General features: G+C 41.4%; 49 protein-coding genes and 1 tRNA gene (1 of these 50 running past the window's edge). 24 read left to right on the top strand and 26 right to left on the bottom strand.

Translation table 11 applies throughout. From position 1 onward, the window contains the following. The 7 genes from VB775_RS00250 to VB775_RS00220 all read left to right on the top strand — a co-directional run. Nucleotides 1-449, top strand: partial view of an Eco57I restriction-modification methylase domain-containing protein gene (locus VB775_RS00250; protein WP_281007530.1) — the final stretch only. It extends 2,857 nt beyond the left edge of the window; the window shows 449 of its 3,306 coding nt (coding positions 2,858-3,306); its start codon lies beyond the left edge, outside the window; its stop codon occupies nucleotides 447-449. Nucleotides 450-511: 62 nt separating this feature from the next. After that, nucleotides 512-784, top strand: coding sequence for a hypothetical protein (locus tag VB775_RS00245; protein WP_281007531.1), 273 nt, complete (start codon nucleotides 512-514; stop codon nucleotides 782-784). Beyond that, nucleotides 781-1,191, top strand: a complete 411-nt coding sequence (locus VB775_RS00240; protein WP_281007532.1) for a type II toxin-antitoxin system VapC family toxin — start codon at nucleotides 781-783, stop codon at nucleotides 1,189-1,191. Before VB775_RS00245 ends, VB775_RS00240 begins: the two co-directional genes overlap by 4 nt. A 168-nt stretch (nucleotides 1,192-1,359) precedes the next feature. Next, the gene (locus VB775_RS00235) at nucleotides 1,360-1,626 is read left to right on the top strand and encodes a hypothetical protein (RefSeq protein WP_281007533.1); all 267 of its coding nucleotides are present in this window, start codon (nucleotides 1,360-1,362) and stop codon (nucleotides 1,624-1,626) included. Further along, the gene (locus tag VB775_RS00230; RefSeq protein ID WP_281007534.1) at nucleotides 1,623-2,012 is read left to right on the top strand and encodes a type II toxin-antitoxin system VapC family toxin; all 390 of its coding nucleotides are present in this window, start codon (nucleotides 1,623-1,625) and stop codon (nucleotides 2,010-2,012) included. Before VB775_RS00235 ends, VB775_RS00230 begins: the two co-directional genes overlap by 4 nt. A 143-nt stretch (nucleotides 2,013-2,155) precedes the next feature. Beyond that, nucleotides 2,156-3,253, top strand: a complete 1,098-nt coding sequence (locus VB775_RS00225) for a WD40 repeat domain-containing protein (RefSeq protein ID WP_281007535.1) — start codon at nucleotides 2,156-2,158, stop codon at nucleotides 3,251-3,253. Nucleotides 3,254-3,402: 149 nt separating this feature from the next. Next, nucleotides 3,403-3,489 (top strand) — tRNA-Ser (locus tag VB775_RS00220). Between the two features lie 235 nt (nucleotides 3,490-3,724). On the opposite strand, the gene VB775_RS00215 is transcribed toward VB775_RS00220, so the two are convergent. The 5 genes from VB775_RS00215 to VB775_RS00195 form a co-directional block, all read right to left on the bottom strand. Further along, the gene (locus VB775_RS00215) at nucleotides 3,725-6,256 is read right to left on the bottom strand and encodes a response regulator (protein ID WP_281007536.1); all 2,532 of its coding nucleotides are present in this window, start codon (nucleotides 6,254-6,256) and stop codon (nucleotides 3,725-3,727) included. A gap of 99 nt (nucleotides 6,257-6,355) precedes the next feature. Continuing rightward, entirely contained in the window at nucleotides 6,356-6,913 is a 558-nt protein-coding gene (locus tag VB775_RS00210; protein ID WP_281007537.1) for a Rab family GTPase, read from the bottom strand. Then, entirely contained in the window at nucleotides 6,914-9,754 is a 2,841-nt protein-coding gene (locus VB775_RS00205) for an OmpA family protein (protein WP_281007538.1), read from the bottom strand. A gap of 176 nt (nucleotides 9,755-9,930) precedes the next feature. Next, on the bottom strand, nucleotides 9,931-10,614 hold the full coding sequence (locus tag VB775_RS00200; RefSeq protein WP_281007539.1) for a hypothetical protein: 684 nt from the start codon (nucleotides 10,612-10,614) through the stop codon (nucleotides 9,931-9,933). Between the two features lie 130 nt (nucleotides 10,615-10,744). After that, complete coding sequence (locus VB775_RS00195; RefSeq protein WP_281007540.1) at nucleotides 10,745-11,035, bottom strand: hypothetical protein; 291 nt, start codon at nucleotides 11,033-11,035, stop codon at nucleotides 10,745-10,747. An 18-nt stretch (nucleotides 11,036-11,053) separates the two neighbouring features. Here VB775_RS00195 and VB775_RS00190 point away from each other — a divergent pair, with 18 nt between their 5' ends. Continuing rightward, nucleotides 11,054-12,745: an ABC1 kinase family protein gene (locus VB775_RS00190; protein ID WP_281007541.1), complete on the top strand. Its 1,692-nt coding sequence runs from the start codon at nucleotides 11,054-11,056 to the stop codon at nucleotides 12,743-12,745. A gap of 81 nt (nucleotides 12,746-12,826) precedes the next feature. Here the strand turns inward: VB775_RS00190 and VB775_RS00185 are convergent, their stop codons facing one another. Beyond that, nucleotides 12,827-12,991: a hypothetical protein gene (locus VB775_RS00185; RefSeq protein WP_281007542.1), complete on the bottom strand. Its 165-nt coding sequence runs from the start codon at nucleotides 12,989-12,991 to the stop codon at nucleotides 12,827-12,829. Nucleotides 12,992-13,075: 84 nt separating this feature from the next. On the opposite strand from VB775_RS00185, the gene VB775_RS00180 reads away from it, so the two are divergent. The 3 genes from VB775_RS00180 to VB775_RS00170 all read left to right on the top strand — a co-directional run bounded on the left by VB775_RS00180 (nucleotide 13,076) and on the right by VB775_RS00170 (nucleotide 14,799). Continuing rightward, nucleotides 13,076-13,312, top strand: a complete 237-nt coding sequence (locus VB775_RS00180; protein ID WP_281007543.1) for a type II toxin-antitoxin system Phd/YefM family antitoxin — start codon at nucleotides 13,076-13,078, stop codon at nucleotides 13,310-13,312. A 14-nt stretch (nucleotides 13,313-13,326) separates the two neighbouring features. Then, nucleotides 13,327-13,668: a type II toxin-antitoxin system YoeB family toxin gene (locus VB775_RS00175; RefSeq protein WP_281007544.1), complete on the top strand. Its 342-nt coding sequence runs from the start codon at nucleotides 13,327-13,329 to the stop codon at nucleotides 13,666-13,668. Between the two features lie 147 nt (nucleotides 13,669-13,815). Further along, nucleotides 13,816-14,799 (top strand): Rpn family recombination-promoting nuclease/putative transposase, encoded by a 984-nt coding sequence (locus tag VB775_RS00170; RefSeq protein WP_281007545.1) that lies wholly within the window; start codon nucleotides 13,816-13,818, stop codon nucleotides 14,797-14,799. Between the two features lie 119 nt (nucleotides 14,800-14,918). Here VB775_RS00170 and VB775_RS00165 read toward each other — a convergent pair whose 3' ends face one another. Next, nucleotides 14,919-15,557 (bottom strand): DUF7003 family protein, encoded by a 639-nt coding sequence (locus VB775_RS00165; protein WP_281007546.1) that lies wholly within the window; start codon nucleotides 15,555-15,557, stop codon nucleotides 14,919-14,921. Nucleotides 15,558-15,562: 5 nt separating this feature from the next. Next, nucleotides 15,563-16,678: a phosphotransferase enzyme family protein gene (locus VB775_RS00160; protein WP_281007547.1), complete on the bottom strand. Its 1,116-nt coding sequence runs from the start codon at nucleotides 16,676-16,678 to the stop codon at nucleotides 15,563-15,565. 182 nt (nucleotides 16,679-16,860) lie between these two features. Between VB775_RS00160 and VB775_RS00155 the strand changes: the two genes are divergently transcribed. Continuing rightward, nucleotides 16,861-18,618 (top strand): SulP family inorganic anion transporter, encoded by a 1,758-nt coding sequence (locus tag VB775_RS00155; RefSeq protein ID WP_281007548.1) that lies wholly within the window; start codon nucleotides 16,861-16,863, stop codon nucleotides 18,616-18,618. Nucleotides 18,619-18,654: 36 nt separating this feature from the next. On the opposite strand, the gene VB775_RS00150 is transcribed toward VB775_RS00155, so the two are convergent. The 3 genes from VB775_RS00150 to VB775_RS00140 all read right to left on the bottom strand — a co-directional run bounded on the left by VB775_RS00150 (nucleotide 18,655) and on the right by VB775_RS00140 (nucleotide 20,781). Continuing rightward, entirely contained in the window at nucleotides 18,655-18,861 is a 207-nt protein-coding gene (locus tag VB775_RS00150; protein WP_281007549.1) for a hypothetical protein, read from the bottom strand. Between the two features lie 273 nt (nucleotides 18,862-19,134). Continuing rightward, nucleotides 19,135-19,932, bottom strand: coding sequence for a hypothetical protein (locus VB775_RS00145; protein WP_281007550.1), 798 nt, complete (start codon nucleotides 19,930-19,932; stop codon nucleotides 19,135-19,137). A 189-nt stretch (nucleotides 19,933-20,121) separates the two neighbouring features. Further along, on the bottom strand, nucleotides 20,122-20,781 hold the full coding sequence (locus VB775_RS00140) for a HEAT repeat domain-containing protein (protein ID WP_281007551.1): 660 nt from the start codon (nucleotides 20,779-20,781) through the stop codon (nucleotides 20,122-20,124). Nucleotides 20,782-20,842: 61 nt separating this feature from the next. On the opposite strand from VB775_RS00140, the gene VB775_RS00135 reads away from it, so the two are divergent. Continuing rightward, nucleotides 20,843-21,424, top strand: coding sequence for a phycobilisome protein (locus tag VB775_RS00135; RefSeq protein WP_281007552.1), 582 nt, complete (start codon nucleotides 20,843-20,845; stop codon nucleotides 21,422-21,424). 29 nt (nucleotides 21,425-21,453) lie between these two features. Here VB775_RS00135 and VB775_RS00130 read toward each other — a convergent pair whose 3' ends face one another. Continuing rightward, nucleotides 21,454-22,185 (bottom strand): phycocyanobilin:ferredoxin oxidoreductase, encoded by a 732-nt coding sequence (locus VB775_RS00130; protein ID WP_281007553.1) that lies wholly within the window; start codon nucleotides 22,183-22,185, stop codon nucleotides 21,454-21,456. A gap of 152 nt (nucleotides 22,186-22,337) precedes the next feature. On the opposite strand from VB775_RS00130, the gene VB775_RS00125 reads away from it, so the two are divergent. From VB775_RS00125 to VB775_RS00095, 7 genes are all read left to right on the top strand, one after another. Next, complete coding sequence (locus VB775_RS00125; protein ID WP_281007554.1) at nucleotides 22,338-22,532, top strand: hypothetical protein; 195 nt, start codon at nucleotides 22,338-22,340, stop codon at nucleotides 22,530-22,532. A gap of 89 nt (nucleotides 22,533-22,621) precedes the next feature. Beyond that, nucleotides 22,622-23,629 (top strand): ABC transporter ATP-binding protein, encoded by a 1,008-nt coding sequence (locus VB775_RS00120; protein ID WP_281007555.1) that lies wholly within the window; start codon nucleotides 22,622-22,624, stop codon nucleotides 23,627-23,629. A 367-nt stretch (nucleotides 23,630-23,996) separates the two neighbouring features. Then, entirely contained in the window at nucleotides 23,997-25,613 is a 1,617-nt protein-coding gene (locus tag VB775_RS00115; RefSeq protein WP_281007556.1) for a mechanosensitive ion channel, read from the top strand. 713 nt (nucleotides 25,614-26,326) lie between these two features. After that, complete coding sequence (locus VB775_RS00110) at nucleotides 26,327-26,788, top strand: phycocyanin (RefSeq protein WP_323216602.1); 462 nt, start codon at nucleotides 26,327-26,329, stop codon at nucleotides 26,786-26,788. Between the two features lie 312 nt (nucleotides 26,789-27,100). Then, nucleotides 27,101-27,856: a phycobilisome rod-core linker polypeptide gene (locus VB775_RS00105; protein WP_281007558.1), complete on the top strand. Its 756-nt coding sequence runs from the start codon at nucleotides 27,101-27,103 to the stop codon at nucleotides 27,854-27,856. Between the two features lie 413 nt (nucleotides 27,857-28,269). Next, nucleotides 28,270-31,077: a preprotein translocase subunit SecA gene (secA, locus tag VB775_RS00100; RefSeq protein ID WP_281007559.1), complete on the top strand. Its 2,808-nt coding sequence runs from the start codon at nucleotides 28,270-28,272 to the stop codon at nucleotides 31,075-31,077. Nucleotides 31,078-31,575: 498 nt separating this feature from the next. Further along, nucleotides 31,576-34,080: a VIT domain-containing protein gene (locus tag VB775_RS00095; protein WP_281007560.1), complete on the top strand. Its 2,505-nt coding sequence runs from the start codon at nucleotides 31,576-31,578 to the stop codon at nucleotides 34,078-34,080. Nucleotides 34,081-34,596: 516 nt separating this feature from the next. Here VB775_RS00095 and VB775_RS00090 read toward each other — a convergent pair. The 7 genes from VB775_RS00090 to VB775_RS00060 form a co-directional block, all read right to left on the bottom strand. Further along, nucleotides 34,597-35,757 carry a DNA cytosine methyltransferase gene (locus VB775_RS00090; RefSeq protein ID WP_281007561.1) on the bottom strand — a complete coding sequence of 387 codons (1,161 nt, stop codon included), beginning with the start codon at nucleotides 35,755-35,757 and terminating at the stop codon, nucleotides 34,597-34,599. Beyond that, nucleotides 35,741-36,385 (bottom strand): Eco29kI family restriction endonuclease, encoded by a 645-nt coding sequence (locus VB775_RS00085; protein ID WP_281007562.1) that lies wholly within the window; start codon nucleotides 36,383-36,385, stop codon nucleotides 35,741-35,743. The genes VB775_RS00090 and VB775_RS00085 overlap by 17 nt, the downstream gene beginning before the upstream one ends. Nucleotides 36,386-36,503: 118 nt before the next feature. Further along, nucleotides 36,504-37,625 carry a phosphate ABC transporter substrate-binding protein PstS gene (gene pstS, locus VB775_RS00080; protein WP_281007563.1) on the bottom strand — a complete coding sequence of 374 codons (1,122 nt, stop codon included), beginning with the start codon at nucleotides 37,623-37,625 and terminating at the stop codon, nucleotides 36,504-36,506. 140 nt (nucleotides 37,626-37,765) lie between these two features. Continuing rightward, nucleotides 37,766-39,922, bottom strand: coding sequence for a phosphate ABC transporter permease PstA (gene pstA, locus VB775_RS00075; RefSeq protein ID WP_281007564.1), 2,157 nt, complete (start codon nucleotides 39,920-39,922; stop codon nucleotides 37,766-37,768). Next, on the bottom strand, nucleotides 39,915-41,153 hold the full coding sequence (locus VB775_RS00070) for a metallophosphoesterase family protein (protein ID WP_281007565.1): 1,239 nt from the start codon (nucleotides 41,151-41,153) through the stop codon (nucleotides 39,915-39,917). The genes pstA and VB775_RS00070 overlap by 8 nt, the downstream gene beginning before the upstream one ends. 463 nt (nucleotides 41,154-41,616) lie before the next feature. Beyond that, the gene (locus VB775_RS00065; protein WP_281007566.1) at nucleotides 41,617-43,080 is read right to left on the bottom strand and encodes a sugar transferase; all 1,464 of its coding nucleotides are present in this window, start codon (nucleotides 43,078-43,080) and stop codon (nucleotides 41,617-41,619) included. A 263-nt stretch (nucleotides 43,081-43,343) separates the two neighbouring features. Beyond that, entirely contained in the window at nucleotides 43,344-44,120 is a 777-nt protein-coding gene (locus tag VB775_RS00060) for a WecB/TagA/CpsF family glycosyltransferase (protein WP_281007567.1), read from the bottom strand. 89 nt (nucleotides 44,121-44,209) lie between these two features. Between VB775_RS00060 and VB775_RS00055 the strand changes: the two genes are divergently transcribed. Both VB775_RS00055 and VB775_RS00050 read left to right on the top strand, forming a co-directional pair. Beyond that, nucleotides 44,210-44,632 (top strand): hypothetical protein, encoded by a 423-nt coding sequence (locus VB775_RS00055; protein WP_190575989.1) that lies wholly within the window; start codon nucleotides 44,210-44,212, stop codon nucleotides 44,630-44,632. A 246-nt stretch (nucleotides 44,633-44,878) separates the two neighbouring features. Then, nucleotides 44,879-45,091, top strand: a complete 213-nt coding sequence (locus tag VB775_RS00050) for a hypothetical protein (RefSeq protein WP_094535383.1) — start codon at nucleotides 44,879-44,881, stop codon at nucleotides 45,089-45,091. A 769-nt stretch (nucleotides 45,092-45,860) separates the two neighbouring features. On the opposite strand, the gene VB775_RS00045 is transcribed toward VB775_RS00050, so the two are convergent. Beyond that, a complete protein-coding gene (locus VB775_RS00045) occupies nucleotides 45,861-46,169 on the bottom strand; it encodes a DUF3155 domain-containing protein (protein WP_040689531.1) in 309 nt (102 codons plus the stop codon). Between the two features lie 180 nt (nucleotides 46,170-46,349). After that, nucleotides 46,350-46,802 (bottom strand): transcriptional regulator NrdR, encoded by a 453-nt coding sequence (gene nrdR / locus VB775_RS00040; protein WP_281007568.1) that lies wholly within the window; start codon nucleotides 46,800-46,802, stop codon nucleotides 46,350-46,352. A gap of 579 nt (nucleotides 46,803-47,381) precedes the next feature. Between nrdR and lipA the strand changes: the two genes are divergently transcribed. Continuing rightward, nucleotides 47,382-48,254, top strand: a complete 873-nt coding sequence (lipA, locus tag VB775_RS00035; protein WP_281007569.1) for a lipoyl synthase — start codon at nucleotides 47,382-47,384, stop codon at nucleotides 48,252-48,254. A gap of 103 nt (nucleotides 48,255-48,357) precedes the next feature. Here the strand turns inward: lipA and VB775_RS00030 are convergent, their stop codons facing one another. Beyond that, nucleotides 48,358-51,411: a response regulator gene (locus VB775_RS00030; RefSeq protein ID WP_281007570.1), complete on the bottom strand. Its 3,054-nt coding sequence runs from the start codon at nucleotides 51,409-51,411 to the stop codon at nucleotides 48,358-48,360. A 156-nt stretch (nucleotides 51,412-51,567) separates the two neighbouring features. Further along, complete coding sequence (locus VB775_RS00025; protein WP_281007571.1) at nucleotides 51,568-52,572, bottom strand: ABC transporter substrate-binding protein; 1,005 nt, start codon at nucleotides 52,570-52,572, stop codon at nucleotides 51,568-51,570. 751 nt (nucleotides 52,573-53,323) lie between these two features. Between VB775_RS00025 and VB775_RS00020 the strand changes: the two genes are divergently transcribed. Further along, nucleotides 53,324-53,497 (top strand): hypothetical protein, encoded by a 174-nt coding sequence (locus VB775_RS00020; protein WP_281007572.1) that lies wholly within the window; start codon nucleotides 53,324-53,326, stop codon nucleotides 53,495-53,497. A gap of 448 nt (nucleotides 53,498-53,945) precedes the next feature. Here the strand turns inward: VB775_RS00020 and VB775_RS00015 are convergent, their stop codons facing one another. The 3 genes from VB775_RS00015 to VB775_RS00005 all read right to left on the bottom strand — a co-directional run. Then, nucleotides 53,946-54,719, bottom strand: coding sequence for a hypothetical protein (locus tag VB775_RS00015; RefSeq protein WP_281007573.1), 774 nt, complete (start codon nucleotides 54,717-54,719; stop codon nucleotides 53,946-53,948). Nucleotides 54,720-55,013: 294 nt separating this feature from the next. Beyond that, the gene (locus tag VB775_RS00010) at nucleotides 55,014-56,747 is read right to left on the bottom strand and encodes a DUF4157 domain-containing protein (protein ID WP_281007574.1); all 1,734 of its coding nucleotides are present in this window, start codon (nucleotides 56,745-56,747) and stop codon (nucleotides 55,014-55,016) included. A 283-nt stretch (nucleotides 56,748-57,030) separates the two neighbouring features. After that, nucleotides 57,031-57,671, bottom strand: a 641-nt coding sequence (locus VB775_RS00005) for a response regulator (RefSeq protein ID WP_323216601.1), incomplete at its 5' end; no start/stop codon positions are given.

Below are 57,671 nucleotides of genomic sequence, written 5' to 3'. Positions count from 1 at the left end.
TAGTATATAGACAAACTTCAAATAAAATTATTGCGGCTCTCGATACAAGCAAATATTTATGTGATAAAACTGTACATATTATTGTTCCACGTCAAAATCAACCATATAGTTTAATCCTAGTGTTAGCTTTGATTAATTCTAATTTATTTGATTATTTTTATAAATTTATCTCTCAAGAAACAGACGGAAGAGCTTTTGCCCAAGTTAAAGCTACTTATATAAAAAAGCTTCCACTTCCAAATATTGATAGATTAAAAGGGACATCCATATATAAAGTTGCTAATGAAGTTGTAACTCTAAAATCCGAAGGTAAAGACACCACTGCATTAGAACAACAAATCGACAACCTCGTTTACAAACTTTACGAACTCACCTATCAAGAAGTAAAAGCGAGCGATCCAGAATTTGAACTAACAGAACAAGAATACACAGAAATTAAAATGGAGTAAAGCCTGTAATACAAATAAAATTAAAAGTTCCATAAACAATAAAGATAATAGGAGTAAATACCATGTCAGACAAAGAACAACTAATCCATGAACTCGATCAAGCGCCCGACTTTCTAGTGCGCGAAGTCTTGAACTTCTTTTTATTCATCAAAACTCGAACCAATGAAAACTACAAACAAGAATCTATCCACAAGACCAAAGAATCTAATATTCCAGATTTTTTGAGCTTTATTGATCAAGTCAATTCTGAGATCCCAACAGAAACAAATATTCCTAAAGACCTTGCCAAAAATTTAGATCATTATCTATACGGCACACCCAAAGAACAAGCATGAAAAAAGTATTTGCAGATACAGGCTATTGGATTGCCCTACTCAACCCCGACGATGACCTACATCAAAAAGCCCGACAAATATCAGTTACCTTAATCTCAACCCCCATAGTTACCAGTGAAATGGTATTTACTGAACTTCTCAACGCCTTCTCTGGCAAAGGTAAATCCTATCGACAAAAAGCCGTTAGATTTATCAAACACGCCTTTACAAATCCTGAAATCGAAGTGGTTTTGCAGACTGACGCACTATTTCAAAATGCTCTTGAGCTATACGATCAACGTCCCGATCAAGCTTGGAGTCATACAGATTGCACATCATTTCAAATCATGCAGCAACAAAATATATTAGAAGCGATCGCCTATGATAAACATTTTGAACAAGCAGGATTTATAGCCTTGCTGAGATAAATCGAAGAAGTTTACCTATGCTGATACGAGTGAATTAGAAAAGGCGATCGACAACCTCGTTTACAAACTTTACAAACTCACCTATCAAGAAGTAAAAGCGATCGATCCAGAATTTACACTAACAGAACAAGAATACACAGTAATTAAAACAGAATAGGAGGTAAAAAAATGACACTCGCCGAACTACTACCCGCCGCCCGAAAACTCACTGTAACAGAAAAAGTTAAACTAATTCGGATTCTTGCAGAAGACCTAGATACACTTGAAGACATCCAGCCATCAGAAACCTTAAAAGATCAAAACTTATCCAAAGCAGTTACAACAAAGAGTAAAAAACAACGCCCATTTGGTTTATGCGCTGGAGAATTTGTAGTTCCCGAAGACTTCGATGCACCATTGCCAGAAGAAATTTTGCAAGCCTTTGAAGGAAAATGAAAATTTTGTTAGACACACATATTTTCTTATGGTTTATCAGTCGTGATCAACGACTAACGATAGATATGCAAGAAATCATTCAAGACCTAGACAACGAAATTTATTTAAGCGTTGTTTCGACTTGGGAAGCCATTGTTAAATATCAGTTAGGTAAACTACTATTGCCAGAATCTCCTGAAATATACTTCCCTAAACACTGCGATCGCCATCAAATTCTTAATCTCGATCTTGATCAAGCCAGTGTAACTCAACTAGCTAAGCTCCCATCTTTACATCGAGATCCCTTTGACAGAATGCTTATTTGTCAAGCCATACAAAATGACATGGCGATCGCCACAGTAGACGAAGCAATTAGAGCTTACCCAGTCAATTTACTTAAACTGTGACAAACTGCTAAAAAAGGCGATCGCCATGCTGATACGAGCGAATTAGAAAAGGCGATTAATAATTTAGTTTACAAACTCTATATAATTCACCCATTTAGCTTCACGGAAGCTGAATATAAAGCGATAAAAGTAAAATAATCACTATGCCCAAGCCGAAGACTACTCTGATCCTTAACCCCAAACCCCAATCGCAAATTACGCTCAGTGAATATATCACCGAGATCGCATGGTCACCCAATAGTAAATACCTCGCCGCCGCCACCGCCGCAGGAGAGCTAGCTCTATTCGATGAAGCAAAGGCGGGTAATGATCTCCAGCAAAAACTGATTGAATTACAAGCACCAACAGAAATTTCGGTAGATTGTCTGGGATTCTCGGCAGATGGGCAATGGCTAGCATCGGGGGGACAGGATGGTAAGGTGCGCGTATGGAAGTTAGATGGGGAGAAACCTGCGATCGCCGCAACCCTCGATCTTGGCAAAACATGGATCGAGCATCTAGTTTGGCATCCCACACGCGCTGAATTTGCGTTTAGCTTCGGCAAATATGTGCAAATCTGGAGCGCGGAAACTTTAGATATTGTAACGACTTTGCATTTTGAGCAGTCAACGGTTTTGGCGATCGCTTGGCATCCAAACGGCGAATATCTTACAGTTGGCGGTGATGGAGGGATTAGAGTTTGGTCTGCTAAGGATTGGTATGAAGATCCAATTCCATTTGAAATGCCTACTGCTACATCTAAATTGGCTTGGGATCGCATTGGAGAATATCTAGTCGCCAGTACTCTCGACAACTTAGTAGTGGTGATGCAATGGCTCGGAACTGATTTTGATGCTTCACCTTGGCGGATGCAGGGCTTTCCTGGAAAGATCCGCTCCTTTGATTGGTCTGCGAGCAAAACTTCGCCGTTATTGTCTTCCTCTAGTGGCTCGGATGTGGTCGTATGGGAAAAACACGCTGACCTGAATGTGGGTTGGGAAGGTGAAGTGATTAAAGGGCACAACAGCATTGTGGGTATTGTTGCTTTTAAGCCCAAATCAGCAATACTGGTTTCTGCCGATGAAAATGGCAGAATTGCTATTTGGAAAGATGCTAAGGATTGGGTGCAGGCTTTAGAAACGCCAATGGGTGAGATTACGGCTTTGCAATGGCAACCTCATGGCAAAAAGTTAGCCGCCGCCAATGCTGATGGAGAGCTAATGCTTTGGACTGAATCTTCACAGGGCAAAGGTTTTCGATAAGTAAAAGGCATCACTTAGTGATGCCTTTTACTGGGATTGGTTTTAAAAACGCAAAATGGCGTAGCCATTTTGTGTTTTGGTATAAAGCACACATACCGTGATATCATAACAATTGCTTTGCTTAGCCTAAGAACCTACATGACATATTTGGAGAGGTGGCAGAGTGGTTGAATGCGTCTGACTCGAAATCAGATTTAGGGTCACACCTAACGGGAGTTCGAATCTCCCCCTCTCCGTACCATAAAAATAACCTCAGTTCGGGTTAATTTCAAACTACTTCCTAAGATAGGATTCGCGCAGCGAACCCTATCTTAGAGCAAAAACAGTAAAAACCTCGCTTCGCGAGGCTTTTACTGTTTTTGCTCTTAAAATTTTGTAGCTTATCCCGAACTCACGTAAAAAATAATAAGGTAATAAGGAGAGATTGCTGCGTCGCAGCAATCTCTCCTTATTATTTTTTACAGCGCGTTGCTATATGATCCAACTCCGCAAATTCTCTTTAAGTTTTTGTTTGATAATCCAATCCTCAAGCGTCTCCTTAAGTTGTTGTCTACGGATTGGCTTACTAAGAAAATCATCCATTCCCATCGCTAAACAGCGATCGCGATCTTCTGTAAAGGCATTAGCAGTCATAGCAATGATCACGACATGTTTTGATGACCTTGTAGTAGATTCGAGTTGACGGATAACTTGAGTTGTAGCATATCCATCCAATAAAGGCATCTGACAATCCATCAAGATAATATCGTAATCTTTAGACTGCATTAACTCCAATACCTGTTCTCCATTCTCCGCTAAATCTGCTTGACATCCCAATTGGGATAAATACGTCATTGTCACTTTCTGATTGACAATATTATCTTCGGCTAATAGAATTTTCGATTTTCTTAACTCTTCTAACCCAATATTTGGCTTAGAGTTATCTCGAAGATGGTGAATAACTGCACTCGCAGCAGAATCATTAGGTAAAACTGGATGCTCAATACCCAGAGATAAATACAGGGATTTAAGTAGTCGCTGCGCCTTAAAAGGCTTCGTAACATACCCACAAAATCCTTGATGGATGATTGTTTCCGTTTCACCTTGTCTGTTGGCAGTCAGCATTGCCATAATCGGTAAATCGGCAAATCCTTCTTTCCCATGAATTAGCTGGACTAATTTAGAACCATTAAAACTAGTCAGTCCCCAATCTATAATGGCAACATCAACCTTGTGACTAGTATCGAGATATTTGAGTGCGTCAACAATATTAGATACCTCATAGACTTCTGCACCAAATTTAGCGAGTTCATAACCTATAGCATGGCGAGTATGTCGGTTTGCATCAACTACTAAAATACTCCGCTTACCTAAAGCATGAGCATTATCATCTAGAGGTGGGGGATTTGAAATGGGTTGGAGCGCGAAAGGAATCCTAAACCAAAAACAAGTCCCTTTGCCATTCTCGACGGGGCTAGATACACCGATCTCACCTTGCATTAGCTCCACCAACTGACGACAGATTGCTAGTCCTAGTCCAGTACCACCAAAACGGCGATTGGTAGAGGTGTCAACTTGGGAAAAAGGTTTAAATAGCTTATCTTGATTTTTGGAATCAATGCCAATACCCGTGTCAATGACTGAGAATCGCAAATAGACTGGAGATTGTGGCGAATCCTTATTTGTTAGAGGGTTGTCTTGCTCAAAATTGCGATCGCGTTCGACGCGCACAACAATCTCGCCCTCAGTCGTAAATTTAATTGCATTACCAATTAAATTCATCATAATTTGTCTAAATCTAACAGTATCTGCTATTAATAAATTTGGTAAGCCTTTATCAAAACAAGCATTAATTTCTAGTCCTTGATTATGGGCTTGTAATGCAAAAAGCTCCAAAATTTCTTCTATACACTTGTTCAAATCAAAGGGTAGATTCTCTAATTTTAATTGTCCTTCTTCTAATTTTGACAAATCTAAAATACGGTTAATTAAACTAAGCAATAAATTGCCGCTCAACCGAATATTTTCTACAAAATCCTGTTGACGATCATCTAGAGGTGTTGCAAGTAATAGCTCGGTCATTCCCAAAACCCCATTCATGGGAGTCCGAATTTCATGACTCATATTTGCTAAGAAAATGGTCTTAGCTTTTGCTGATTGCTCAGCAAATTGTCTCGCGGCTAATAGTTCTTGTTCTTTTCGCTTCAGTTCTGTAATATTACGACCAACATAGACAAAATTATGGCTAGATTCAACATTATACTCAAGTTGATGGTTTTGGATAGTTGAGCAAGAGAAAGATATCAAAATCTCCTCACTAGTTTTTGATAGACATAATATTTCGATATTTGTAAAATATCGATCGCTATCTAACAACTGTTCATTATTTAACTGGTTTTTTAGATAATTTTGATGAATCAAATCTAATTGATTAGGATTTTTAAATAATGAAGCGATCGACCCATTCACTAGTTCATCTTGAGAATAACCAAATAAGTTGATCGCCGCAGGGTTAATCGTCTTAATTTTGCCTTGATAATCAGTGACAATTAGAGAATCAGCCATCGCAGAAATAATTTTGTCAATATATTCCTTTGATTTTAATAAAGCATTAGCGAGTAAATCTGATTCATTAGCTCTTTGCATTAATGTCTGGGACATTATCATCACATCTGTGGCATCTTCAATGCAGATAATAATATTCTTATCTTCTTCTTCTAATTCATTTGTGCCAATAATATAGAAATTAAAATAGAGAGGTTCTTGAGGATTGAGTGAACGACACACTCCTTTAATTTCAAGACTAGTAAGTTGGTTGAGCCAAATATTATTAAAAGATTCTTCTAACCCAATTATTTCTGGAAATGCATTCCGAATATCTTTGTTTAGTAATGATTCGTAGGGATATTCAGAAAATCGTTCGGCTCCATAGGAAGTATCAGTAATCACAAACTGTCGATCAATCGTAATAAACGATCGCTCTGAAGCAGTGAGAAGTTTTTTTAGAAGTTTTGACTGTTTCATAGCAGTTAATGATTTGATCAATAAGAATGCTGAACGATTATTTATTGGAAATATTCTTACTTGTAGCCTTCTAATACTTTGATTGTAGTCGTAGGGCCTTTATTCTAGCATTAGCATCTGAAATGCTAATTTTTTGAATGTTTCATCAACGCCTTCACCAGTTTTAGCGGATGTAATATTTATGGATATATTTAGGTTCGCAAAGTCGGCAGGGATAGATTGCAGTAGTCTCTCCCTCTCATGACTTTCAATTAAATCAACTTTGTTCAAGGCGATGATTAAGTTGGATTGAGGATTAATGGATTGAAAAAGCTGTACATGATCTTTGAGATTTTGCATACTTGAGTTTCTGGTCACATCGCCAACGATGATTGCTCCCTTTGCGCCTTGTAAATAACTAGGCGCGATCGCCTTAAATCGAGTACTGCCTTCGATATCCCAAATAATTAACTGCAATTGTTTTAATTCTACTGAAGAATCATTAAAACTGGCTTCATTAATTGATACTAATTTTCGAGAGATTTTTACACCAACCGTTGACAAATATTTATCGCTAAATTGACGGTCAACAAATTGGCGAATTAGGCTAGTTTTACCAACACCAAAATCACCAATCAGACATATTTTTTGAGAAATTACTTTGGTAGAAGAATGCATTTACTTAGATATAGACATGGGCTTTAAAATTGGTTGAAATTCTACCCACCTTAACATTTGGTCAGAGGGGCGCTGAATAGATATATCGATTATCCCAGAAAGATGTAATCGTTTAGCATTTACACCTCTTTGCAATAGAGCATCACGAACTGATTGAGCGCGTTTCATTCCCAGTTGGTAGTTGATAGCAGGATCACCAATGTTATCATTCTTTACCAAAATCTTAATATTGTAATCTGGGTAAAGATCCAGAAAAGCTTGAATTTCTATTAGTTTCGCAGTGTCACTTGGTTCTAGGGTGGTCACCCACAGTGGAAAGTAAATACGTGTTGATAGTTTTGGGGTCAGAATCGTAGCTGCATTGCTAACAGTCGAAATTCCTGCGATTTTAGTGAATGCTTGGGTGATTTTAGGGAGCATTCTGGGTTGTTCAATCTGTCCTGTAATTGTTAATTGTCCATCTTTAAATTGGCTCTGAATATTTACGCCTTGGGTATAGTTGAGGGCTGTAGTAAGGCGTTGGACTTCGAGTGCCACAAGCTCAGGATCGGGCGGTATATTAGCTGTATAGATATTGTTGTTAATTTTGCTGTGGGCTATTTCTGATTTTGAGGTGGCGATCGCTACTTGCAGGGCGAGATCGCGCAAATGTTGATTTGGCAATTTGCCTGTTAATTTCAATCGATCACCATCGGCAATGATATTCAGTCGATAGACGGCTAGTTCGGGCGTACCAGCAAAGGCTTCTAAGACTTTGGCTTCAAGCTGGCGAGCGCGATTAGCATGATATTGAAAAATTCCTATCGGCACAAAAATCAGGGCAAGTACCGCTAAACCTATAAAAATCAGCGTTTTTGGTGATTGTTTAGAAGATTTAGGTTGTTCAACTTCTATTAATGTTTTGAGTTGAATTTCTACTTCCATTGGAATGATACTAGGATCGCCGTCAAATTCTTTAAAGCGATCGCCATAGACTTGCACGACTCGACCAAAAACATCGCGAATTTTGTTTACCAAAGCCGCGTCAGGCTCTCCTTGAATGATTACTGCAAGATAACAATATCCCGCCACTTCTAGCAAAATTTTAGAACCACTATAATTAATCGCATCAAGTTCCGTGGTACTTTCCGATCGCGATATACATTCATTGGCAAAGCTCCGAATTGCGGTCAGCATACCAGCTAACATATCTGAGTCAATTGGCTCGACTAAGGAATCAAGATCGCTTTTTTGGATATCAATTATTACTAGTCCAGAAAGGTTGTGAATCAAAAATATGGCTTGGATTTCAAAGGGAACTGATTCTTTAAGAATCAATTCGGCTTCAGATACACCTTTCATTCTGGCACGAAATTTACGCTGTAGCCCTTCTAGACTAAAAGTTTGCTCAACCTTTTCGTTAATAGAACGAATTGCTTCCGCAAAATATTTAGCGATCGTATTCCCAATTACAGGATAAAGGGCATCAACCATAGCATCACGTTCTAACACGATCTGTTGCTTAATTGCAGCTCCCATTTCTGGCGCAAGTGCATCAACGATTTCATCTCGATCAATCCGAATTTGCTCACGAATAGCCGCTCCAACTTCTGGTCCAAGGGCTTTTGCTATTTGCTCAGGGTTATTACGAATTTGCTCGCTTATTGCATTGGGAAGTAGATCGGCGATCGCATGACTCATGGATACGCGATCTAGTTGCGATCGCTCAAAGATCACCTCGGCGATAATTGGCGTAATCGCTTGACACATTTCTTCTCTAGCTTGATCGGCTTTGAGGCTGAGCAACTCAGCAATAATTGGCAGCAAAAGCTGGACTAATTCTGCGGGTTGATTAATTTGATTTTCTAACTGAGCAAGACGATCTCTAACCCCCTCAATCTCCATTGGAATATTGCTCTTTTCATCGTCCATCGCCGACAGTCTACGCGAAGCATTGTGTAGAAGACTTTCCAAACCCTCAATTTTATTCATTATTTCAGGATTATTAACCTGACTTTCAACAATTCCCAGCTTTTGCTCAACCGCAATTTTAAAGCTTCGTAAATCTTCTAACTCTGGCACAACCAGAATATCCTGTAAAAGATGTAAAGCCTCATCATCTGATGAGCTTTTTAAATAGGAGCTTTGTGACTGTGGTTGTACTTGAGGTCGAGAAGTAGGTACTGAGATGGATTGAGAGATTTGAGAAGAGTTTGTTTGAGAAATTTGAGGGATTTGTGGAGATTCTATTTGGACTTTATTACTACCTAAGAGAAGATCTTGAATTAGATTTACGGCTGCTATTTCTTCTTTTTTGGAAGAATCTATTGGTTCTAACTGAGCATATTTAGCATTGTCAGCAAGATCTATGTTTTCAGTGGTTTGTTCTGCTGTTTGCCGATCTTGAACAGCATGATCAAACCCATTCTTAGCAGGTGGAATATCTCTTAAAAAAGGTAGCTCATCGAGTAGGCTAGGGAAAGGATATACGGAAGGCGATCGCACTATATCTAAAAAATCTTCATCTGCATATTTTGGTCTGGGCTTAGCCACTGAGTTCTGTCCATTTGGCGATCTCGCTACATCTGAGAACTCATCACCTAGAGATTGGGGACTAGACTTAGCTGATAAATTCTGTTCAATATCAAACAAACTTGAGCGAGATTTAGTTTCCTTGTCTTGACTATCTTGATTGTCGATCTTTAAAAAGATTGAATCATTTATTCCTTGATGATTTTGTGGTTCTTTAGATTTTTCAGAGTCAATAATATTCAACTCAGAGAGCAAGAGTAAAAACTTCTCAACATCACTGAGTGCTTTATTTTGGAAGTTACCCTTCTGCTCTCCTTTTTGCTCTGACATACTACTTTTTCACAATGACAGTATTTTTGTACTATAGCAATGAAAGTTTTGCTTAGAACATAAAACCAAAATAAATGAAGGTGGCGCAAAGAGCCACCTTCATTTATTTTGGTTTGCGATGCAAAAAAAGGGGCTTCAGCCCCTTTTTTTGCATTTGCGTTTACTTTTTACGGAATTTATGGCTTGGCTTTAGAAGTGCGTGATGTAGTTCTAGTTGCAGGGCTAGTTGCCTCCGCACTAGTTGAGACTTTTGGCTCAGAATCGAGGATACTCACCCGTTCATACTTCTCTTCCACCTTTTCTTCAGCCGCCTCACGCAGTTCAGGTACAAACTCAGAACCCTTAAGTCGCATACCTAACTCGAATAGCAACTCCGCCATGTCATCTTTAGAAAGCTTATCTTCCCGCAGAATTGAGAAATGGCGGTCTAGCTCCTCGAAAACTAGCGATCGCAATTCACGAGTATCATTTTGTAAATTATCTCTAGTTTGGGCAATTTCTTCCCGCAGGGCTACTCGTTGCGCTTCAACGGTCTCATCAAGAGTCTCAATACTATTGGTAAACTTGCGATTAATGCGATCGAATTGTTGACGTAGGTCGGCGGCTTCCTCCTGAGTAGAGGTACTAATCGTTTTTAGTCGCTTATCAATAGATTCAACTGCCGCCCGTAACTCACTGGCTAACACTGATTTCAAGTCATTAAGGCGATCGCGCACATCTTGCTGAATCGCTGTTATATCCGACTCAGCCTTATCAAGCCGACTAGTGTATTCGCGCAAATGTGCGCCGAAAATGATATCGCGAATTTGATCGATATTGCCTAAGCGTTCGCGGATCTCATCTCTGGTGATTTCACCCATTAGGTTACCTCTAGGAATGATTTGAATAGATACGAAGTTTTTGGTCTCAAGGCTCTACATACTAAGGTTTGCAAGTTGCTATAGACAACTTACAAATCGTAAAACCCATACTAATTTTGGCTTGCAATTTTTACATTGTCCATGCCAATGTAAAAACTTTGATATGCATAATGTTTCTGGCGATCGCCACTAAACATAACCATAGCAAAGTCTTGCCATTTTTGCTGTCTTTTGGTAACAGTGCTTTGCCCTTCCCTCCATTTTTAGACGTAATCCCTAAACACAAAGCGACATAGCCATTTTGAGCGTTGAAAAAAACACCAGCCTGCGAAAGTTTCCTTGACTTTTTACGAAATATAGTGTCATTTCGTAGAATTGTTATTAATTTGGGTAATATAAACACAGCACTGCTAGTTGGCATTGTTATTACTGGCAAAATATGTCTGCGATCGCCCAATTACCATACAAAAAGCTACGCTGGCAAAGAAGCAAAAGTTCTTCACTAGCCCGTCAACGCGAAGTATTCTTAGCTGCGTTTACATTCCTGTTTTTTATATGGTGGGATAAATTTTGGCAAAACAATACATCACGCACGCGCAGCAAGAGAGCGGAATGGCTGGTTCGCAATATGCTCGAACTAGGGCCAACATTTATCAAAATCGGTCAATCCCTATCTACTCGCGTCGATCTGTTACCACCTGAATACATTAGTACTTTGGCGCAACTTCAGGACAAAGTGCCAGCCTTCAGCGCCAAAGAAGCCAGAGACATTATCGAACTCGAACTCGGAAAATCGCTTTATACAATCTATCGTGACTTTGATGAAATTCCTCTGGCTGCGGCTAGCCTCGGACAAGTACATCGCGCCACCCTCCACACTGGTGAAGAAGTTGTCGTCAAAGTCCAACGCCCAGGGTTAAAAAAACTATTCGATCTTGATTTACTTGCGGTTGGGAAACTTCTCAAAGTATTTCGCCGCTATTTTGCTTGGACACGCAAATACAATCTAGAAGGTATTTATCAAGAATTTTTCACTATTCTTTATCAAGAAATTGACTATGCGATCGAAGGAGGTAATGCCGATCGCTTTCGCAAAAATTTTGAAGGCTATCCGCGCATTGTTATCCCTAAAATTTATTGGGACTATTCCACCTCAGTGGTTTTGACCTTAGAGTATGTCCCTGGCATCAAAATAGATGATCGCCAAGCCTTAGAAGCCTGTGGATTAAATCCCAAAGAAATTAATCAATTAGGAATCTGTTGTTATCTCAAACAGCTTCTTCAAGATGGATTCTTTCATGCTGATCCCCACCCTGGGAACTTAGCTGTTAGTCCTAGTGGAAGTTTGATTTTCTATGACTACGGCATGATGGCGGAAGTCAAAACTATGGCAAAGGATCAAATGGTAAAGACTTTCTTTGCAGTGCTGCGTAAAGATACCAATGAAGTTGTTGACAGCTTATTGAGCATGGGCTTTATCGAACCGATCGCCGATATGAGTCCGATTAAACGCATGTTAAAATTTGTGTTAGATCGCTTCACGGAAAGACCTGTGAATATCTATGAGTTCGAGCAAATTAAAGGAGAAGTGGTAGCTATATTCGAGAAGCAACCTTTCCGTTTGCCTCCTCAAATGACCTATCTCCTCAAGTCCCTTACGACTCTTGACGGGATTGCTAGAATTCTCGATCCAGAATATAACTTTACCACCGCCGCCCAGCCCTTTGTGAAAAGCATTGTGCTTACTAAGGGTCGGGGCAATACGTTAGGAGCATTGGCTCAACAAGCAAAAGATTTTCTGGTTTATCAACTAAATAAGCCCAGTCGCATGGAAATTCTGTTAGAACGTTTGGAAGAGAGAATCGAGCGTGGCGAGTTGATGATTCAGGTCAAGTCTTCCGAAAGCGATCGCACTCTCAAAAGAATCAACATTGCTGTTAAAGCTTTAATCTATGCTTGTTTAACAGGCTTCTTGGCTTTAGTTGGAGCCGTACTATTAGTTGGTACTACTGCTTATTCTGGCTGGGCGATCGCTGCTTTTATAGGTGCTTTTTTCTGCGGATTTTCGCTCGTTCGCGCTCTCGTTCAGCTATCAATCCGTGAAAAAATTGATAATATTGCTGAACAATAAATTACCAATAAGGCGATCGCCTTTAGATTCTTGAGAATGCGATCACCATTTGTAGATTGAGAAATTTGAAATTTGTTAGAATCAATGAGTAGACACGCCCAGAAATATCATGTCTAAACCTCTATCAATTCGGCTCAGTCGCGATCGCTGTTTATGAAATGAGAGTGCGATCAATGATTGTTTTATTAAGAGGCGATCGCTTTTTGATGAGAGTGCGATCGCTTGTTGATTTGGGGTGCTGGTCAACCTTGTAAATCAACAAGCAAAAGAAAATACTATATAATCAACTTAATTAACCTTAATAAAACCCTTATGATTATGGAAACTATAATGATTAAACAAGCGCAGTTGGATCTCCCCAAACTGATTGCTGACATTAATCAAAAGCATCAACCAATTCTCATTAAAGAAACAACAGGTAATGCGGTTTTAATTTCTGAACAAGAATGGAACGAAATCCAAGAGACCCTCTATATTCAATCTATTTCTGGACTTGCCGAGTCAATTCTTCAAGCAGCAGCCACTCCTCTCGAAGACTGTATTAGTGTTGAGAATATTGAATGGTAATGTGGAAAGTAGTTTTGACAAAACAAGCCAATAAAGATGCTAAAAAATTAACTGCCGCAGGATTAAAATCCCAAACGGAAGCATTGCTGGCAATTTTAGCAGAAAATCCTTATCAACCACCTTCTGAGAAATTAAAGGGTGATTTATCTGGTTATTATTCACGAAGAATTACAGCAATTACCGATCAAACGAACCACAAAAAAAATTTGAAAGCGTTGCAAAGCAACGCTTTCAAATTTTTTCTTGGTTTGGGTTTGAGCGCAAAGCGCTGTAATATTCAGCATCGCTTAGTGTATCAAATTATGTCAGACGAAAAAGTTGTTAAAGTTTTACGGATGTGGAGTCATTATGAATAGTTTCTATTTAACTAACTCCAACTTTTAGGCGATCGCTGATTGCTTGATTGAGTGGTGATCGCTTTTTGATGAGAGTGCGATCGCCATTTGCAGAGCGAGAAATTAGAAACCTGTTAGAATCAATGAGTAGACACGCCCAGAAATATCATGTCTAAACCTCTATCAGTTCGGCTCAGTCGCGATCGCTACATCAACTTACTCACCGACTTTGGCTTCAAGCGCCTATTTGGAACTGAGCCAAACAAAAACCTACTAATCGACTTTCTTAACGTCATCTTACCCGCCCAGCATCACGTCAAAGATTTAACATATCGCAATACCGAAAACCTCGGCAATACCCCCATTGATCGTAAAGCAATATTCGATCTTTATTGCGAAAGTGAAACAGGAGAAAAATTTATTGTCGAAATGCAGAAAGCAAAACATAACTATTTTAAAGACCGCAGCATTTATTACTCCACCTTTCCCATTCAAGAACAAGCAGAAAAAGGAGATTGGAACTACAAGCTCACACCAGTCTACGCGATCGGTATTTTAGACTTTATTTTTGATGAAGATAAAAACGATGACACCTTAGTACATATTGTTGAATTAAAAGATCAAGATGGCAAAGTCTTTTATGAGAAACTAAAATTCATATATCTTGAACTACCAAAATTCAAAAAATCAATTGATCAACTAAACGACCATTTTGATAAATGGTTATTCTTGCTAAAACATCTACCCGAATTAGAAGAGCCACCTTTATCATTGCAAGAAAATGTATTCATGCAACTGTTTGAAGCATCCAAAATTGCTAGCTTTTCGCAAGAGGAAAGAGATGCATATGAAAACAGCTTAAAGTACTACCGAGACTTGAAAGGAGTCGTAGATACAGCCAGAGAAGAAGGTATACAAGAAGGCAAGATTCAAGGCATACAAGAAGGTAAGGCTCAGGGCATACAAGAAGGTAAACTATCACTGCTGCTCAAGCAACTAGCTAGAAAACTAGGAATCATCATCCCTGATGAGATTAAAGTTCAGTTATATCAGCTAGATCCTAATGTATTAGATACATTTAGTGAAGCGCTGTTTGATTTAGAAAATTTGGAAGATCTGCACAATTGGCTCAAGAGCATTAACAATCGGTAATCATTGGTTTTTACAATGCTTTGTGTTCAACCCCCAACAAAGAGAAAATCTTGAAGGTATAGCTAGGCAACGCTTTCAAGATTTTCCCTTGTATTCGTTTGATCGGCAATTGCTGTTTTTTACTTAGGGAACCAAAATCTCCAGTCAGTATTGGGCTTTGATGGTGGTTTGTACAAATCAGGATTACCAGTATAGAGAACTTCAGCAATGAGAGGAAAACTCTCAGTCTGACTCGGTGGACAATGCCAATCTGGATGATGCCACTCATCAAGGCGTAAGACCTCAGTCAATCCTTCAGGAATAAACACTCCATATTCTTCATGATTAGCCAGTAATTCTTCACGATAGTTTTCTAATAGCGCGATCGCAATATCAGGCTCATGCTCCGAAAACAGTTCTGGACGAAAAACGATATTTAATTCTGTTAAAGGAATAGATTTATCTCGCACAGTTACGAGATAGTCGTTGAGCAATTCATCGTATTTAATTTGACCTGTGATTACACTATCGAAATGGAAATCATGCTGAACATTACTTTTCTGTGAATTGCAGTTACCCACACATTCAATAATTGTAGTTAGCCCTTCACCAGCAGGACACCAAGTAATTGAGTTGAACATAATCACCCATTGATGCTCATTCCGAAATGCCAAAAGCCTTGACGAAAGATAGTCAACATTTAGATTGCCTAGGCAAGGTATTTTGATCTCATTAAAACTGCGATCGAGAAATTCTAAAATTTGTTGTGGTGATTCCATAGACTTTAACAGATGATTTTCTGAATGACCGATTTTTGAGCTTCAATACTCTCAACTAGACGAAACTGGACGAGCGATCGCCTCAGATTATGTTCAGGATATTTAACGTGAAAATAGATGTTGCCTGCTAAGTAATCGGTAAAAAAACGTAATCCTAACTCAAAGGAGATTACCCGAACCGCATCATAAATATATGCATAATCATACTCGGTGAGAAAAGATCGCGCAGTTGAAAAATATCCCTGCAAAATTCCTTGACAAAGATCCGTATCAAACTGAACATCTTGCCATTGTTCAGTCTCTTCACCCGCAGGATTACAACCCGATCTCAAACAATCTCCGATATCGTAATGCACTAAACCAGATTTCACCGTATCCAAATCGACTACACTCACCGCCTGTTGTGTCTGTCGATCAAACAAAATATTATTCACTTTCGGATCGCCATGCATCGTTCGTAATGGTAATTTCCCAGCCGCTTTTGCATCTTCTAAAATATGCGTTAAGCCCTTGCGATCGCCTACAAATTTCAAACAATAATCAACTTCAGGCGATCGCTGAAAATGCGCCTTTGCAAGAACTTCCTCATACTGGCGAAGATAGCGCGGCGTAATGTGAAAACCTTCCAAAGTATCTGCTAATCTCTCTGGCGCTATATCATTGGTCAAATGATGGAACGTTCCCAAAGCATAGCCAACTTCTCGCGCTTGTTCCATATTTTCCATGACATCAAAGGATTGAGAACCTGCGATAAAACTAAGCGATCGCCAAAATTCACCACTTTCAGTCTGCCAATAGTCTTGCCCTTGCTGCGTTGGTAATATTTTCGGGATATCCCATCGTCGCTCTAGTGGGTGATTTTGCAGGCGATCGCGTACATGATTCGTATAAACCCGCATATTCTGCATGACTAACTTTGGTTCATGAAATACTTTGGTATTGATACGTTGCAAGATAAAGGATTGATCTGCTGCTTCTTGCAAAGAGACTAAAAAAGTATCGTTAATATTGCCACTGCCAAAGGGTTGAATGTCAGTAATTTGTTTTTGAGGAGAGAACTGCTGGGCGATCGCCATAATTTGCGATCTAGCAAATTTATCAATTTGGATATTTTGAGCCATAAGTTTTAGGTAATATCAACAATTCTTTGGCTAAGCATAGTGTCATTTTTTGGGTAATCTGGAAAGTCTATCTAAAAACTTAGGGCTTCGCCGTAAAATAAAGAACCAGATTTTTGATGGCGCGGCGAAGACTCGCCATCAAAAATCTTAGAATTGCGAAATCTTTATATTGAGGTGACTTGTTGACAAAGCCCCCACCGATTATTCCATTTCCCCTTGCTGCACGCCCTCATGGGTTAGCACGATGGATACCAAGTATCGCCGTGTTAAGGAATTATCAACTCCCTTGGCTGATCCAAGATGTGGTGGCAGGAATGGTACTGACCGCTATCCTTATTCCCGCAGGCATGGGCTATGCCGAAGCCGCAGGCTTACCTGCGATCTATGGGCTATATGCCACGATTGTGCCACTAATTGCCTATGCCATGTTTGGCCCTAGTCGGATTTTGGTATTAGGTCCTGACTCCGCCCTAATTCCGCTTATTTCGGCGACAGTATTACCATTGTCCAATGGCGATCCTCTACAGGCGATCGCGATCGCAGGGGTGTTAGCAATTTTTTCGGGAGTCATCTGCATTATTGCAGGGCTAGCAAGATTTGGCTTCATTACCGAATTACTTTCTAAACCAATTCGCTATGGATATCTCAATGGAATTGCTATAACTGTTTTAATTGGACAATTACCGAAGATTTTTGGGTTTTCGGTAAAAGGTAATACGATTTGGGAAGACCTGATTGGATTTGGGCAAGGTGTTCAAGACGGTAAAACCAACACGACTGCACTAGCGATTGGATTATCTTGTTTGTTAGTAATTCTAGTTCTCAAACGAATAGCTCCTAAAATTTCGGGGGTCTTGGTAGCAGTAGTGGCGGCGACAATCATTAGTTCTCTATACAACCTTTCTGAGCGATCGGGCATATCTGTGGTCGGAGTCTTACCACAGGGTTTACCATCATTCCAAGTTCCCAACATTACACCGATCAATTTCAACACTTTGTTTTCTAGTGCTTTAGCGATCTCTTTGGTATCCTATGCCGATCTGAGCGTTTTATCACGAACCTTTGCTATACGCGGTGGTTATAAAGTTGAGCGCAATCAAGAATTAATTGCCTTGGGTATCGCCAATATTGCGGCGGGATTATTTCAGGGCTTTTCTGTGAGTAGTAGTGCTTCGCGTACACCTGTGGCTGAAGCAGCAGGCTCAAAAACGCAGATTACAGGAGTGGTGGGTGCAATTTGTCTTGCCCTACTTTTATGGTTTGCACCGATGTTATTGCAAGATCTGCCTCAAGCTGCTCTCAGCGCTGTGGTTATCTCGGCTGGGCTAGGCATTTTTGAAATTAAAGGAACTTTACGTCTATATCAGTTGCGAAGGTTTGAATTTTTTCTGTCAATTGTTTGTTTTTGCGGTGTTGCAGTACTAGGAGTAATTCAAGGCATTTTTAGTGCTGTCGTTTTGGCTTTGATGGCTTTTGTTTGGAGTGCATGGCGACCACATTATGCCGTACTGGGTCGGATTGATGGCATCAAAGGCTATCACGATGTTTCACGTCATCCAGAAGCTAGACAAATTCCGGGATTAGTGATCTTTCGTTGGGATGCACCGCTCTTTTTTGCCAATGCCGAAACCTTTTGTGAACGGGTGTTGCAAGCGGTGATAGCCGCACCCACGATGACTAAGTGGGTATTAGTAGCCGCAGAACCTGTCACTGATATCGATCTTACGGCTGCGGATGCGATCGCGGAACTTGATAAAACCCTATGCGAAGCACATATAGAATTATGTTTTGCAGAGATGAAAGGTCCTACCAAAGATCGCCTAAAGCGTTATGGACTCTTCACCAAAATTGGCAAAGATGACTTCTTTCCCACTATTGGACAGGCTGTGGACATGTATTTGGAAGTAAATAAAGTCGAATGGCATGATTGGGATGAATAAAAGAGAATGCGGTGCATTGCACCGCATTCTCTTTTATTAGGACTTAATAGCTACCCAATCTCTTTTTAGTAAGGTGACAAAAGTGGCGATACCTTTGGAAAATCCTACAGGGTCTTGCATCGCATATTCGGGGAAATCTTCGTAGTGTCGCCATTGCTCAGTGGCATTGTGGCGTAAATGTAAGACACGTTCACCATCTTCAAGCTTCCAGAGCATTTGACCGCCAGTTGGGATATTAGACATGGTTCTCCTCCTGTTATGTTAACCAGAACACTCAACATTGGTATGAGCTACCAGTTGTTATGGACAATTTTGGCGATCCCAATATTAAATTCTGTAAACATAGCTACTTTTAGTATAGCCATTATTGTCAGATTAGTGTACCAGCGAATGCTTCGAGCTTAGGTATGCCTAGGGAGATAAATACCTGTGTAAATATCGGCTTTGCAAAGTGAAATTTAAACAAGATAGCTTAACCGACCTCAGTTTTGGCTTTGGTACTATACCCTAGAGGGACTACCGTAAGGCATATGCAAGAACTGCCAAGGCTATCCATACAAACCAAGCACTAACGATACATGCAAGTGATGATTCCACAATAATTCGGCTAACTGATTTATCTGTCACGATGGCATCTTCAAGTTGCAATGCTTGATCGTGTATCCAACCCAAAGCCCAAATCTCATCTCCATCGCTAATAACTGACTCTTCCAAGAGTAAGGATCTTCGTATACCAAAAATTCGTGGGTTAATTCCCTTCTCAGCTAAGAGAGTTAATGAGAGTGGGTTAGCAAAATCACCAAAAAGATTCTGACTATCTTGGAAATGAGGATTTTTGAAATCCATCTCCCGTGGGTTAATTTGCACTTTAGCCATTTTGGTTTGTATACTAAGATTCCATTGTCCACGAGATTCTCTGTAGAGTATTCTAGAGTTAGACTTTCCTTTCAATTCTAAAATAGAAAAGTTATAGGCAATACAAGATCTTTTGCTAAGTATACTTCTTAGCACCTTATTTGGATTGGTTGCACAGGCTTTGCCTCTCACAACTACTCTTCCCAAGTGTCTAGGATGATAATTTCGTACAAATACACTTGTCCTCAAACGGTGTATTCCCCAAAGAAATCCTGCTCCTCCAAACAGAGCGATGAAGCTTCCAAGAATCAAGTGAAAAGTTCTGGCTAAAAGGGACATTAGCTTTAACCGATCTGTCTCATACAGTAAGTAAATCATCAGTGGATTATACCAACTCGCAATTATGGGTTCACGATCGCTAAGTAACTCGGCGTAGGGATGGGTGACGCGAAGCGTCACCCATCCCTACCTATTTAGCACTACCTAAAAATGGTTATGCCGTTTTGTATTTTTAAAACTTTTACTGGGTTTAGAGCGCAAATCGCTGTAATTCCCAAAAGTGTTGCAACACTTTCAGGAATTGGAATTAGTGGTGCGGCGATTCGCACCACTAATTATTGGGTGGGAAGGGAGTGTTAGTTTCTGAAGTTAAGGAAGTAAATTTTCCATTGCTGCTCCAACTACTCGATAATCACTATCTTTTCTGAGTGTAGACATGGCTTCCTTGGCTTCAGGAGTATCAAACTGCATTAATGCATAGGCAAGTCTGACCCGAATATATTCCAATTCAGAATCTTTGAGACTTAGGAGTTTTGCTAGGGCTGCTTCAGACTGACGTGTTTTGGATAAAGCTCCTAAACCATCGATGCAAGCTTCTCTTACTGTCGCATCTTCACCTTCTAGACCTAGGCTACAAATTTCTAAGACTTCTTCATGGCATTCCATTTCCACTAAAGCGGCGAGGATACTGCGACGCAATAGCCAGTGATCGTCAGTAATAAAGGCTTGTACTAAATGAGAAGCAGAAATGCGATCGAATAGAGATAGAGAATTTGCTGCTTCTGCTCTGACGTTGGGCGTATTGTCATAGCGCATGATTTGCAAAAGTGCGGCAAAGGATTCCGATGTTTTTTGTCTGCCAAGTTCTCTAGCTACAAAAGTTCGCACTAAAAATTCTGGATCTTTTATCTGTTTGGTTAAGAGGGGAACAGCTATATCTGCCGCATAATCTTTAAGAGCCGAGATCGCTTTCAACCGATATTGAAAATCGGAATTTTGAAGATCGGTTTCGATTTGAGTGAGATCCATAGGGTGAGATGTTTCGGGTAGGATGACAATATAGACAATATATTTATTAAACCTTTTAACGATGTCCCAATTTCAACTGAGTGATAAAGTTCGTGAGCTGATTAAAAAATCTCGAATCGTAAGTTTTGTAAATTGGCAAGGTGCTTACCCTGCTGAGATGATTCAGTGTTTGCAAACAGCCGACGATCAAAGTCGCTATCTTACGGATGCAGATTTACAACAAATTCAAGAGCTTGAGCCTACGATCGCCAAAAATATTCCTGCTGTGCAATTACTCCGCGATCGCGTTAGTGCGATCGTCGATGAAGCCAGAGCCGAGGTTTTACAGGTATTTCCAAATATTACTCAAGAAGGAGGTGGGCTATACCCTCCTGACAGAGCAAATGCTTGCTGGCGCGATTTTTGGCATTTTTTACGATGCATTACCTATGGCATTGCAGGACAGCGTACTGATTACCTGAGCGCTGAGGGGTTGCAATATATGAACTCGTTATATCAGGAGTTACAAGTACCTTTAGATGCGATGGTTATCGGCTTGGAGGGGATTAAAACAGCAAGTTTAAAACTACTGGAACCAGAACAAAAATCTGAATTATCTCCATATTTTGACTGTCTGATCGAGCAGCTAAAACTATTTGTTTAATTTTTTGCCTTGTCAAGTGTGGCAAAAAATTAGGCAACAGAATCAAACAACATCGTAGTCATATAGCGATCTGCCCATTCTGCCCCAAAGGATTTTTCTAATACGCGACGGGTTTTGTCATTTTGTTGTTGTTTTTCGCAGTAATATTGCTGACCTGCGATCGCATTGGCAACTTCAAGCTCAGAGGTCAGAGGTTTAGTCGCACTAGCAATTTGACAATGAATCGTCAAAAAATCACGCACACGCTGTAAAAATGCTTGTTCTTCCAGTTCACCCATGGGGCGCACAAACAAGCAAAATTCCGAAAAAATATCCGCCCAGTCAGGCAAAGCACGGGGCTGCGAAAAGTTGAGATCGGGCAGTACTGACAAAGCTTGACTATATTTTACAGGTAGCGATCGCTCGGCATTTACGGGTGAGAGATCGGCGATCGCCGCACTAACTGCACCTCCACGTCCACCGACAATATCGGCTCCGAAGATGGGCAGATCATATTCAGGATTAGGAAACATCACACAGTGCAAAATATCCAGTCCGTTACCAACTTGAGCTAATTCGAGGTGCAGCTTACGAAATTGGGGCGCTTGATAGCAAAGATTTTCAATCACCAGCTTTTCGCCTTCTAGATGTCCTTCAATATAGCCAAGTCCATCTGGGACGCTATAGGGAGAAAGGGCTAGATTGGTTTGCCATACTTGTTCGATGCAGTCTGCTAACTGACAAATTAAAGGATGTTGGCGATTTCGCAGTGATGCTGGCATAAACTTCGATATACGTTTCTATTTGAGTATAGAACGGCGATTGTCAAAACTCTACATGAATTAAAAAGCTTTGTGAAGCAAAGTTTTTTTTAACTATTTTTGATGGTGCGACGAAGCCGCACCATCAAAAATCTGGTTCTTTACTTATAGAGATGGCAGCAATTCTCATTATAAAAATCGGCTTTAATAATGAGAATTGTCATAGAGATGGCAGTAGTTCTGATTATAAAAATTATTTTTTTGAAAGTCCGCCAACGGCGGACTTTCAAAAAAATAATTTTAGTGTGTCCAGCACCTTAGGCGCTAGACACACTAAAATTGTTTTCATCATGAGAATTGCTGGTTGAAATGGAGACTTTATTGCAGTTTTAAGAACGACACGGTTAAAATAAATATTTAATAGAACGTAATAATTTAGATACATCTAGATACATCCATGCAATCGGCAGTAAGAATTGAAAATCTCAGGAAAACCTATGGCGAGACTGTTGCTGTAAATGGAATCTCTCTAAATGTTACGCAGGGACAAATTTATGGTTTACTTGGTCCAAATGGGGCTGGCAAAACTACAACCATGCGCTGTCTTTGTACGCTGACTACACCTGATTCAGGATTGATCGAAGTGGCTGGGGCAACTGAGGCAAGAGCAATCCGCAATCGTCTTGGCTATGTTGCTCAAGAGGTTGCGCTCGATAAAGTACTGACTGGGCGAGAATTATTGCGTTTTCAAGCGGCGTTGTATCACATTCCTCCAAAACAAATCGGTGATCGCATTGATAGCGTATTAGATTTACTGCAACTAGAGCCTTACGCTGATAAGCTCTCTGGGACATATTCGGGTGGTCTAAAAAAGCGTTTAGACTTGGCTGCGGGTTTACTCCATCAACCATCGGTACTCATTCTTGATGAGCCGACAGTAGGTCTAGATATCCAGAGTAGGATCGCAATTTGGGAGTTTTTACGCAAGCTCCGAGCTTCTGGTGTGACTGTATTGATTAGTAGTCACTACCTTGAAGAAATTGATGCGCTTGCCGATCGCGTGGCAATTATTGATAAGGGGCAAATTATTGCTGAAGGCACAACCAATGACTTAAAGACTAAGGTTGGTGGCGATCGCATCACAGTAAGAATTCGTGAGTTTGCGGAGCGTCGTGAAGCCGAACATGCGAAAAAGATTTTGCAACAATTACCAATTGTGCAGAGCATCACAATTAATTCGGCTCAAGGTAATGCTGTGAACTTATTTGTCACTCCTGACACTAATGCCATCAGCGAAATTCAAAATATTTTGGCGGCAGTTGATATTGAAATATTTAGCCTTTCCCAGTCTCGTCCAAGTCTTGACGATGTATTTCTTGCAGCGACTGGGCAAACCATTCTTGATGCTGAGATTACTCAATCTGAAATATTAACCGCTACTAAAAATAAAAAAAAGGGTAAGTAATCCAAAACAGCAATTTCTCCTTGTGAAATCGATTTTAGGGTTTACAGTGCCTAAGGCACTGTAAACCCTAAAATCGGTTTTTTGAAAGACCGCCATTGGCGGTCTTTCAAAAAACCGATTTTTATAACGAGAAGTGCTGAATCCAAAACTTTGATTATGGAATTTTAGTAAATTTTTGTATGGCAAATATAAGGTAAATCTTAACTATTAATATCTATTTAACACGTAATAACAGTATTTACAGCAATTACTGATCAAATGAACGAAGAAAGATTTTGAAAGCGTTGCAAAGCAACGCTTTCAAAATCTTTCTTCGTTCGGGTTTAAGCGCAAAGCGCTGTAATATTACGGTGAGGGATTAATTCCTGTGTCTATATCATTATTGAGGTGCGGTATGCATGATTTCCCGTCTTTCGTCTTGGCTCAAGCCTCGACGACAACGAGTTTTTCATTAGAAAATTTGCTTAAACCTGATGGAATTGTATTTCAGCTAGTCTTTGCGATCGCCATCTTAGTTGGTGGTTGGGTAGTTGCCATATTTTTCGCTTCCATGACTGAGGGTTTGCTGAAACGTACAAATATTGATAATAAGCTAGCGAACTGGTTAACAGGTTCCCGCAGTAGTAGTCTACCGATTGAGAAATGGGCAGCCACTACGGTTTTTTGGATTATTATCCTGTTCACTTTAGTGGGTTTCTTCCAATTCCTCCGATTAGATGCGGTTGCTACTCCATTAAATAGTCTACTGGCGCAAGTTGCATCATTTTTACCTAAGCTCGGTGGTGCAGCGATCCTTGCAGGTATCGCTTGGATCTTAGCAACTGTCAGCAAAGCCATTGTCGGACGCTTTTTGCGAACGGCTCAAATTGATACGAAGGTTAATGAGAGTGTTGGGGATACCACCACAGAGGTAATGCCTCTCAGTGAGACTCTATCTTCAGCTTTGTATTGGTTTATTCTGTTACTTTTTCTGCCATTAGTTCTAGATACACTTGGCTTAGTTCAGGCACTTCAACCTTTACAAAATCTCGTCAATCAGATCTTGAGCGCTCTACCCAAAATCCTCAAAGCATTGATGATTGGTGGTATTGGCTGGTTGGTTGCTCAAGTTGTAAAGCGAATTGTCACAAATCTCTTAGCTACTAGTGGGGCTGATCGTTTTCTTCAGCGCTGGACTCCTAATCAAACGGAATATACCCTATCTCAAGTAGTTGGGAACTTCATTTATGTATTGATTCTGATTCCTACAGCCATATCTACTTTAGAAGCATTAGAGGTTGGTGCAATTTCTCGTCCAGCAACAGCAATGCTTGATCAAGTGTTGCGCTTCTTACCTCAGGTGTTTGTGGCTAGTGCGATTCTCACGATCGCCTATTTCTTTGGTCAGTTTGCGAGAGATATTGTTTCTGGAATTCTTACAGGATTAGGCTTTAATAATATTTTGCAATGGTTGGGATTTCCCGCGATCGCGGCAACTTCGCAAAGTAGCACAGCTCCAACTGAAGATACAGACAACAATGCTATAACTTCTCTTCCCACCCAAACACCCTCACAAATTGTTGGTATCATCGTATTTCTAGCAATTATGCTAGTAGCGATCGCTACAGCTACCGATGTTTTACAGATTAATGCGTTGACCCGTATTGTCTTCGGGGTATTGTTAGTGGCTGGTCAAGTTTTAAGCGGAGTAGTGATTTTCGCGATCGGCTTGTACCTTGCTAATCTTGCCTTTAACCTGATTACCAGTACTGGTGGAAGACAGGCTCGAATCCTCGGTCATGCGGCAAGAATTTCTATTGTTGCGCTAATTACGGCGATGGCTCTAAAGCAAATGGGTATCGCTAGTAATATCGTTGATCTAGCCTTTGGATTATTAACTGGGGCAATTGCCGTAGCAATCGCGGTAGCCTTTGGACTCGGCGGTAAAGATATTGCTTCTCAACAGTTGCGCGAATGGCTGGAGTCATTCAAGCGGAACGACTAATAAATTATACCAAAGCACAAAATGCAGTAGACATTTTGTACTTTGCAAACCCTTACTGGGTTTAGTTTTCAATCCCCAAGAGTGTTGTCACACTCTTGGGGATTATTATATCAAAACACAAAAAGACTTAGCCAATTAGTGGTTTGAAAATCCTTACTGGGTTTAGCTTTTAATTCACGAAAGTGTTGCCACACTTTCGTGAATTGGTTTTACATCAATGGCCGATCTAACGAGCCACAAGAAAAAGATTGAAAGCGCTGTAAAGCGGCGCTTTCAATCTTTTTCTTGTTTGAGTGGAGAGCAAAGCGCTGTAAGCAAAATTTATATTCCTATATAGCAATCCTAAATAGTTTGTGAGAGCGCGTCCCTTCGGGACGCGCTCTCACAAATCTACAAAACTTACAACTCATTTAGGAGCGCTATAGCAATCCTAAATAGTTTGTGAGAGTGCGCCACGAAGGGGCGCACTCTCACAACACTAAAAATCTTACAACTCATTTAGGAGCGCTATATATGTCGAAATATTTTATTAAGTTAACTTTGATTTCATTCTTGTATGTTCAGGTAAATAGAATTCTATTGTTAGATACACGGGGAATTTGACAGACTGTTTTAAAAATCTATTTTAAAAATTTTAGTTTTAAAAATTTTAGTAGATAAATAAGTGTATTTATTAAATTTATTAGAGGGGTAAAAAGAAGATTATGCTAACAATGAATCGTACTTTAGATGCAAAAATTACGAGTATTGATCATGCTTATCTAAATGATAATGATTTGGTCAATTTAGAGCGTTTTGCTAATAGCTTTTCATTGCGTGTCAAGACTTATAATCTCTTGCGCGATCGCGCCGATGAAATCACGATCAAAGCACTCAAACTCTTGGCTCAGCAGTATCCTGAATTAGTTCAGAAACAGTTGCAACGTTGTAAATATGACATGTCGAACGTCATTCGTTATACATCGCTATCCGTATTACGTGATGACGAACTGTTTTTTCGTGAAACCTTGATGGATTGGTTAGCAAATATCATCCATTCCTATCAAATTGCTAAAGAATGTTCTACTGCTTATCGTCTATTGCAATCGGTCATTGAAGAGACATTGCCTGTTGAATGCTCAGCTTTGGTAAAGCCCTATTCAGAAATGGCTATAGCAGCATTGCTCAATGCTTAACTAGGCAGTTGCAAGCTATAGAGATCGCAGAGACCCTAGGTCATTCTTAGTTGCTAGCCAAGCAGTGCATCCACGGGGAGATAGCCTCTATTCACCTAAAAAATTTGGAGCTTTGTAGAGGCGCAGACCCTGTGTCAGTCACAGGCTTACGCTATTACTAAATGGTTTCTAAGAAATGGCGTAGCCATTTCTTAATTGGAAAGCCCTTACTAGGTTTGGGTTTTAATTCATAAAAGTGGGACAACACATTTATGAATTGGTATTAGACCAATGTTCAGAAGTTTGTTTTAGAGAGTCTATGGAGAAGATGTCATGGATACCCATACCCCCATCACAATTGATCGCAAGTCCACAGAAACAGATCGTCAAATCGCTCTTCGTCAAATCTATACTCAAGTGCTTGAACGACAGCCCTATGAATTTGAACGCAAAGAGATTGCCAAGCTTGAAAAAGATTTTCTCAAAGGCAAACTTGGTGTGCGACATTTCATTGGCGAACTAGTCATGTCATCTGTTTATCTTAAAAGTTTTTATCGAGACTGTTCTAACCTCAAGTTTGTAGAATGGAGCTTTAAGCATCTGCTTGGAAGAGCTATCCAAGGGCATGAGGAGATTGCCAAGTATATGGATTTACTGATGATGAAAGGTGTATCCGCATTTTTTTATGAGATTCTTGGCTCCGAAGAATATCGTAAAGCATTTGGCTGTTTTACTATTCCCTATGCCCGTGATGTCAAATTCTATGACTCACCTCGTAACTATCTCCAAACGGATCTCCTCCAGCATGAGCATGTGGGTCAACGTGGTAAGGTCATTCCTACCATTTATTGGCAGCAATTAGGTATGGATTGTGAGACAGGTACTTGTGTGATGCCTGATTCTGAGACTTCTCAACATTATGCATATCAAGATGTTGCAGAAAAAGCTAAGGTGAAAGAGCCAGTTTCTAAAGTGCTAAACGAAGAAATTGAAGATCTTCTCCAAATGTTGCAAAACAGTGATGCTAGACAAGTTTTGCAAAGTATGAATGAAAATCAGCGATCGCTACTCCGAAATCTTGCTAAGTAATACCAAAATACGAAATGGCATAGCCATTTTGTGTTTTTAAAACCATTACTGGGTTTGGTTTCTAATTCACAAAAGTGTTGCCACACTCTTATTATGAAAACGATTTAGAGTTTCCATGACCTTCGGCGCTGAAAACTCTGAATCGTTTTTTGCAAGATCCCCAACGACGGGCTTGAAAAAAACGGTTTTTATAATGAAAATTGCAGACAAAAAGCACAAGCATTAGCGTCATGAATTAATTGCTGTACATTTAACTCAAAAACTTAGAAACTTATACTGCTAGCTTTTGAGATTACAAGCTTCGGTTATCCGAAGCTTGTAATCTCAACAGTCGGGTAATATATACTTGTAGTCCAAAATCGTATTAAATATCACGTTTGGCGCATCCCCTGTTTTAACTGCATTCGGTAGCTATGTTTAACCTAAAAAACCTGATTGGCGATCCTAATAAGCGTAAGCTTGACAAACTCCGTCCCGAAGTGGCTCTCATTAACTCCCTAGCCCCAGAGTTAGCGGTGCTAAGCGATCGCGAATTGCAAGGAAAAACAGGAGAGTTTAAACAGCGTCTCGAAAACGGGGAACCACTTGATGACCTCCTACCTGAAGCCTTTGCTGTTGTTCGTGAGGCGGCTACCCGCGTTCTAGGCTTGCGTCACTATGATGTGCAGATGCTCGGTGGTATGGTACTGCATCGGGGTGAAATTGCCGAAATGAAAACAGGAGAAGGCAAAACCCTCGTCGCCACATTACCCAGCTATCTCAATGCCCTCTCAGGTAAAGGCGTTCACGTAGTTACGGTTAACGATTACCTTGCCCGTCGTGACGCGGAATGGATGGGGCAGGTGCATCGCTTTCTAGGGATGTCAGTCGGCTTGATTCAAAACTCAATGGAGCCAGTCGAGCGACGCAAAAACTATGGCTGTGATATTACCTATGCCACCAACAGCGAACTTGGTTTTGATTATTTACGGGACAACATGGCGACTAGCATCGAAGAAGTGGTGCAGCGTACCTTTAATTTCTGTGTAATTGACGAAGTTGACTCGATCTTGATTGACGAAGCTCGCACTCCCCTAATTATTTCAGGCATGGTCGAGCGTCCGACGGAGAAATACATCGGCGCAGTGACGATCGCTGATCAATTGCAAAAAGAAACCCACTATGAAGTTGACGAAAAGCAACGTAACGTGGTCATGACTGATGAAGGTTTTGAGCTAGCCGAAAAACTACTCGGCGTTACGGATTTGTTTGACCAAGCTGATCCTTGGGCGCACTATGTATTTAATGCACTCAAAGCCAAGGAATTATTCCTCAAAGATGTCAACTACATCGTCCGTGATGGAGAAGTGACGATCGTTGATGAGTTTACAGGTCGGGTCATGCCTGGTCGTCGTTGGAGTGATGGATTGCACCAAGCGATCGAGGCAAAAGAAGGTACAGATATTGAGAATGAAACCCAAACCTTAGCCACAATTACCTATCAAAACTTTTTCCTGCTCTATCCTAAGCTTGGCGGCATGACTGGCACAGCCAAAACTGAAGAAGCTGAACTAGGAAAAATCTATAATCTCGAAGTTACGACCATGCCCACCAATCGCAAGAGTGGACGCAGCGACTGGTCAGATGTAGTTTATAAAACTGAAGCAGCGAAATGGCGTGCTGTGGCGGAAGAATGCCGCGAAATGCATGAAACAGGTCGTCCTGTACTGATTGGAACTACCAGCGTTGAAAAATCTGAAGTCTTGGCGAGGTTGTTGAGTGAAAAAGATATTCCTCACAATCTGTTAAATGCGAAACCAGAGAACGTGGAACGAGAAGCAGAAATCGTTGCTCAAGCAGGACGCAAAGGCTCGATTACGATCGCAACCAATATGGCTGGTCGTGGTACGGACATCATCCTCGGTGGTAATGCTGACTATATGGCGCGTTTGAAGGTGCGTGAGAGCTTCATGCCAATGATTGTCCGTCCTGAAGATGACGATGACTTCACCAATGAAGGTCAGCGCATGTTTAGCGATCGCCCTCAAAAAGGACAAGGATTCGGCTCAACGGATGGCAAAAAGAAAAAGACTTGGAAAGTATCCGATAGTCTCTATCCTTGCGAACTCTCTAAGGATGCTGAAATGATGCTCAAAGAAGCTGTAGATTTTGCAGTTGAGAAGTTAGGCAGAATGAGTCAATCGGAATTAGAAGCAGAAGATATGCTTGCCGTTGCTTCCGAGAAAGCACCTACTGATAATGAAGTCATCCAAAAACTTCGTGATGCATTCACTTTAATTAAACGCGAATATGAAGAAGTCACCGATGCTGAGCATGAGCAGGTAACAAAACTTGGTGGCTTGCATGTCATCGGTACTGAGCGTCATGAATCTCGCCGTGTGGATAACCAATTGCGCGGTCGTTGTGGTCGTCAAGGTGACCCAGGATCGACAAGGTTTTTCCTCAGTCTTGAAGATAACCTGATGCGGATTTTTGCAGGCGATCGCGTGGCTGGCTTGATGAATGCCTTCCGCGTTGAGGAAGACATGCCAATTAGTTCGGGGATGCTGACCAGCGCTCTAGAAAACGCTCAGAAGAAGGTGGAAACCTACTATTACGACATCCGTAAACAAGTCTTTGAATACGATGAAGTAATGAACAATCAGCGTCGTGCAATTTACGCGGAGCGCCGTCGTGTACTGGAGGGTGAAAACTTACGCGATCGCGTGATCGAGTATGCCGAACGCACGATGGATGATATCGTCAATGCCTACGTTAATCCAGAACTCCCTCCCGAAGAATGGAACCTTGCGGCAATGGTGAAGAAGATCAAGGAATTTGTGAATCTCTTACAAGATCTTGAACCTGATCAGCTTGATGATATGTTCTTGCCTGAGATGCAAGCTTTCTTGCGTGAAGAAGTGCGTCGTGCATACGAAATTAAAGAAGCACAAGTGGAGTCATTACAAGTGGGCTTAATGCGTCAGGCTGAAAGATTCTTTATCTTGCAACGGATTGATTCTCTCTGGCGCGATCACCTGCAAGCGATGGAAGCTTTGCGCGAGTCAGTCGGTTTACGTGGCTATGGACAAAAAGATCCTCTGATCGAATATAAGAGTGAAGGCTACGAGATCTTCCTAGACATGATGACGCAAATCCGTCGTGATGTTGTCTACTCACTATTCGAGTTTGATCCACGTCCTCAACAACAACCCGAAACCATTGAAGCTGAATTTGTCTAAGAAAGTATTTACAGCACTTTGCACTCAAAACCAAACCAAGAAAGTTTTTGAAAGCGTTGCTTTGCAACGCTTTCAAAAACTTTCTTGTGGTTCGTTTGATCGATAATTGCTGTAAGAATTACTTTGACAAATCAAAACCCAAAAGATGAGTGGAGGTGCAAAGCACCTCCACTCATCTTTTGGGTTTTGGCATAGCTATAGTTATATGTAAAAAAACGTCAGTTTGACGAAAGCGAAAAATGGCAAGAATCGCTAAGCGATTCTTGCCATTTTTCGCCATTTGCGTTGTGCGAAGCACAACGCAAATGGCGATATCGAACTCACGTTAAAAAAAGTAGAGGTTACGTAAAGAGCATTCCTTACCTTTTTCGTTACCAAAATTGCAACTGGTAAATTAGCCTGTGATATTAGTGAGAGACTTGATTTCAGGAAATATTAACAGCTTGCTAAATCTATATTAATCAAAGGATGCAGCAGGCTATGAGGAGCGTAATTACTATGAAATCTAACCCTATCTACATTGCCTTACCTGCAGCGATGATCCTTGTGGGGGCAATCTCCCATCGCACCCTAGCTCAATCAAGTCCCATCAACCAACCTCAACCAATCACTAGCTCCATGGTCACATCAGGGATTATCGAACCAGTTAGCGATCGCAATTCTAGTAATGAATCAACCCAAAAACGTCCTGTTGGCGGGCTGTATGTGCAAACGCCAGATCGCCAGCAACAAGCCTTTACCTTGACCAATACTGATGTCAAAGGAAAAATATCAGGCAACATTTCGCGAGTGGAAGTCACCCAAACTTTTCAGAATCCCTATGACAAACCACTAGAAGCAATCTATGTATTTCCATTGCCAGATCAAGCGGCTGTCGATGATATGGAAATCAAGATCGGCGATCGCGTAATTAAAGGTGAAATCAAAAAACGAGAAGAAGCTAAAGAAATCTACGATCGGGCTAGAAAAGAAGGACGCACCGCAGGTTTACTAGAGCAAGAACGCGATAACATCTTCACGCAATCTTTGGCGAATATTAAACCTGGGGAACAAATCAAGGTGACGATTCGCTACACCGAAAGCTTGAAGTTTGAGAAGGGTGATTATGAATTTGTTTTTCCGATGGTGGTAGGTCCTCGCTATATTCCAGGCGCAGCGATCGATGCTAAGGGCAATACAATCCAAGTTCCCGATGCCTCACGGATTAATCCGCCTGTCCTCCGCCCTGAAACGCGATCGGGTAATGATATTACTGTCAGTCTGCAAATTGATGCAGGTGTTCCCATTCGTAATCTTTATTCTACTTCCCATCGTATTGATGTCCAGAATAATAGTGAAACAGTTCAGCTAAAACTAGCGACTGGCGATAACATTCCCAACAAAGACTTGATTGTGCGTTACAAAGTCAGTGGCGATCGCACCGAACCTACGATTTTGACTACAAATACCGATCAAGGCTCACATTTTGCCACTTATTTGATTCCAGCGATCGCCTATCGCTCTGACCAAATCGTGCCGAAGGATGTTGTATTCTTGATGGATACATCAGGTTCTCAATCAGGTGATCCGATTATTAAATCAAGAGAGCTGATGCGTCGTTTTATCAATGGATTGAATCCTAACGACACATTTACAATTATTGATTTCTCTAACACCACCCGTCAGCTTTCGAGCTATCCTTTACAAAACAACGCTACCAATCGCCAGAAAGCGATGAAATACATCGATCAAGTCGATGCGAATGGTGGTACAGAATTAATGAATGGCATCAATGCGGTAATGAAATTTCCGACTGCATCGGATGGACGGATTCGCAGTGTAGTCTTGATTACGGATGGATACATTGGCAACGATAATGAGGTAATCGCAGCCGTGCAGAAAAACCTCAAACCAGGTAACCGTCTCTATAGTTTTGGCGTTGGTAGTTCTGTTAATCGCTACTTGCTGGAGCGCGTTGCGGAAATGGGACGCGGTACAGCGCGGGTAGTACGTCAAGATGAGCCAACGCAAGAAGTTGCTGAGAAGTTCTTCCGTCAAATCAATAATCCTGTTCTCACAAATATTCAAGTTAAATGGGAAGGTGATGGATCGGCTCCCGAAATCTATCCTAGCAATGCTCCTGACTTGTTTGCTGAGCAGCCGCTAGTTCTATTTGGCAAAAAAGGCGATCGCGCCAATGGCAAGCTTAAAATCACAGGTATCGCCGCAGGAGGAGAACGTTACGAGCATACCCTAGACGTGAACTTTGATAGTGGGAATAGTAATCTTGGGATTGCTCAACTATGGGGACGCGCTCGCATTAAAGATTTGATGAATCAAATGTTTGGCGGTGAAGTCAAGTCTCTAGTGGATGCAGTCACTCAAACTGCGCTCAACTATCGCTTACTATCGCAATACACAGCCTTTGTTGCTGTGAGTGATGAAGTGCGCGTTAATCCTGATGGCAGCAAGATGACAGTCCAAGTTCCAGTAGAGATGCCTCAAGGTGTCGATTTTGGCATGATTTCAGGAGAGATGGCTGATACTCAAGCCCTCAAGCCTGCGGCTCCTAGTCCTTTAGCATCGCCACGTCAATCGACGATCGTCACTGGAAGAGTGAGAGGAGGAACCATTACAGGCAAAGATCAGCTTAATACTAGACTCAGAACTGAAGTTGATAGTGTAAACAGTCCTAGCGAAGCATCGAAGGTAAGGAAACATGCTCCTATCTCCCAAATTCAAGTGGTGAGTATCACAGGGCTTACAGGTATGGATGTTGTTGCTGCTCAACAAGCGATCGCCCAACAATTGCAGTCAATCAATGTTCCTGCTGGGGTAAGAGGCACTGTAGTTTTAGAGATTCCTATTCAGAATGGTCGATTGACAAGGTTTGTTCTTGATGATGTCACTTCGACAGTGTCAGATAAGAACCTCGTTGAGATGATTAAGCGATCGCTGCAAAATGTGATCTTGCCATCGACAGCCAAAGGTTCTATTCGTTTGACATTAAGCGTAAAATTATAGATAGAGGGAAGATCTTATACCAATTCACAAAGGTGTTGCCATACTTTTGTGAATTAAAAAGCAAACCCAATAATACCAAAACAGAAAATGGCTACGCCATTTTCTGTTTTGGTATTATTGGGTGATGCGGAATATCTCGAAATCATACTTGCTTCCTATGATAAAATGCTTTCAAAGCATTGCAGTAGAAAGCTTTTTATACTACAAGTTCTCAACGCATTTTAGCAGTACAGTCTAATCACTGTTGAATCTTGTTTCGATTAACAAGGGTGAGTAATAGTAGGTTGGAGATCGCCTATTCCCATCAAATTTTCTCAGTCTCAAGTTAAGAAGTGCATCAAGCTTATGCGATCGCGCAATCCTACATCAATCTCCACAAGTAATCTCTGGTAAATTAGGTGATCGCACTATGCAGCGATCATCTGTCTAACAGCCACGTTTACACGCCGCTAGTAATCTTACAGATTGACCGACCAACTTGATACGGTCGGCGTGCAAGGGGATTGTTAGCGGTCGTTACACACAGACTGCTCGCGCTAAGGAACTCGCTATACGGTGACTTAGTTCTACGGGTACAGCATTGCCAATCTGCCTCATTGCTTCTGTCCATGAACCCCAAATTTTATAATCTTCAGGGAAAGTCTGGATTCGTTTAGCCTCAAAGGTCGTGTAGTAGCGAACTTGACCGTCTGGATATCGAATCATATTTTCTCCTCCAGGAACTCCGTGATCTCCTGCTTTCAGTGCTTTAGAAGGCATGTCAATATAACTGCCAGTGTGTCCGGGGTATGCTTTTGCCCCTTCTCTGAGAACATGCTCACTGTCAAAACTACCTTCAAAATCAGGTTCTGGTAGATCCCCAATTTGATCTCTCACTGTTTTCCAAGGCTCCAAAGATGGCGCAAACAAGGTAGGTTGTTGACTCAGTTGATGAACTCTTTGCTGATTTCTTATATCTAGGTGTTCAATTGCCAAAGGCTCGACCCTATGCCGTTCCCAATAATCACAGCTAACAAATTGAGACCATAGCAATGAATCTAAAGAGTGCGTTTCTTTTGGAAAAGCCCACTCTATATTTAAGTCTTCTCTTATACCGACAATAAAAACACGTTCACGACGCTGTGGAATACCATAATTTGCTGCGTCTACTAGCCGAAAAATTACATTATATTTAATGGAATCGAATTTTCCAGATGTGTGAATTTTCTCAAGCCTTCTTAAATGATCTTCCCAGTCTTCTGAAGTCTTCGGCTGAATATCAGGATAAGTTAATCTTAGAATAATATACCCAAAGTAACTATTAAATGACTTTCGTAAGAGACCTTTGACATTCTCAAGAATGAAAATTTTTGGCTTATAAGTGCTGATGGCTTTGCAAGCATGAGGGAACATATCGCGCTGATCCATATTCCCTTTGTGCTTTCCCCCCAATGAAAATGGTTGACAAGGAGGACCTCCTGAAACCATGTCAATATGAACAAACTGATCAAACTGGAATGAGCGAATATCTACACTATGAACAAGCTTATTGCTGTAGTTATTTATCAGTGTTTGACAGGCATTCTTATTCCATTCGATTAAAGCTTTATGCTTAATTCCAGAGAGTTCTAGCCCCTTTGCTAGTCCACCCGCACCAGCAAATAGCTCCAAACAAGATATTTCAGGAATTTTCTTCATTTAAATTACTCAAAAACTCTTCAATACTTTGGAAAAGGATTTCTTTGTTTGCGGGTACTCCCTGACACTTTTCTGCCCAAGCGCGTCCTGGATGACAGACATCCCAATCTGACTTTGCTTGCTCGTACCTGCCCTTTCCAGGATCATGATTACCAAAACCGTCAATCAAAGTATTCCAAATTGGTTTGTACTTTCGGATTAGGGCTGCTTCGACAGTGCCTATCAAATCGCTCTCTTTCCCCTCAAGAATCATAAAACGACAGAAAAAATCTGAGATATTCAAGCCGTCTCCAATGTCGATGCTGCGGCTATGCTCCTTTATTCGATTGTTTAGCTCATAAACCTTAGTGTCTACAGAGGATAATAGCCTAGATTGTCGCCATCCTTTTGGAACAGCCTTCCCAACATAAATTGGCATACGGAATTCAGTTCTATTCACTGAATGGAACTTTGAATAAATTCCAGATTTGGTAATGCAGTAGAGAGCATATACACCTGTACCATGAAAACGCTCTGAAGTTGGAATTGAATGTACAGGTGTGCCATTAAAAAAACGTATTGTGTCTTTTATAACCTCATCAAGGTCGGGAGAGACATAAACATGCTCAGAACGATCAAAAACATTCATACTGGCTGAGGACTGGAGCGATCACCATAGTGGCAATCCAGTATACTTTGTTTTCGTGCTGTTTATGAATAATGCAGTATAAAATCCCTGAACCTGTGCTGACAACTTATCCGATCGCCTACTTCTTTCCGCTACCGATTTTATCTAGAGCCGCGATCGCCTTTTTGACGATCGCCTCTGGAAGTGGAACGTAACCAAGCTCCAAGCCCATCGCTTGCCCCTGCGTCAAACCCCATTTCAACACTTCTTTTAGCGCCTGAGCCTGTTTCGGATCGTCGTATTGCTGATAGGCTAACACCCAACTGTAAGTAACGATGGGATAAGCCTCCGCAGCATCAGGATCGGCATTGGAACCACGCAAATCTTCTGATAATTTGATTGTCGCGATCGCCTTTGTCGTAGCATCTTCAGTCGGTAGCGCGAACTGTCCTGATTTATTTTCTAGGGCGGCTGTGGCAAGGTTTAACTGCTTGGCAAACGCATATTCCACATAGCCGATCACACCTTCCCCTTGCTGGACTTGAGCGCTGATACCCGCATTGTCCTTGATGCCAGTGCCAGTCTTCCACGACACATTCAGTCCTGTTCCCACTTCGTTCTTCCATTCGGGACTGGTGGCACTGAGGTGGGCGGTGAATGCGGCGGTTGTGCCACTGCCATCGGAGCGATGGATTACCGTGATTGGTAGGTCGGGAAGCGTAACATTGGGATTAAGAGAGGCGATCGCGGGATCGTTCCATTTCTTGATCTTCCCTAAAAAGATCTCAGGCAGAACCTTTCGCGATAGTTTTAGTCCCGATTGCACCCCTGCAATGTTATAAACCACCGCCACGCTACCCGCCGCCGTGGGAATCATCGCTGCGCCGCGAGTAACTTGTGCCAATTCTTGATCGGTCAGGGCCAGTTCACTAGCGCCAAAATCCACGGTTCCCGCTAGAAATTGCTGAATCCCTGCGGCACTGCCAACGGGTTGATAGCTGATTTGGATATTAGGGTTTTGTTGGTTGTAATCTTTAAACCACCGCAGATAGAGAAATGAGGGGAATGTCGCACCTGCGCCGTAGAGGGAAACTTGAGTAGAATCGATAGGGGCGCTAGGTTTTGCAGGAAGTGCGCCTTCTGTCGCCTGTGGTGCTTTGGGATCGGGGGGATTGCCTTGACAGGCTTTGAGGGCGATCGCAAGGGGAACGGCGGACATCAGCAAAAATTTACGGCGGGATGCGACAGATTTCAACGACACAAATAACCTCATTATGGGCGGTTGGGGCTTCGACTTCGCTCAGCCATCAGTACAAAACGGTGGCTGAGCGAAGTCGAAGCCCTATTTTTATCACGAATGATTTAGTAATGAAATACTAGAACAAAAAGGTAAACATAGGGTTAATTTAGCCGATCGCGGGTCAAAAATCTGGCGGCGATACTGATGCTTAGAATTAGCGCCACAACTACTAAGGCAGCCGTCCATGCTAGAGCCTGATCATTAGGATAGGGCGATAGGGCAAAGTTGTAAATTAGCACCGACATCGAAGCAACGGGTTTCCACAATCCATTCAATCCATATTGACTGAAGAGAGCCGTAAACAATAAAGGCGCAGTTTCGCCAGTAGCACGGGCGATCGCTAGTACGATCCCAGTGACGATCGCAGGCATGGCGGCAGGAATGACGATCGCCGTAATTGCTTGAATGGGACTCGCCCCGATCGCGATCGCGCCTTCGCGTAGTTCGGGAGCAACCGCTTTTAATGCTTCCTCTGAAGTTCTGGCGATCGTTGGTAGCATCACCACCGCGAGGGCAACCCCTCCCGCGATCGCCGAAAAGGTTCCTGATGTGAGTACGACTAATCCATAAGCAAACAAGCCACAAATAATTGAGGGAACTCCACTCAATACGCCATTAAAAAACCTTACCCATTGCGATAGAAGTTTATTTTGTCCAAACTCGACTAAATAAATGGCTGCTCCAATTCCTATAGGAGCGCTCAGTCCTGCGCCAATTCCCACCATTAACAATGTGCCAGTAATGGCATTGCGAAAGCCGCCGCCTGATTCCAAGGGCGCTGGCGGTAGTTCGGTAAAAGCGGCAAAATCAAATCGTGACGATCCTTTGGCAATTAGACTAAAAAGAATCGAGCTAAAGGCAAAAATAGCGATCGCTGTTCCCAAGCAAATACCCAGATTCAAAAGGAACGATACAATTTTGCGCCTTGTCTGATTTGGCTTCCATTTATCCTCGGCACGATCCTTGGCAATGTTTTCTAATTCCCCCCCTTCCGAACTGTCTTGTATACACAAGTCTCTCTGACTGCGTTTTGAGGTGTAGATCCCCCCCAGCCCCCCTTGAAAAGGGGGGAGAATTTTCTTCTTCCCCCTTTTTAAGGGGGATTGAGGGGGATCATTAGTAACTTGCGCTATAAGGGGATCAAGATTTTCTTCGTGATGGGAAGAACTACTTTTTGAGGTGTAGATCCCCCCCAGCCCCTCTTGAAAAGGGGGGAGAATTTTCTTCTTCGCCCTTTCTAAGGGGGATTGAGGGGGATCATTAGTAACTTGCGCTATAAGGGGATCAAGATTTTCTTCGTGATGTGATGAATGGAAAGAAGTAATAAAACTGTTGGCAAAAATATTCACGATTAGCGTTAACGCCATCAACACCAACGCCGCATAGAGCAGAGCCGATAACTGAAGCCCTTTCGCTTCTGTAAACTGATTGGCGACTAATGAGGCGATCGTGGAACTGGGAGCCAGCCAAGACCAGTTAATTTGATTAGCATTGCCAATCAACATCACCGCCGCCATCGTTTCACCGATCGCTCTTCCTAGAGCCAGAACTGCCGCGCCGACAATTCCCGACATACTCGCAGGAATGGCGATCCCTAAAATAAATTCCCACCGATTCGCGCCGATCGCTGCTGCTCCCAATCGTAAATCCATCGGCACTGAGGCGATCGCATCCCGTGACAGCGCCACTACAATCGGCAAAATCATTAATGTCAACACCAAAATTGTTGGCAATAGCGATCGATTGGCGGGAAGGGTACTAAAAAAAGGAATCCATCCCAAATTTTGATGCAGTCCACGCATTAATGGTCGCAGCGCTGGCATCAACACAAAAATCCCCCACAGCCCATAAACAACGCTAGGAATCGCCGCCAGCAACTCAATCGCAAAGGAAATCGGTACGCGAACAACCTTGGGAGCAATATCTTCATTCAGAAAAATCGCAATGCCAATGCCCAAGGGCATCGCCAAGGCGATCGCTACTAATGAACTAACGAGAGTTCCATAAATCTGTGGCAAAATCCCATAGATATTTTTAACTGGATTCCATTCCATCGTCCAAAGAAATCCCAAGCCGAATTCTTTCGCCGCAGGAATTGCCGCGATCGCGAGTTGAATCACGATCGCAGCAACCAACAATAGGATAGCGATCGCTAGCCCTTGTGAGGTTTTCTGAAATATGGAATCCAGCCAGAGCGATCGCCTTGGACGACTGAGAACCTGCTCACCAGAAACCTGCTCACCAGAAAAATTAGGCACTACAGAGATTCGCTCCCAATTGTTTCTCACAAGTGGCACGCTCGGAAGCGCTCAAATCTTTCATTTCCAGATCTCGCCGTAACACCATGCCATTATGTCCATTGATCGAACGTGGCAGTTCGTCATATTTAATTGGCTGCATCGTTCTCATGTCATAGGTGGTGTAAGTGGTCAGTTCAGGAGATGCAAAGTTGATATCTATAACTGTCATCGATTTGCGTGGCGGCATCCGACTGCCAAGATAAGGGCGCGGTCCCCCGCCAAGTATGCCCATATGCAGCAATTGCAGTTTGCCCTTGTGCGCGGGGTAATAACCGTGATGGTGTCCGCTAATGTAGGTATGGACATTATTGCGCTCTAGCATGGCGCGTAACTCTTCCGCATTGGACATCACTTCCCCTGCGCTGTCTCGTCCTACCGTCACCGCATAGAGAGGCAAATGTCCTAGCAAAATTTTAATTTTCGCCGCCTTCGCTTCAGGACTTTGCAACGCCTTCTCCACCCATGCCAATTTATCTTTGGGAATCAAATCCGATGAACCATCCCAAGTCAAAAAGAAAACATCCTTGTATTTGAAGGTGTAATAAAAGGGAAACTCAAAGCGATCAACAAATTCCACCCCAGAATCATGGGCAGGATCGTTCCAATACTTTGAAGCAACATCCCTTTCACGAGAGAACAAAAACTTACCTGCTATGCTTCTGGCTCCAGATGCATCATGATTACCCATCGTAAAACCAAAGGGTAGTTTCGCTTTCCGCAAAGGAGCCGCCACATGATCATCAAAGGCTGCCCACATCGCTTTCATCTGTTCTTCCGTTAGCGATGGATACTGCCCCGCCACCATATCGCCACTACAAGCCACCATATCTGGCTGCCAAAATGGAAGTAAGGCGATCGCTTTATCCACTTCTGGCTCATAATCGGTGGAGCCATAGGCACTATTCAAATCGCTGATTACCGCTAATCTGATATCGCCTCGTGGTGGATTGTATAGTCCATTGGGAACGCGATCGACGATCGCCTTAGTCGCTGGAGGTAATACGACTGCTTTTTTAGGCTTATCTTCGGGTTTAGAAGGAACGACTACTTTATTCGCCTCTGAATTTGGAGTAGCATTAGGACTGCTAGATACATTTGGTTCAGTTTGGCAAGCATGGAGGGAAATCGTTGCCACCAAGCCGATCATAATACCAAGAAAAGTGCGTAACAGCGATCGCCAAGAGAGCATAGTTAAAGTTCAGCGCGAACTACATAATGATTCAAGTTAAATTAAGCATATAATCCGATTCCTTGCAACCTGTCAAAGACTCGATATCATTGCTGAAATTTAGCTATATGCTAACTAGGATTGATTTTTGTCTGCCAATGAGTCCGCACTTATCGAAAACTGTAACTGGAGTTATAGCTGTCGCCATTCTTGTTAGAACTGATGTTACGTGGAACTCAGATGATGAATCTCTTGTTGCTAGCACGACAGGGCAACCACGGGGGGATTGCCCCTACTCCAATAATTTAGATTTTTGTAGTGGCTGTGCCACAGGGCAAGCCCTAGACTTAGATGATCGTAGGAATTCTATCCACGTAACATCAGTTAGAACATAAAACCCAAATAGTGTGAGGCGGCGCGAAGCGCCGCCTCACACTATTTGGGTTTTGATTTGTACTGAAGCTTACGTGGAAGATGTTAAGTCCTAATATGCACCTTTCCCAAATAGGACTAGACGCACAGTTTCAACCAATATCTCCAAATCGAAGTTTAATGACCAGCGATCTATATAGAACAGATCTAACTTAGCGACATCATCAATGGTGTCTAAATCCGATCGCCCCGAAATTTGCCACAGCCCCGTAATCCCTGGCATGACTAGATGGCGCGTATGATGCCAATTGGTAAATCTCGCCACATCACGCACAGGCAAAGGTCTAGGTCCCACAAGACTCATTTGTCCTAGCAAAACATTAAACAGTTGTGGAAGCTCATCCAGACTAGTACAGCGCAAAAAATGCCCAATGGGAATAATGCGTGGATCGCGTTCGATTTTGAACATAACACCATCGGAACTCTTATTGAGATGCTCTAGTTCAGATTGGCGACGATCGGCATCCATAAACATGCTGCGAAATTTCCACATACGGAATGATTGTCCATGTAGTCCTACTCGATCTTGAGTATAGAATACACTGCCTTTAGAACTGGACTTAATAGCGATCGCTATGCCCATAAATACAGGTGATAAGACAATCAAGCCGACAAATGCAGACACCATATCCAAGCAGCGTTTAAAGATATATTCCCAATTTGCCAGCAGTGACGACTCAATCCGAATCATCGGCATTGAGGCAAAAATCTCTGGAGTGCCGCGTCGATGAAGCAGCATTAAGCTAGATGGAATTAACCTTAGCCCTATGCCTGCGTTGCGAAGTTGCCAATACAATTGAGAAGCTAGTTGTGTTTCGGGTAATCCTTCTGCAATTACTTCTTTTGCTCCAGAATTAATAATGCATTGCATGGAGTGCGTGGTATTAGCGAGGGAAGAGGTAAGCACGCCGACCACTTTGTAGCCTGTTCTTTTTTCGATAATGTTAGCTAGGTAAGATAGGCGATCGCTGGGTGCAATGACAAAAACAGGTGTATGTATTCTGGCGATCGGAAATTGATCAAAGATCAAGGTCAAGAGCAATCGTAATCCGATAATCATGATCACACTACCAATCCAAGCGGGGAAAAATAGCGATCGCGGGGCATCTACTGTAGGGTTATAAAAGTAGCTGATCACCAAGGAAACCATGTAAACACTGCTAATAACTTGCGCTTGTTTTACATAGTTGCGCCATTGGGACTCACCTCGATAAAAGTTGTGATAAGCAAATACTGTGACGATCGCCGCCGCAAAAGCCCAAAATAATCCTGTTAACCCTGCAAACTCTCCCCAATTAAGTTCGGGCGGCAAAGGTGAAAAGCCTTGATTAAGGTTCCAAGATATTCTCCAAGCTATACCTAAACCCAAGATGTCGCTAGTAATTAATAAGAGCGATCGCAACCAATTGAACTCGACCATCGACCATTTGCGCTGATTGCCAGCCCGAATGTCATGTTTTTTGACATGCTTATCGGATTGTTTCTTAGTTGGTTGGCGATCGCTACTCACTCTCATATCCCTCTTCTGCTCTTAAAATGCATCACAAATTTTTCTTATTAAGTCTCGGTTCATTTATCTTGCCCAAACTCGGAATTAGTTAGGACATGTATGGTAGTCCTAAATGAGTTGAGAGAGGCTTCGACTTCGCTCAGCCAACGTGTACTGCTGGCTGAGCGAAGTCGAAGCCCTATTTTTTAAGACTGCAAATGATTTCACCACTTGCATATTAAGACAAAATCCAAACCCAAAAGATGAATGGCGGCGCTTCGCGCCGCCATTCATCTTTTGGGATCTTGAAAAATTCGGCGTAAGTGTTGGATGCAAAACAAAATTACAAAACAGGGATTATTAATCAAATAACGCTGCCATAAACGCGCTGGTTCTTGGCTAAAGCGATATAACCACTCCAAGCCGATCGCCTTCATCCAACGTGGAGCTTGTGAAATCTTGCCACTATGAAAATCAAAGGCTGCACCAACCCCAATCATTACGGCTGACAATCGATTTTGGGCTTGGCTCATCCAAAATTCCTGTTTAGGACAACCAAGCGCAATGAATACAACTTTTGCCCCCGATTTTGCCATAAGTTGCATATCTTCAACTAATTGTGATTCAAAATCAGGAGCATCAAGCTCAAAATATGGTGGTGCGTGTTTACCCGCGATCGCCAAATCTGGAAAGCGTGATTTTAAGTTCTGCTCTAATTTGTGAAGTGTTTCAACCGTTGCGCCAAATAAATAAATAGGGATATTTTCCTGTGCTGCGCGATCGCACATTGCCAGCATCAGATCTGGTCCATAAACTCGCTGTTGATCTTTAGCACCTAGCGATCGCAAACCCCATACAAGGGGCATTCCGTCAGGAGTGACGATTTCCGCATTAGCTAATACTTGACGATAGGAGTGATTCCAGTAAGCTGTCATCACCACATGGACGTTAGCCGCCACGACATAACCAGATTGATTTTGCTGAGCAAGAAGAGCAATGCGATCGCAAGTATCGGCATAACTGGTCGTGTCAATCCCCACATCAATAATCGATATACGTTGGCTCATAGGTACAGTTTTGGGCTGGTGAGTTTTGATGCCACTTTATGCTAATATCACTAAGGCAAAAATACGGCTTTGGAGTTTTGATTCGCTCAATGAATACAGAAATTGCGGAAGATTTATTCACTCAAGGTTTAGAACGCTACAAACAAGGTGAATCTGCGGCGACCTTAATTCCTGTGTTTGAGAAAGTATGCGATCGTCAGCCCAAAGTTGCTAGCGGCTGGATTTGTCTATCTTGGTTATATTTGCTAGACAATAACGCCAAACTTGCTGTTAAGGCAGCCCAGAAAGCCGTCAAAATTGCCCCAGAAGATCCTCAAGGTCATATTAATCTGGCGATCGCGATGTTAGAGCTATCCCAGAAGGGTGTGCGTGAGCAAGTTGAAGCTGCTCAAAACTGGTTAATGATTTTGAAAGATATTAAGCCAGAAATTGTTGAGAATTTTGAAGAAGGCTTGCGTCGTCGTCCAGACTGGAAAGCTCTTGAAAAGGTTAGAGATTGGGTACTGAGTTAATCGACAACTATTGGTTTCTTGTTAATTTCTGTTTATTGTCAATATTTGTGAATGGCAATTTAGGATATTTAATAAATAACTTTATCTAACATTACAGAACTTCATAACTACTGCTCTTATGTCAGAAAAACTTAACAAAGGATTTTTGTCAAGAGTGTTAGGCTACCTAAATATAAATAACTAAAGCTGCTAATTTTTTAATTACAGCTAAAGTGTCAATTTTTTATTTAAAAGGAAGTTAATAAAATGATCTTAGAAAACGTTAGAGTAAAGCCCGATACCCGCAATCACAAAGGCTTCTTTGTGCTAGAGGCTTCCTACAAACTGGTTAATATTGATGGTAATGGTTGGGCTTTGATTTGTTTAGATGACTATGCATGTCATTACGTCGATCCTGACGACCTGAAGTTGCCTAGAGGTTGGAAAAAAACAACTAGTAATGAAGTTGTGAACGCTTAGCGATCGCCTTCTTGGGGTTTCCTCTATGCTTGACAGTGAAGATCGATCAACTAATGATTTAAATAAACCAAATTTTAAATAAAAAAGAGCAAACCTAGGTTTGCTCTTTTTTATTTAACGTCAGTTCGATGAAAGCGAAAAATGGTAAGAATCGCTAAGCGATTCTTACCATTTTTCGCCATTTGAGTCGTGCTTCGCACGACTCAAATGGCTATATCGAATTCACGTTAAATCAAGAAGCGGCGCAAAGCGCTGCTTTTTATACCAATTCACGAAAGTGTGGCAACACTTTCGTGAATTGAAAACCAAACCCAGTAATGGTTTTAAAAACACAAAATGGCGTAGCCATTTTGTGTTTTGGTATTAATTTACTAAGCCAAACAAAAAGCAGATGAATGCTTGGCGCTCATCTGCTTTTTTGTCGAAGTATTAAAAATCCAAAAGTAGAACGAAATGCCACTTCTGGAAGATGTAATAAAAGAATTCAACAGTTAATATTTACATCAACAAAGAAAATCCCCATTTTTCAGCTACATAGGTAACTATAAAAATCTTAAGTATATTTAACAAGATAGCTAATCAAATATACTTATATACATATTTACTTTACATTTACTTTTTACAGCAATTTACAAATAATCCCTAAAGCACCTTAATTCTTTACGATAAAAATCGTTTACAAAAGATGCAGACGCTCATAGATATAAAATGCTGCAAAAGTGACACCAAAAAATGAGATATTTTATTGCTTTGCCAGACTGATAAAAACTTATCTACATCCAGCCAGTGCAACTTCTCTTTCTTCGGGTGGTTTTAGGCTAGGGAACAAGAAGTGATTTTCTTCAACATACTGTGCTCCGAATAGACCTTTTTCTGCCCAGAAGTATCGATCTGTTGTATGTTCGTTACGTCTTACAAGCAACAGTGCTGGAGGAAGAATGCCATGTGTATGAATGTACTTACGTGCAGCCGTCACAGGCTTATCTTCACCGCTATCGATACTAAATTGAGGAATATGTTCTAGGATTTTGCGCCCTTCTTGGCGACGTCTACTTTTCCGCTTACGTCTCCTTGCCAAATCAATACCTCCTAATTTAGACCCTGAAATGCGATCGGGATTACAAAAACATTGTTATTATAGCTAGGGTAAATAAGAAATTTCAACTTTTCTTTACAAATTTTTGTCAGTGATGTTTTTGTGTACCTTAGCTTGATACAGTATTTGATCAACTTTTAGTAAGTGAAACTAAAAATGACTCTAATTTGCGTCAAAATGGTTTAAAGCTTCGGCAAAATCTCGTACTCCCTTAAACTGTCGATATACTGAAGCAAATCTTACATAGGCAACTTCGCTAACATCTTGTAAGTATTGCAACACCATTTCTCCAATTTCTACGCTTGATACTTGATGGCGATCGCGTACTTGTAGTTGCGCTTCGATTTCGTCAATGATTGACTCTAGGGCAGTTTGTGATACTCCTGTTTTCTCACATGCTCGAATCATGCCGCGCAAAAGCTTGGAGCGATCGAAAGATTCACTGGCTCCATCCCGTTTCAGCACTGTAATTGGTACAAACTCAATGCGTTCGTAGGTGGTAAACCGACGCTGACAATTAAGACATTCGCGCCTGCGACGAATACTACAGCCTGCCTCTGCCGAACGAGATTCTAAAACACGGCTATCGGTATGCTGACAAAACGGGCAGAGCATGACATATCTCAAAATGTGGTGTGTAACATAGAGTGGGAGCAAAGCTTCACCCTATCTATATAACTGTAAATTATAGTGGGCAGCAATTACCTATAAAAAGAACAAGAGATTTTTTGAAAGCGTTGCAAAGTAACGCTTTCAAAAAATCTCTTGTTACAGATGATGTTACGTGGAACTCAGATAATGAACCTCTTGCTGCTAGCATAACAGGGCAACCACGGGGGGATTGCCCCTACCTGTAAATTTTAGATCTTGTAGGGTTGCGCCATAGGGCAAGCCCTAGACTTACGGCATCGCAAGAATTCCTTCCACATAACATCAGTTACAGGTTTGAGTAATACTGTCTTGCCAATCTCAAAGTAGATATGGCAATCCTAAAGGGGTTGTGAGAGTGCGCCCCGAAGGGGCGCACTCTCACAACCCCTTTAGGATTGCCATAGTAAAGCCCAAGAATTAGTGGTGCGGCGCAAAGCGCCGCACCACTAATTCTTGGATGGGAAAGGAGTAATTGCGTTAAAATACAAAACGTTACAAAAATTGCATGATCTGCATAGGCTAGATTTTTAGGTAATCACAAATATGGCAGTCAAACCAGACTGGTTGCGAGTTAAAGCCCCTCAGTGGGAGCGCGTTGGCAATGTTAAAGAAGTCTTGCGCGACTTGGGGCTAAATACTGTGTGCGAGGAAGCATCTTGTCCAAACATCGGCGAATGCTTCAACCAAGGTACTGCCACATTTTTGATTATGGGGCCAGCTTGTACTCGCGCTTGTCCCTATTGCGATATTGACTTTGAGAAGAAGCCTCAAGCTCTTGACCCGATGGAACCAATTAATTTGGGTGAGGCGGTGCAAAGGATGAATCTAAAGCATGTCGTCGTTACTTCCGTTAACCGTGATGATTTGCCTGATGGTGGCGCTTCTCAGTTTGTGCGATGCATTGAAGAAATCCGTAAGTTGATGCCACAAACCACGATTGAACTGCTGATTCCCGATCTTTGTGCTAATTGGGAAGCTTTAGAAACAATTTTGGCGGCGCGTCCCCATGTACTTAATCACAATACGGAGACTGTGCCACGGCTTTATCGTCGAGTGCGTCCGCAGGGAGAATATCAGCGTAGTTTAGAGCTTTTGCGTCGCGCTCGTGAAATTGCGCCTTGGGTCTATACTAAGTCGGGGATTATGGTGGGTATGGGTGAAACCGATGAAGAGGTTTTGGAAGTGATGCGTGATTTGAGAGCAGTGGATTGCGATATTATTACCATCGGTCAATATCTGCAACCATCGGCAAAGCATTTGACTTTGCATGAGTTCGTAACGCCTGAGCAGTTTGAATCATGGAGAATTGCGGGGGAAGAAATGGGATTTTTACAAGTAGTATCTTCGCCGCTTACTCGTAGTTCGTATCATGCAGAACAAGTACAAGCATTAATGAAGTTGCATCCTAAAACTTAAGTAGTTAAGCATAAGTAAACTTAAAACCCAGATTGCTGTGCCGTCCGCGTAGCGGGCGGCACAGCAATCTAGGTTTGGTTTACAACTAGGCTTAACTACTTAGTTAATGGAGAATAACTAAGCCTTGGGGTTTAGGAGGCTGTGCTAAAAGCAGACGAACTTTATCCGCCAGATGTCTCAACTTAACAGGCTTGGTTAGATATTCATTAGCCCCTACTTTTAGACATTTTTCGCGATCGCCTTCCATCGCTAGAGCAGTTAGGGCAATTATGGGAATCGTCGCAGTTTGAGCGTCAGCACGAATCAGCCTAATCGCCTCTAGTCCATCCATCTTCGGCATTTGAATATCCATGACAATAATATCGGGGCAATGATCTTTTGCCCTTGCAACTGCTTCTTCTCCATTTCTAGCGATCGCTATACGGTAATTGATCGCAGTCAGATAGGACTTGAATGTTTGGATATTTGCTTCGTTGTCTTCCGCAAGCAGAATAAGTGGTGCGACCTCATTATCATTATTAATTTCGATTGGTGAGGAACTACTTGTAACTATCTCAGGGGCGATCGCAGTACTAGACAGCTCCATTTCATAGGGCAGAGCCACAGTGAAGCGACTACATTCTCCAACTACACTCTCAGCCATGACCATACCACCATGAAGTTCAACAATTTGCTTGACTAGAGCAAGTCCTAAACCAGTGCCTTCGTACTGACGGTTGAGATTGCTACTAACCTGTATAAAGGGTTGGAAGAGACGTTGCAAGTCCTTAGAGGCAATACCTATGCCAGTATCCATTACTTGAAATACAATCATCGGCAAATTCATGGTTCTGATTTGTTGAGGAATCACGGCTTCTCCTTGCCATATATCACCTTGACCAAAGGCAACTAGCAGATTTACATGTCCTTCGCTAGGAGTAAATTTGACAGCATTGGTGAGCAGATTAATCAACACCTGTCTGATCCGACGCTCTTCGACCTTGATATTGTTTATATTCTTGGGAATGCTACAGGCAATTTGTATTCTCTTTTGAAATGCTTGCTGTTTGACAAAAACTAAACTGGAATTACAGAGATTTTGGACTGAGACTAATTCAATATGGAGTTCCATCATCCCTGATGAGATTTTTGAGAGATCGAGAATATCGTTAATCAAGGATAGAAGATGCGTACCACTTGATTCCACTGTACCGATCGCACTTAATTGCTTGTCATTTAGTGTGCCTAAAAGCTGTTCTTTCAAAACCTCTGATAGTCCCAATATAGAATTGAGAGGCGTGCGGAGTTCGTGGCTCATGTTGGCAAGAAACTCGTCCTTGAGCTTAGTAGCTTTAAGGAGTTCTTGATTGACCCTGAGTAGTTCTGCTTCAGTTTGTTTGCGGATCAATAAATCAGCTTGAGTCTGCTGATAAAGATCCGCTTGTTGAACAGCGATCGCTAGTTGGTTACCAATTTGTTTTACGAAATCAATTTCCAGTTCTTCCCAATCGCGAGGACTATCACATTGATGAATGCATAGTAATCCCCATAATTTATCTGCCTTGAGCAAAGGAACGACTAGGTTTGCCCTTATTTGAAATCGTTCCAAGGTCTGAATATAGCATTGGGGTAGTCCCGAATTGTGAATATCGCTGACAGCCTGTGTTGTGCCTTGCTCATAGAATTCGGCATATTGCTCGCCAAAACAATGATCATGGAATTTGACTGCTATCGCAGATCCAAATTTAGACAAGACTGATTCGGCAACGAATTCACCATCGTCAAAGTTCGTATCAGGATAGAACTCGAAAATACCAACGCGATCCGCTTTCAGAAAGTTTCTAATTTCCTCAACAGTGGTCTGAAAAATAGTTTTGAGATCGAGGGTTTTTCTTATATTTTGAGTGATTTCTCGGATTACTAATTCTCTTTTGGCTTGCCTACGAATCAATTTCTCTGCTTGTTTAACTTCTTCAATATCAGTAATCGTACCGATCGCTCTGATTACTTTATTTTGATCATCTAGAACTCTCTCCCCGCGTGATAGAAACCAATGGGGCTTACCCTTAGCATCAAGAAGACGATATTCACAAGAAAACTCCGAAGTCTCTCCTTCTAGATGCTTCTGAAATGCATTTCTGGCAAGCTCGCGATCATCTATGTAAATATTTGTTAGCCAATCGTCAAGGTGAATTGGATCTTGACAACTCTCATAGCCAAGCCATTCTCTAACACCGCACTCTAAAACAAATATACCTGTCTGAGCATCCCAATCCCATATCCATACTTTAGCGGCGTTAGTTGCTAATTCATAGTGTTGAGCAATCTCTGCATATTTTCTCTCAGCAATATCCAACTCCATCTGTTTAAAATCTTTTACTTCCTCCAAGACAGATGCCAATGTCGCTCCTAAGAAACCTATTTCATTGTTAGGTAAAATAGGCAAGACAAATTTTTCCTGATTTTCACTATCCGCGATCGCTAATTGAATCTTTGCTAAAGGGCTGAGTACTAACTGGCGAATTAACCAACCCATGAATGTCAAAATTAGTCCGCCACTAAATGACATCGCCAAGATCGCCCATAAAGCATTTTTCAATGCTTCATTTTCCAATGCTTGGAGATCCATAACTACGATCACCACGCCACGATGTCTATTTGATGGTGTTGACTCTTGGGATGTCTTTGCCCCGAACTTATTAAATACAGTGCTACTAAAAGGCAAAAATTGAACTATGACAGGCTTGCCTTCTACAACAGCATGGATATCTACTTCTGTGCCATTACGAGATGCTTGCAGCAAAGAGGGAACAAACGTAGGGTGGATATCTGCATAGTCCATATTTGTCCATGTCAGATCCATCCTACGACTATGGGCTAGCAAACTACCCCTAGGATCAACTATTGATATTTCTACTACTGCTGGCAGAGTGGCATAGTTTTGGACAAGCCTTTCTAAGAGAAAGGTTTCTTCGTCTTCAACCAAACCTTCACTAGCAAATTCAAGCCCCTGAGTAATCGTTCTAGCGCGTTGATGTACTTGCTCATCTAAATTAAATTTGAGAGATGTATAAATAGTAGACAAAGCAGCAACTCCTATCACCGCTAGGGATAGACCAAACCCAAGTAATAGTTGCTTAGAGATTCTGTGCTTAGGGGATTGAATGAGGTTTTTCATGGTTATAAAAAGCTGATATCTCGAAGATGGTTTGAGAATTCGCTCACTTTATTGTAACTTTCATGTAAATGATTCACAGGCAAGGGGCTTAAGCCCCTTGTTTAGTAAAATTTGGTGAAGCCATCTGTACATCAACTGACAAAAAATCGTTATACTTTATGCCCCCTGCCAATTATTACTAGCTTTTTTGACTAGCTCACCATTAATCTCGATATCATTGCGAATACCTCGACCGTGGCGAGGATCTGATAACAACAATTCACTGGTCTTTTGATAAGCATCTTGCAAGCGCCCGCCCTCAAACATGCGCCGATTCATCGCCAGATCACCTTTTTTCAGCCCTTTGTAATCCTCGGCAAATGCTTCGGTTGTCATACCTAGTTGTTTGGCGATCGAAGCAAAAACTTCCTGTGGTTTAGTCTTCACATCCGCGATCGCATCAAACCAAGTCTCCATAAAACGAACCAGTTCATCTTGTTTGGTAGTGATCAGATTAGCGCGAGTTGCTAAAGCATCAATTACGAGACTATCCACATCCGCAGTAGTGTAAATGACTTTCCCGCCCACAGCTTTAGCTGTGCTTTGCATCAAAGGTTCCCATAGGGTAGCTGCACTGATCTCGCCTTTTTTAAGCATGATAGCTGCACGTTCATTGATCACATCTAGAACTTCTACATCTTCTGGTTTCATTTGGTTTGCCTGAAGTGCTTCGAGTAAAATCAAATGCGAAACAGTACTGAATTTGGCACTAACTTTTTTGCCTTTTAAATCTTTTACGGAATTGATACCAGGACCTGCCGCAATCCCATCGGAGCCAGCAGAAATATCGACAACCATCACCACAACAGGCTTATCAGAGGAAGTGTCAACCTGCATGACCTCTGGCAAAGGCACAAAGCTCACATCTTGACTACCACGCATCGTAGCGCGGATGTTATCTTGCTGGTTGATGAATTTGACAAACTCCACATCCAAACCATGCTTGCGAAACAATCCTGCTTCTTTGGCATACAAAGCAATTTGATAACCTGCCCAACTGTTTAGCCCTACCTTAAATGGTTTTAATGCTCCTGCTTGCAAACTACAGCCTTTGATCGCGATCGTCGTTAACGAAGCAATCAGAACAATAGTTATCAATCTAAAGAAATTATTTGATTTCATGCTTTTTATTCTAAGCTAAATTTAATATTTATAAATTCTTCTCTCCAATTGAATCTACAGCAGTGTAATTGTCTGGAATCCTACGAGATTCTACTAACACCAATTCACGAAATTGTTGCCACACTTTTGTGGATAAAAAACAAACTCGGCAAGGGATTTTAAGTTAAGAAATGCCTACATTTCTTAGCTTGGTATAACTTATTTTATGTGGAAAGCTGAACTATCATTTCGTATCTTGTTATAGAATCTGGTTCTTTGGAGACATCAAAGCTACAAGAAAATTTACTGCTGTAGTTCTTCAATTAGATACAGCGCTTTGGGCTGAATTGGAATTTAGTTATGAGAAATCTTTGAAAGCGTCGCAAAACAACACTTTCAAAGATTCCTCTGTAATGGCTAAAGTTTCAATAGGCTAAGATACAAGCTGTCAGAACAAAAATTGAAGAATTATTGCTTTTGCAAGTTAATGCAAGTTAATAATTTATTACAAATTTTATAGAGACAAGCTTGAGAAGGACTAGAATTGGCCAAATTCCAGACTAAACAAGAAGTGCCTGATTGAATGCGACGTATCTAAATAAATTCAACACCCACGTTTAACCCAGTTGAGTACATACAATTAATATGCAAATCAGAAAAACTTGTAAATTTTCCTGATTTATAGTTAATTAATGCATCCTATTCCCTTAACTCAGAATTATAACACAGATTTTTGTAAGAAGATTCATTCCATATAGATAAATGGCAATAGATGGCAATAGATGGCAATTCTCATTATGAAACCGATTTTGGTATTTCCTGCGCCCTCGGCACAGGAAATACCAAAATCGGTTTTGGAAAGCCCACCAAAGGCGGGCTTTCCAAAAAAACGATTTTGGTATTAAGAATTGCTGACATAGCTGTCGCCATTCTTGTTAGGACATAAAACCCAGATAGTGTGAGGCGGCGCGAAGCGCCGCCTCACACTATCTGGGTTTTGATTTGTCCTGATACAGGTGGCTATAGCTATAGATAAGCAAGAGTGCAAGCGCAGCATGGGCTACAGGGTTTTGAAATTTTATATTTAATTTTGTAAACTTAAAAATTTGGCAATAAATAGAATTTTAATATACTGAAAAATAGTGGATGACTTTAATTATGAATAGCCATCCACTAGGATTGTTAATAACGATGGAGTTTATACTTACTTAACAATTATTATGAGAATAAAAATACAGCAATCTAGTAATAGATTAGATGTATTTTTCTATTCACTTAATAATCCCTATTCCCTTATTTATAATAACATATGAAAGTCTAATTATGAATCATTTTCTGATCGATTCTTTTTAAAGTAAAGCTGTTGAATTGTTGTGAAAAATTGTGTAATCATTTTAACCTATGAAACGAATCCCACTTTTAAAAATTCTTATAAATTCTTGTAAATGTGGAGCATCAGCATTGCCTTGCCAAGCTTCAAAAAATAAGATAAACCTAGCCATATGAAAATAGAATAATCCTTTTAGCTCTGGGGTTAATTCATCTGATGCAATGCTTAAGCCCTTAAACTGTATTTGTTCGCTATCTTCTAGTTCATCCATAAGTAATGGACCAATCATATAATTATTTATCCTCCACATTGATAATCTCCACTCTTTTGGAGCTAAATATATAGGAGGGATTTCAGGTAAAATTACAGGCTTGTCGTCAACAATTGTCAATAAATATGGTCCTATATCATCTACAAATGGAGCCATATCTTTGTTTTTAGTTGAATTGATATTAAACTCAAACTCTGCATCTAATAAAGCTAGAAATTCTTGAAATTGTTTGTTTGCGTCTGTTGAGATACTAGGTAACAGGCGCTTTGCTTCAGACTCTAGTCCTTTAACTAAAGCAGGATGAAGCTGGGTAGTATGGAGTTTGTCTATTTCCCTGATCAAAATATTCAAAAATTCGTCTGGACTTTGGTTCGTAGTCCTCGTAATGGACTTGCCACTGGATAATCTCCAGCATTTTAAGGTGTCTCTAGCTGCGTTATGATTTTCTCCTAGTTCCCATTCCTCTGTTTTAGTTAATATTCTTGAATTTAGATCACCTTCGATTAAGATTGCTGGGCCCAAATAGTCTGAACCAAATGTTAAACTTATGCCGCTTGATAGTCTCATTTTGTACCTTTTGATTTATTAACTGATGTTACGTGGAAGGAATTCTTGCGATGGCGTAAGTTTAGGGCTGGCACGGGGGCGCAGCCCCTACAAGATCTAAAATTTACAGGTAGGGGCAATCCCCCCGTGGTTGCCCTGTTATGCTAGCAGCAAGAGGTTCATTATCTGAGTTCCACGTAACATCAGTTATTAACTTTAAACGATGACGAAGGTAATGAAGCCTTTACCTCTACTATAAATAAATTTGAAATGACATGACTAAAACTTGGGAAATATCAACTTAATTCGTCTTCGTCAATCAGTCCTCTTATGCATGGGATTATACACTACGCCGTCAGTTGCGTCTTCGTGACTTTCGGCTTTGTGACTTTCGTCTTCGTCAATTAGTTCCTCGTATTTTTTCCCGTTTATCGTCTTTAGCCTCTTTGTAGTTGTTACGTCACCGTATTCCTTCTTAGTGAAGTCTGTAATGCTAGGCCACCAAGCACCTTGGCTACCTCCAAGCTCAATGTCTCTTGTATATGAGAAATTCGCAAACGTTTTTTCAACTAAATCAAATGTCTTCTCGGCTGATAACATCATTAATTTAGCTTTTACAAAAACCCCAGCTTTTCCGACTATATCTGCACTAGCATTGAGTCCTAGGTTTAGAGCGTAACTCTTAGTACTAAAATTGGCAGTACCTCCTAAGGTTCCTGTCAATTCCGCAGTACCACCTAAAGCTCCAAATATTCCTCCTTCTAATCCCACAACATTGGCAACTCCAGCTCCAACTCCAGCTGTAGCTTGTATCTCTAAGCCCATAGTTCCTGTTACACCAGCATCACTAATGCTCAAAGTCTTTTCGTCTCCAGTTTTGATCGAATATGTACCACCCGAAATTGTAAATGAGACTTTAGGAGTAATTGCTAAACCAGCAGTAGCATATGCGCCAGGCGCAAATGGTATGTCAATACTTGCACCAAGACTAGGGAGTTTGAGGGCAAATTCCTTTGATGGTAAAGCTCCTTCTAAGTCAACTCCAGATCTTCCTATTTTAAGTTCTTGATCGCCCCATATAGGGATAGTTACAACGCCATTTTGATACGATAAAGGTCCTGCCTCAATTTTAACTCCATCTTCTTCTTCCTCAACTGATTCACTATCATCTAGCAGGGCTTCCTGATCATTATCGTCATCTAGTTGCTGATAACCTTGCTTTTTCTTCTTGCCAAATCCAAACAAACGTTGAATTCTTTCATCACCTACCGATGATGTAGTGGTCGGTTGCGGCGATCGCTGCACTGCTCCTCCATTCTGCTGCACCACATGAGTCAACTCATGGGCGATCAACTCTTGCCCACCTCGACTACTCGGCTCATATGCTCCCTGCCGAAAGAACACATCTTGCCCTGTCGTAAAAGCCTTCGCTTGAATTGATTGATTTAATTGATCGGATTGTGAATCTGTATGTACCTTTACGCCACTAAAGTCTGCTCCCATCGCCTGTCCCATAGATCTTTGCAGGTTTGCAGCTAGTGGCTGACCGCCACCTCTTGCGCTTTGAATTGATGACTCCAACTCCGTTGATGCATCACCTCCACCTACATTTTCGCGCCTTTGTAGCGGCTTCTTTCGCAGTTTATTGCCCTGTGGCAATGCGTCTCGTTGGATAGATTGATTTTGGATCGGCGTATTAATTTGTTGAACGACTTTTGAAGCAGTATCATCAGCTTCTTTTTCGTATTTGTCGTTTGGTTCGCCGATCGCTAATTTTGCTTGGATTGACCGATTTTGCGCGATCGCTTTCAATCGATTTTCAGGCTTCCTTTGCACTGAGGATGCTGGCTCTGGGGGTGGCGAATTAATTAGTCTTTCTAATATATTTGGAGAATATTTTTGTTGATGCTCACTCTTTTCTGTTTTTTCTGTTGAAGGAGATTCAGCCGAACCCGCTTCAATAGGAGCAAATGGTCTGGTTTGAAGATTTAGAGTTGTAGGCGCTACGGAACTTGCAGTTTTAGGAGAGTTTTCGTGATTAGATTTCATGCCAAAATAGCTCTTCTGCTATTGAATTAAATACAATCAGAGCAAATTTATATTGATAAACTTAAAAGTTTGGCAATACTAGAATTTTGATGATCTAAAAAATAATGGATGACTTTAATTATGGGTAGCCATCCACTAGGAGTGTTAATAACAATGGAATTTATACTTGCTTAACAAATATTAAGAGAACAAAAATACAGCAATCTAGTAATAGATTAGATGTATTTTTTTATTCACTTAATAATCCCTATTCCCTTGTTTATAATAACATATAAAATTCAAATCATGATTTATTTTCTGATCGATTCTTTTTAAAGTAAAGCTGTTGAATTGTTGTAAAAAGTAGCTTTAATTTAATCGGTTTGCTAATGTAGTCATCTGCTCCTGCGGCGAGACATTTTTCGCGATCGCTTTCCATCGCTAAGGCAGTAATAGCAACAATTAGTTTGTTAAATCCATTGCTGCGGATATATTTAATTGCCTCAAGTCCATCCATTTTTGGCATTTGAATATCCATCAGTATTAGATCTGGTGACTCCTTTTGCACTAGATCGATCGCCTCTTGTCCATTTCTTGCAATTCTCAAGCGAAAGCCTCTCGCTTCTAGATAGGAAGAAAGCATTAAGACGCTATCTTCGTTATCTTCAGCTAACAAAACCAGAGGAAATTCGTAATCACTGTCAATTTCTGCGCTTACGGATGTCGTGGTATTTGCTAGCTGTTGAGGTAAATAAGACATACTCCTTGAATAGGGAAGTGCGATCGCAAAGCGACTACCTACACCTAATTCACTTGTGGCACTGACATATCCACCATGCAATTCGACTATCTTTTTGACTAAGGCTAATCCTAAACCAGTACCATCATATTGGCGATTGAGAGGGCTATCAATTTGGATAAAAGGTTGAAATAGCTTTTGTAAGT

This window comes from Pseudanabaena sp. CCNP1317 (assembly GCF_034931345.1).
GTDB classification, from domain to species: Bacteria; Cyanobacteriota; Cyanobacteriia; order Pseudanabaenales; family Pseudanabaenaceae; genus Pseudanabaena; species Pseudanabaena galeata.
Note: the sequence above shows the minus strand (reverse complement) of the source record. Positions and strands in the feature narration are given on the sequence as shown.

Excerpts from the sequence above, each read along its gene's own strand:
- VB775_RS00200 (WP_281007539.1), bottom strand. The coding sequence starts at position 10,614 with ATGGGTGAAATCACCAGAGATGAGATCCGCGAACGCTTAGGCAATATC.
- VB775_RS00025 (WP_281007571.1), bottom strand. The coding sequence starts at position 52,572 with ATGAAATCAAATAATTTCTTTAGATTGATAACTATTGTTCTGATTGCT.
- lipA (WP_281007569.1), top strand. The coding sequence starts at position 47,382 with ATGGCAGTCAAACCAGACTGGTTGCGAGTTAAAGCCCCTCAGTGGGAG.
- VB775_RS00210 (WP_281007537.1), bottom strand. The coding sequence starts at position 6,913 with ATGCATTCTTCTACCAAAGTAATTTCTCAAAAAATATGTCTGATTGGT.
- VB775_RS00020 (WP_281007572.1), top strand. The coding sequence starts at position 53,324 with ATGGCAATAGATGGCAATTCTCATTATGAAACCGATTTTGGTATTTCC.
- VB775_RS00230 (WP_281007534.1), top strand. The coding sequence starts at position 1,623 with ATGAAAATTTTGTTAGACACACATATTTTCTTATGGTTTATCAGTCGT.
- VB775_RS00170 (WP_281007545.1), top strand. The coding sequence starts at position 13,816 with ATGTCTAAACCTCTATCAGTTCGGCTCAGTCGCGATCGCTACATCAAC.
- VB775_RS00010 (WP_281007574.1), bottom strand. The coding sequence starts at position 56,747 with ATGAAATCTAATCACGAAAACTCTCCTAAAACTGCAAGTTCCGTAGCG.
- VB775_RS00060 (WP_281007567.1), bottom strand. The coding sequence starts at position 44,120 with ATGAGCCAACGTATATCGATTATTGATGTGGGGATTGACACGACCAGT.
- VB775_RS00130 (WP_281007553.1), bottom strand. The coding sequence starts at position 22,185 with ATGCCAGCATCACTGCGAAATCGCCAACATCCTTTAATTTGTCAGTTA.
- VB775_RS00240 (WP_281007532.1), top strand. The coding sequence starts at position 781 with ATGAAAAAAGTATTTGCAGATACAGGCTATTGGATTGCCCTACTCAAC.
- VB775_RS00205 (WP_281007538.1), bottom strand. The coding sequence starts at position 9,754 with ATGTCAGAGCAAAAAGGAGAGCAGAAGGGTAACTTCCAAAATAAAGCA.
- VB775_RS00150 (WP_281007549.1), bottom strand. The coding sequence starts at position 18,861 with ATGTCTAATATCCCAACTGGCGGTCAAATGCTCTGGAAGCTTGAAGAT.
- VB775_RS00030 (WP_281007570.1), bottom strand. The coding sequence starts at position 51,411 with ATGAAAAACCTCATTCAATCCCCTAAGCACAGAATCTCTAAGCAACTA.
- VB775_RS00055 (WP_190575989.1), top strand. The coding sequence starts at position 44,210 with ATGAATACAGAAATTGCGGAAGATTTATTCACTCAAGGTTTAGAACGC.
- VB775_RS00195 (WP_281007540.1), bottom strand. The coding sequence starts at position 11,035 with ATGCCAACTAGCAGTGCTGTGTTTATATTACCCAAATTAATAACAATT.
- VB775_RS00110 (WP_323216602.1), top strand. The coding sequence starts at position 26,327 with ATGAATCGTACTTTAGATGCAAAAATTACGAGTATTGATCATGCTTAT.
- VB775_RS00165 (WP_281007546.1), bottom strand. The coding sequence starts at position 15,557 with ATGGAATCACCACAACAAATTTTAGAATTTCTCGATCGCAGTTTTAAT.
- nrdR (WP_281007568.1), bottom strand. The coding sequence starts at position 46,802 with ATGCTCTGCCCGTTTTGTCAGCATACCGATAGCCGTGTTTTAGAATCT.
- VB775_RS00050 (WP_094535383.1), top strand. The coding sequence starts at position 44,879 with ATGATCTTAGAAAACGTTAGAGTAAAGCCCGATACCCGCAATCACAAA.
- VB775_RS00065 (WP_281007566.1), bottom strand. The coding sequence starts at position 43,080 with ATGAGAGTGAGTAGCGATCGCCAACCAACTAAGAAACAATCCGATAAG.
- VB775_RS00245 (WP_281007531.1), top strand. The coding sequence starts at position 512 with ATGTCAGACAAAGAACAACTAATCCATGAACTCGATCAAGCGCCCGAC.
- VB775_RS00190 (WP_281007541.1), top strand. The coding sequence starts at position 11,054 with ATGTCTGCGATCGCCCAATTACCATACAAAAAGCTACGCTGGCAAAGA.
- VB775_RS00105 (WP_281007558.1), top strand. The coding sequence starts at position 27,101 with ATGGATACCCATACCCCCATCACAATTGATCGCAAGTCCACAGAAACA.
- VB775_RS00180 (WP_281007543.1), top strand. The coding sequence starts at position 13,076 with ATGATTAAACAAGCGCAGTTGGATCTCCCCAAACTGATTGCTGACATT.
- VB775_RS00070 (WP_281007565.1), bottom strand. The coding sequence starts at position 41,153 with ATGCTCTCTTGGCGATCGCTGTTACGCACTTTTCTTGGTATTATGATC.
- VB775_RS00125 (WP_281007554.1), top strand. The coding sequence starts at position 22,338 with ATGGCAGCAATTCTCATTATAAAAATCGGCTTTAATAATGAGAATTGT.
- VB775_RS00095 (WP_281007560.1), top strand. The coding sequence starts at position 31,576 with ATGAAATCTAACCCTATCTACATTGCCTTACCTGCAGCGATGATCCTT.
- VB775_RS00235 (WP_281007533.1), top strand. The coding sequence starts at position 1,360 with ATGACACTCGCCGAACTACTACCCGCCGCCCGAAAACTCACTGTAACA.
- VB775_RS00085 (WP_281007562.1), bottom strand. The coding sequence starts at position 36,385 with ATGAATGTTTTTGATCGTTCTGAGCATGTTTATGTCTCTCCCGACCTT.
- VB775_RS00225 (WP_281007535.1), top strand. The coding sequence starts at position 2,156 with ATGCCCAAGCCGAAGACTACTCTGATCCTTAACCCCAAACCCCAATCG.
- VB775_RS00215 (WP_281007536.1), bottom strand. The coding sequence starts at position 6,256 with ATGAAACAGTCAAAACTTCTAAAAAAACTTCTCACTGCTTCAGAGCGA.
- VB775_RS00090 (WP_281007561.1), bottom strand. The coding sequence starts at position 35,757 with ATGAAGAAAATTCCTGAAATATCTTGTTTGGAGCTATTTGCTGGTGCG.
- VB775_RS00140 (WP_281007551.1), bottom strand. The coding sequence starts at position 20,781 with ATGGATCTCACTCAAATCGAAACCGATCTTCAAAATTCCGATTTTCAA.
- VB775_RS00120 (WP_281007555.1), top strand. The coding sequence starts at position 22,622 with ATGCAATCGGCAGTAAGAATTGAAAATCTCAGGAAAACCTATGGCGAG.
- VB775_RS00015 (WP_281007573.1), bottom strand. The coding sequence starts at position 54,719 with ATGAGACTATCAAGCGGCATAAGTTTAACATTTGGTTCAGACTATTTG.
- VB775_RS00160 (WP_281007547.1), bottom strand. The coding sequence starts at position 16,678 with ATGGCTCAAAATATCCAAATTGATAAATTTGCTAGATCGCAAATTATG.
- VB775_RS00135 (WP_281007552.1), top strand. The coding sequence starts at position 20,843 with ATGTCCCAATTTCAACTGAGTGATAAAGTTCGTGAGCTGATTAAAAAA.
- secA (WP_281007559.1), top strand. The coding sequence starts at position 28,270 with ATGTTTAACCTAAAAAACCTGATTGGCGATCCTAATAAGCGTAAGCTT.